The sequence below is a fragment of the Actinacidiphila polyblastidii genome, assembly GCF_036353415.1.
GTDB classification, from domain to species: Bacteria; Actinomycetota; Actinomycetes; order Streptomycetales; family Streptomycetaceae; genus Actinacidiphila; species Actinacidiphila polyblastidii.
On sequence record NZ_JAZEWV010000038.1, the window covers coordinates 1 to 55699 of the forward strand.

Consider the following 55699-nt stretch of genomic DNA (forward strand, 5'->3'; position numbering starts at 1 on the left):
AGCACCCGGTCGCAGGTGTCGCGGATGGAGTTGTTGTTGTGGCTGACCAGGAAGACCGTGCCGGCCTCCTTGCGCAGCTCGCGGATGCGCTCCTCGGAGCGCTTCTGGAACGCCCGGTCGCCGGTCGCGAGCGCCTCGTCGATCATCAGCACGTCGTGGTTCTTCGCCGCCGCGATCGAGAACCGCAGCCGGGCCGCCATGCCCGAGGAGTACGTGCGCATCGGCAGCGAGATGAAGTCGCCCTTCTCGTTGATGCCCGAGAAGTCCACGATGCCCTGGTAGCGCTCCCTGACCTCCTCCTGCGACATGCCCATCGCCAGACCGCCCAGCACCACGTTCGTCCCGCCGGTCAGGTCGTTCATCAGCGCCGCGTTCACGCCGAGCAGCGACGGCTGGCCGTCGGTGAAGATCTTCCCGCTCTCCGGCGGCAGCAGGCCGGCGATGGCCCGCAGGATGGTGGACTTGCCCGAGCCGTTCGAGCCGATGATGCCGATCGCCTCGCCGCGGTAGGCGGTGAAGGTCACCCCGCGCACCGCGTGCACCCGGCGGATGTTCGGGTTGGACTTGCGGCGCACCAGCCGGGACAGCGCCGCGGTGGCGCTGCCCTTGCCGGTGCCGGCGCCGTACACCGTGTACACGATGTGCACGTCGTCCACGATGACGGTGGGCACCCGCGTCCCGGCGGCCGGAGTCCGCTCGATGGTCTGCTGCTCAGCCACGGCCATACTGCTCTTCAGCCTTCCAGAAGTAGATGTAGCCGCCGACCCCGACGAGCACCGCCCAGCCCACCGCGCTGGCCCACACGTGCGGCGGCATCTGCGAGCTGGTGACGCTGTCGATCAGCGCGAAGCGCATCAAGTCGATGTAGACCGCCGCCGGGTTGATGTCCAGCAGGATCCGTACGAAGTGCGGGGCGTTGTTGGTCAGGTTGGTGATGCTGTACATCACGCCCGACATGTACATCCAGGTCCGCAGGATGAACGGCATCAGCTGCGCCAGGTCCGTCATCTTGCTGCCGAGCCGGGCCACGATCATCGCCAGCCCGGTGTTGAAGACCCACTGGGTGATCAGCGCGGGGATCATCAGCAGCCAGGACGCGTCCGGCACCTCGCCGGTCATCAGGACGATCGCGACGAGCACGAACATCGACATCAGCAGCTGCTGGAGCTGCATCAGCGTGAAGGCGATCGGCATCGACGCCCGGGGGAAGTGCAGGGCTCTGATCAGTCCCAGGTTGCCGGAGACGGCCCGGACGCCGCTGAGCACCGAGGACTGGGTGAAGGTGAAGATGAAGATGCCGGTGACCAGGAAGGCGATGAAGTTGTCGATGCCCTTGCTGGTACCGATGAGCAGGCCGAAGATCAGGTAGTAGACGGCCGCGTTGAGCAGCGGTGTCATGACCTGCCAGAGCTGGCCGAGGCGGGCCTGGGTGTACTGGGCCTGGGTGCGTGCCTTGGCGAACTCGTTGATGAAATGTCGGCGGCCCCACAGCTGCCGGGTGTAGTCCGCCAGTCCGGGCCGGGCGCCACTGACCGACAGCCCGTACTTGGCGGCAAGCTGGGCGGGGCTGAGGCCGTCATCGGCCGAGGGCGCCGGGGGGGCGCCGACGGCGACCGCACCATCGTGCGTTGTCTCGCTCACAGTTGACACTTTCGTCCTCAAGGTGCGCGCGCCGGGTGCAGGGGATCCCGGCTGCGCCTGATGCTCTCAGGTCCGAGCTTGTCAGATGATCGGGGGTCGGCCTAGTCGGGTCAACCGCCAGACCGTCCGCCACTTCATGGGTCTGCGTTCGCCGCACGACGTGGTCCAGCCCTCGCGGAAGCCGCCGAGCCACGCGCGCAGCGCCTGCCGCGACGGCCGCCGCAGCACGGTCAGCGCGAACCATACGCCGAGATACACCGGGACCAGCAGCCAGGGCAGGTTCCGGCGGGCCAGCCACACCCGGTTGCGGGCCACCAGCCGGTGGTAGACCGCGTGCCGGGCCGGGGAGGTGGCCGGATGGTGCAGTACGAGATCGGAGCGGTAGTCGATCATCCAGCCGGCGTCAAGGGCACGCCAGGCCAGATCCGTCTCCTCGTGCGCGTAGAAGAACTCCGCGGGCAGCGCGCCGACCTGGCCGACCACCTCCGAGCGGACCGCGCAGGCGCCGCCGAGGAAGGTGGTCACCCGGGAGTCGCGCATCGGGTCGGCGGCGCGCAGCCGGGGGACGTGGCGGCGCTGGGTGACGCCGGTCTCCGGGTCGGCGATCCGGAAGCTGACGATGCCCAGCCGCGGGTCGGCGGCGAACGCGGCCCGCACCAGCTCACCGGTGTCGTCGGAGGGCAGCAGGCCGTCGTCGTCGAGGAAGAGCAGCACGTCGACGTCGCGGCCGGCCGGGCCGAACAGCTCGATGCCGACGTTGCGGCCGCCGGGGATGCCGAGGTTCTCCGGCAGCTCCGCGGTGCGCAGTCCCGGCGGCAGCGGCGGCAGCGGCGAGCCGTTGCCGACCACCGCCACCTCGATCGCCGGGCCCTGCTGCTTGGCCACCGAGTCCAGCAGGTCCTGCAGTTCGGCCGGCCGGTTTCCCATGGTGATGATCACCGCGCCGAGCCGCAGCGGCGCCGCCGGGCCGCTCATTTCAGCCTGCTGGAGGCGAGCACGGACACCAGGTGCAGCAGGGTCTGCAGCAGGGCGATCGCGGCCAGCACCGCCACGCCGAGCCGGGTGAAGAACAGGTCGCCGCGGATCTGGTCGACGATCGCGAGCACCACGATGAGCAGCGACGCCTCGACGCCGAGCACCAGCCGGTGGAACTTCAGCGCCGCGGCGGCCCTGCGGGCCAGCGCCACACCGGAGGAGCGCGGCTCGGAGGCGGCCTCCTTGACCGGGGCGAGGCCGGCCTGGTGGCGTGCCACGCCGACGAGGTCGGTCTCCGCCTTGATCAGGATCGCGCCGAGCGCGGCCAGCGTGCCCAGGAACGCCCAGAGCCAGTCGATCCGGCCCGAGCCCCACAGGTCGGCGGCGCGCAGCCCCACGCCGACCAGCACCGCCGCGTCGCACAGGTACGCGCCGACCCGGTCGAGGTAGACGCCGCCGAGGGAGAACTGCTGCTTCCAGCGGGCGACCTCGCCGTCGACGCAGTCGAGCAGCAGGTACAGCTGGACCATGACCAGGCCGAGCACCGCGCCCGCGATCCCCGGCACCAGCAGGGCCGGGGCGGCCAGCACGCCGAAGAAGGTCATCAGGTACGTCAACTGGTTGGGCGTGATCGAGGTGAGTACCAGATGCCGGTCTATGCGCAGCGAGAGTTCGCGCATGTAGAGCCGGCCGGCCCAGTGCTCGCCGCTGCGCCTGTCCTTCACGCCCGGGGGGTGAACGACCGGGCGCAGTTCAGCTACTGATGGCTTTGGCATAGTCGGCGTATGCGTCCCTGATGTCGGTGTCGGACAGATCCAGGTGTTCCAGGATCGTGAAGCGCCCGGGGCGGGTCTGCGGGGCGTAGCGCACCGCCTCGACGAACTCCGGTGTGGTGAAGCCGATCTCCTCCGGCAGCACCGGCAGGCCGTGGCGGCGCAGCGTCTCGGCGATGTTCCCGGACTCCTCGTAGGCGCCGCGCAGGTGCATCGCGAAGGCCGCGCCCAGGCCGCACTGCTCGCCGTGCGCCGCGGCCCGCTGCGGGAAGAGCAGGTCGAAGGCGTGGCTGATCTCGTGGCAGGCCCCGGAGGAGGGCCGGGTGTCACCGCTGATCGACATGGCGATGCCGGAGAGCACCAGGCCCTCGGCGAGGGTGGTGAGGAAGGCGTCGTCGCCGATGCCGCCGGGGTGGCGCAGCACCGCCTCGCCGGCGCTGCGCGCCATCGCCGCGGCCAGGCCGTCGATGGACTCGCCGTTCTCGCGGTGCGCCAGCTCCCAGTCGGCGATCGCCGAGATGTTGGAGAGCGCGTCGCCGATGCCGGCCCTGACGTAGCGGGCCGGCGCCTCCCGGATCACGTCCAGGTCGATGACCATCGCGATCGGCGTCGGCACGCCATACGAGCCGCGGCCGTTGTCGTTGTCGAGCGTGGACACCGGCGAGCACAGGCCGTCGTGCGAGAGGTTGGTGGCGACCGCGACCATCGGCAGGCCGACCCGCGCCGCGGCGTACTTGGCCACGTCGATGATCTTGCCGCCGCCCAGGCCGACCACCGCGTCGTAGCGCTTGCCGCGCATGGCGTCGGCGAGCTTGACGGCGGCGTCGATGCTGCCGCCCTGCACCGGGTACCAGTCGGCGCCCGGCAGCTCGGGCGCGAGCCGGTCGCGCAGCTTGGCGCCGGAGCCCTCGCTGATCGCGAAGGCGAGCTTGCCCGACGTGGAGATCCGCTGGTCGGCGAGGAGCTTGGCGAGGTCGGCGAGGGCCCCGCCGTTGATGTCGACGACGACCGGCGAGGGGATCAGCCGGGTCAGTACCGGCATGCGATCTCCCGGCCCCTGGCGAGGTCCTCGTGGTTGTCGATCTCGACCCAGGAGACCTCGCCGATCGGCGCGACGTCGATGGTGAAGCCGCGGTCGATCAGCTCCTGGTAGCCGTCCTCGTAGTACAGGTCGGGGTCGCGCTCGAAGGTGGTCTTCAGCGCGTCGGCCAGCTCGGCGGCCGCGTCGCCCTCGATGAGGGTGACGCCGATGTACTCGCCGGTGGCCTCGGCCGGGTCCATCAGCTTGGTGATCCGGCGCACTCCGCTGCCGGGCTCGGCGACGACCTTCATCTCCTCGTCGGCGAGCTTCTTGGCGGTGTCCAGCGCGAGGATGATCTTCCGGCCCTCGCCGCGGGCGGCCAGCAGCGTCCGCTCCACCGACACCGGGTGCACCGTGTCGCCGTTGGCCAGGATCACGCTGTGCCGCAGGGCGTCACGCGCGCACCACAGGGAGTACGCGTTGTTCCACTCCTCGGCCTTGTCGTTGTCGATCAGGGTGAGGGTGACGCCGTACTTGGCCTCCAGCGCGGCCTTGCGCGCGTAGACCGCCTCCTTGCGGTACCCGACGACGACGGCGACCTCGGTCAGGCCGATCTCGGCGAAGTTGCCGAGGGTGAGGTCCAGCACCGTGATGCTCTCCTCGGCGCCCTCCGGTCCGACCGGCACCAGCGCCTTGGGCAGGGTGTCGGTGTAGGGACGCAGACGCCGTCCGGCGCCGGCCGCCAGCACGAGGCCGATCATGCGGGTTCTCCTGATTCGTCGTGTACAGCGGGGGCGCCGTCCAGATGAGCGCGCACCCAGAAGCGGATGCTCTCGACGAGGACCAGGACTGCGAGTACGGCGGCGAGCGCCGTGAGAGCGGTCACGAGTCCTGTGTGGTGCGCGAGAGCGGCCGCGAGGACGGCCACCAGCAGCGCCCGTCCCTCGTGCCCGCCCGCTGCCCGCACCAGGGCCCGCGGCGGCGCCCCGGTGCCGCCGCGGATGCGGTACACCGTGTCGTAGTGATGGTAGGCGACGGCGGCCACCAGCCCGAAAGCGGCGGGCAACGCCCCGTTCACCTGTGAGACGGCGGCGAGCGCCAGCACGGTTCCGTACTCGCCCGCCCGGAACAGCGGCGGGACCAGCCAGTCCAGCGCGCCCTTCAGCGGCCGGGCGACCGCCACACCCGAGGTCAGCACGTAGACGGCCGCCGCGGCGACCACCCACCAGCTGCCGGCCGGGGCCAGCGCCGCGGTCGCGGCCAGCAGGCCCGCACCGGCCAGCGCGATCGCCGGCGGGGCGAAGGCCGGCAGCCGCACGGCCACCGGCCGGGCGAGGCGGGCCACCGCCTCGGCCAGCGGCCCGCTGTCGGCGAGGTCGGCGAGTGCCTGCGCCGCCCGGTCGGTCCGGCGCGCCGTGCGGGTGAGGGAGCGCAGCACCCGGCCGGCGGTGGTGTAGCAGGCGGCCAGGGCGCAGCCGACCAGCAGCACGACGAGGGTGATCCGCGGCGTGGTGACCGCGGTGAGCACCGCGATCATCGCCCAGCGCTCGCCGATCGGCAGCACGATCATCCGGCGCACCCACACCGTCCAGCCGACGCTGTCCAGCCGGCCGGACAGCGCCGCGGTGGGGCTGGTGTTCGCGGTGGCGTCGTGGTTGGCCTCGTTGAAGGCGAAGTCCACGACGTGCCGGCAGGTCTGCAGCACCATCGCGCCGAGCGCCAGCGCCCACACGTCGTCGCCGCCGCGGGCCGCGCCGAGCGCCAGCCCGGCGTAGTAGGCGTACTCCTTGGCCCGGTCGAAGGTCGCGTCGAGCCAGGCGCCGAGCGTCGAGTACTGCAGCGAGTAGCGGGCGAGCTGGCCGTCGGTGCAGTCCAGCACGAAGGAGGCGAGCAGCAGCACGCCGGCCGCGACGAAGCCGCCGCGGGTGCCGGTGGCCGCGCAGCCGGCCGCGATCAGCGCGACCAGCAGCGAGGCGGTGGTCACCTGGTTCGGGGTCATCCCGCGGCGGGCGCACCAGCGCGCGAGGTAGCGCGAGTAGGGGCTGACGCAGTGGGTGGTGAAGAAGCCGTCGCGCGCCTTGACGGCGCTGCGCAGCCGTACCGCCTCCTCGTCGACGCCGCCGGTCTCCCGCACCGCCGCCGCGCGCCCGGCCTCGTCCTCGGGGACGGCGGCGACGAGCACGCCGAGGTCGACGCGGTGCAGCCGCCCCTCGCGGTCGAGGACGCCGGCGAGCACGTCGGGCAGCACGTCGGGGCGGGCCGCGGACCAGGCCGTGTCCGCGTCCGTGTCGGTGTCCACGGACGGGTCCCGCGCGCCTTCCTCCGCGGTGCGCGCGCCGGGCTCGGCCAGCGCCGTGCGCGCCTGGGCGGTGGAGCCCGCGGCGCGGGTGGTCCCGGCGCCCGCGCCCGCGGCGCCGGACGCGGCCGCGCCGGGGCCCGCGGCGAGCGCGGCCAGGGCGGTGGCGAGCGCCGGGCGGGCGGCGGGCTGCACGCCGAGCGCGCCGGGCACCGCGGCGGAGTCGAAACGGGGGTCGGTCAGCGCCAGGCGCAGCGAGTGGCGGTGGCCGAGGAAGCGGGAGTCGACCAGCGCGACGCGCTCGCCGGCGGGCAGCTCGGCCAGGCGCGCGGCGGCCTGCGCGGGCGTGGCCGCGGGCACGGCCGAGAACCCCAGCGCCCGCAGGTCGTCGGCGAGCGGCGACGGCGTGCCGGCGACGGGCGGGCCGGTGAGGATTGCGGTCGGCAGAGGAACCCACTCCCTGGAAGCGTGCGGAGGCGTGCCCGCGGGGCCGCCGGAAAGTGGCGGGGCCGGGCCGGGCACCGGCGAGGCTATCGGATCGCGGACGGCGGGCGTTCACTGCCCGTTCGCCTGGACTTGGCGCCTTCGGTGTGATCATCATCCTCGATCCCGGGCGCGCTCGACAACCGGCCTGCCGCTGCTCCGTCCGGGTGGGGCCGACGGCATGCCGGCCACCCGCTGGGCGCGCCTCATCACCGCAGGTCACCGCAGATGACAACGGTCTCCAGTACCGGCTTGTCCACGGTGCGTGACCGGTGTTGACTGGCCCGCGCAGCACGAGCACCGCACTTCGGAAGGGGGCCGCGTCCCATGGGGGCAGGACACAGCCACGGCCACGGCCACCAGCACGGCCCCGGGCCCGGCGGCACCGCCGGGGCGGCGTACCGCGGCCGGCTGCGGATCGCGCTGGGCATCACCGTGCTGGTGCTCACCACCGAGGTGGTCGGCAGCGCGGTCACCGGCTCGCTCGCGCTGCTCGCCGACGCCGGGCACATGGCCACCGACGCGGCCGGCCTGGCCATGGCGCTGGTCGCCATCCACGTGGCCGCCCGCCCGGCCAGCGAGCGCCGCACCTTCGGCTACGCGCGCGCCGAGATCCTGGCGGCGGTGCTCAACGCGGTGCTGCTCTTCGGTGTCGGCGCCTTCATCTTCTACGAGGGCGTGCGCCGGCTGATCACCCCGCACGGCATCGACGGCGGCCTGACCGTGGTCTTCGGCCTGATCGGCGTGGTGGCCAACTCCGTCTCACTGCTGGTGCTGCTGCGCGGCCAGGCGGAGAGCCTGAACGTGCGCGGCGCGTTCCTGGAGGTGATGGCGGACGCCTTCGGCTCGCTGGCCGTGGTGGTGGCCGCGGTCGCCTACCTCACCACCGGCTGGCGGCAGGCCGACGCGGTCGCCTCGCTGCTGATCGGCGTGCTGATCGTGCCGCGCACCTGGCAGCTGCTGCGCGAGGCGGTGGACGTGCTGCTGGAGGCCGCGCCGAAGAACGTCGACATGGCGCAGGTGCGGCGGCACATCGAAGGGCTGCCGGGCGTCGAGGGCCTGCACGACCTGCACGCCTGGACGATCACCTCGGGCCTGCCGGTGCTCTCCGCGCACGTGGTGGTCAGCCAGGACGTGCTGGAGGCGGTCGGCTACGAGAAGATGCTGCACGACCTGCAGGGCTGCCTGGGCGCGCACTTCGACGTGGAGCACTGCACCTTCCAGCTGGAGCCGGTGGGCCACGCCGAGCACGAGGCGCGGCTGTGCCATTGAGCGCCGACCGGTGAGGCAGACTAGGGCCTTGTCGTCGAACCGAAGGATGGATATGCCGACCAGTCCTGCCACCGGCCGACCGGGCTCCTCCCCCGCCGCCCCGCCCTCCCCCAACGGGGTGGCCGATCCGATCATGCTCGAACTGGTCGACGAGAGCGGCGTCACGATCGGCACGGCGGAGAAGCTGTCGGCGCACCTGGCGCCGGGACGGCTGCACCGCGCGTTCTCCGTCTTCCTCTTCGACGAGCAGGGCCGGCTGCTGCTCCAGCGCCGCGCGCTCGGCAAGTACCACTCCCCCGGCGTGTGGTCGAACACCTGTTGCGGCCACCCCTACCCCGGCGAGGCACCGTTCGTCGCCGCGGCACGGCGCACCGCCGAGGAGCTGGGCGTCGCGCCGGTGCTGATGCGCGAGGCCGGCACGGTCCGCTACAACCACCCCGACCCGGCGTCCGGGCTCGTCGAGCAGGAGTACAACCACCTGTTCGTGGGACTTGTGGGCGGCGCGCTCGTCCCCGATCCGGATGAAATCGAGGACACGGCGTTCACGACCCCCGAGCAGCTGGCGCGGTTGCGCGAGGACGGGCCGTTCTCCGCGTGGTTCCAGACCGTGCTGGACGCGGCGCTCCCGACGGTCCGCGAGGTCACCGGCGCAGCCGCCGGCTGGTGAGGCCGGCGCGGGGGGCCGCTGTGCTGGGGGGTGCTGCTCGGGCGTGCTGCACCGGCGGTCAGCGCACGGCGGTCAGTGCACGGTCGGGAAGAGCGGCAGCGCCGCCCAGATCACCTTGCCGCCGCCGGGCGTCTGCGCGACGTCGCAGGAGCCGCCCGCCTCGCCGGTGATCGACTTGACCAGCAGCAGGCCGCGGCCCCCGGTGCGGCCGTGGTCGGTCTCCAGCGCCTTCGGCCGGTACGGGTGGTCGTCCTCGACGGCGACCCTGATCCACTCGGCGCCGACGGCGACCTCCACCGCCAGCTGGGGCGAGAGCACCGCGGCGTGCTTGACCGCGTTGGTGACCAGCTCGGAGACGATCAGCAGCAGCCCGTACAGGGTGTCCTCGTCGACCGGGACGCCCTGGTCGCGGACGAGGGCGCGCACGCCGTGGCGTACCTGCGGGACGGAGGACTCGAGGGCCGGGGCGGTGAAGCGCCAGACTCCCTCGTACGGTCTCGGGACCGGAACCTGACCCGGCGGGACGCTCCCGCGCACCTCCATGACCGCACCCACCATCGCTTTCGCGTGACGTGCCCGCGCGGACCGCCGGTGCCGCCGGCAGCTCCGCCTCACGGTTCGAGTGTCCGTGACCCCTGCAGTTGCACGTGCAGGAAACCGTAAGTCCGCACCTTTCAGCGGCTATTGACCGGTCGGGACCGATTGTGGCACTGCTGCGACCGATTCCGGCAGGGGGCGGCTTGGATAGGATCGCGTGCGCCGGTCCGCACCCGCCTCCCGAGGAGTCCCGTATGTCCGCGCCCTCGCCCGGCCTGCTGGTGAGCGCCCAGGACGGTACCGCGACCGTCACCATCAGCAATCCTGACCGGCGCAACGCGATGACGCTGGCGATGTGGCGTGCGCTGCCGGAGCTGCTGGACTCGCTGGCCACCGACCCCGCGGTGCGGGTGCTGGTCCTCACCGGCGCCGGCGACACCTTCTGCGCCGGGGCGGACATCGGCGACTTCACCGCGTCCGGCGGTTCGCCGGCCACCCAGCAGGCGGCGGTGGACGCGGAGGAGGCGCTCGCCGCGTTCCCCAAGCCGACGATCGCCGAGGTGCGCGGATTCTGCGTCGGCGGCGGCTGCCAGCTGGCGGTCGCCTGCGACCTGCGGTTCGCCGCGCGGGGCGCCACCTTCGGGGTGACCCCGGCGCGGCTCGGCATCGTCTACCCGGCGTCCTCGACCCGCCGGCTGGTCGAGCTGGCCGGGCCGTCCACCGCGAAGTACCTGCTGTACTCCGCGGAGCTGATCGACGAGGAGCGCGCGCTGCGCACCGGCCTGGTCGACGAGGTGCTGCCGGCCGACCGGCTCGGTCCACGGGTGCGCGCGTTCGCGGGCGTGCTGCGGAGCCGGTCGCAGCTCAGCCAGGCGGCCGCCAAGGAGTTCGCCGCCGGGCCCGCCGCCGCGGACCGCACCGCGTACTGGGCCGCGCAGGCCCGCACCTCCGGCGACACCGCGGAGGGCGCCGCCGCCTTCCTGGCCCGCCGCTCCCCGCGCTTCACCTGGACGCCGTGACGCGGCCGCACGTGTCGGCGGTGTTCCGGTCAGATGACGCGGGTCGCGCCGACGGACCGCTCCGGGGTGACGCCCGGCGGCATCGCGGGGTGGCGGCCGAGCAGGATGACGCCGACGACGATCGCCGCCAGCCCGGCCGCCTCCCAGGCCAGCGCCCCGGCGCTGAGGCGCAGCTGGTCGCCGAGGAAGCCGACGCCGCACGCGATCCCGGCGAGCGGCTGGGCCGCGGTCAGCGAGGGCAGCGACATCCGCAGCGGCGCCATCTCGAAGGCGCTCTGCACCAACAGGATGCCGCTCAGCCCGATGACCACGATCGCGTACGGCTGCCAGTGCGTGAGCAGGCCGGCCACGCCGTCGTCGCGGACGAACTGGCCGCAGACCCGGGTGAGCCCGTCCTGGAGCCCGTAGAGCAGGCCCGCCGCCAGGGCGAGCAGCGCGGCCTGGGCGGACGGCTGGAGGTGCCGGGAGATGACGGTGACGAGCAGCGCGAGCCCGGCGACGATGCCGACGACCAGCCAGTGCCGCAGTGCCCCGGCGGGGGTGCCGCCGCCGTGCGGGCGGCCGGCCACGATGAAGGCGGTGACGCCGAGGGCGAGCAGCGCGACGCCCGTCCAGCCGACCCAGCCCAGCGGCTGCCGGGTGAGCCAGCGGGACAGGGCCATCGCGAAGAGCAGGTTGGTCGCGGTGAGCGGCTCGACGAGCGAGACCTCGCCGTAGGTGAGCGCGACCGCGCCCAGGACCTGGCCGGCGACCTGGAGCCCCAGGCCGAGCAGCCAGTCCGGCATGTGGATCAGGTCGAGCAGCAGCCGGAAGGTCAGGAAGTCCGACAGCGGCGCGCGGGCGGCCGCGCGCTGCTGCAGCACGAAGCCCAGGCCGAGGCAGCACGCGGCACCGACTCCGAGCAGGAACACGGCCACGCGGTCACTCTAACTCCCGGGACCGCGCCGACCCGGTGATCGGCGCGGGGCGGAAACGGGGTGGCGGATCGGCAAGCGCCCCGGTCAGGCGCTCGGCGGCCTCACTCGTCCGGCTCGTCCGGCGCGGTCTGCGCGCTCTCCCACACGGTCAGGAAGGCCATCCGCAGGCAGGCCGCCAGCGCCGGGTGCTCGATGTAGAGCGCGGTGGTGGAGCCGGTCCCTGCGACCGGGTCGGGCATGTCGCACAGCACGAGCGACGCATCGGCGACCACCAGCTTGAGCGGCAGGTGCGCGGCGAACCTGCACTCCTCGCCGGCGGCGGTGGAGCGCCGGACGTTCTCCAGCGTCTCGGGGTCGGAGAGCGCCTCGTGGGTGTAGATCGCCCGGACCGAGCCGCCGGCCCGGCGCAGCCGGCGTACCGCCTTGATGCCCGGGGTGTTCAGCGCGGGGGCGACGAAGGGCGGTTTGGAGAAGCTCAGCAGTTCGTGCCTGGCCTGGTTCTGGATGTCGGTGAACGCCTCGGCGATGGACTTGGGGTCGCGCAGGATCTCGACGTAGTCCAGCGGCACGGTGTGCGAGCGGCCGTCCGCCCAGACCGGGACGAGCGCGGTGGTCAGCGCGGAGGAGACCCGGTCCAGGCGCTCCAGGGCCTCGCGCTGCAGGGCCATCAGCCGGGCCACCGCGAGTTCGGGGGCGACCGCGGAGAAGGTCGCGACCCGCCCGGGATGAGCGGTCGCCAGCCGCCTTCTGACCAGGGCGTCGAGCACGTCGTACACCCGCTGCCTGGGGACGTCCGCCTCGCGGGCGACCTCCGCGGCGGTGTACGACTCGCGTCGCACGAGGGCCAGGTAGACGCGGGCCTCATAGCGTGCGAGGCCCAGTGCGACCAGGTCGTTGACCGGTCCTTCCTCCGTGTCCATGGCGCCACAAGGTATACGGCGGAGATCGTTCGGCGGAAGCGCGGAGGGGGGTCCGCCGGGTCAAGTCGAGGGGAATCCTTTGCCATTGCCCGGTAGTCCCTTGAAGCGAGTGTCACTACGTTCAACCTCGGCCACCACTCAACGTGGTGACAGTGAGCAGTAGTTGGCTGCGGTCGTCAGCCAGATCACCAGTGAACGTGCGCCACACGAAGTCCCAGGCGAAGCCGCTCGATGATCGATTGTCATGACCTTGACATATCCACCCATCGGCGGACGCCCTCGGGAGCCGATCCCCCCATGGAGGGCAGTTCATTGCAGTCGACAAGTCCCGGCCGGGTCAGACGAGCGGTTCGGCGCGCCACCCTCGCGCTGGTCGCCACCGGAGCCCTGGTCACCGGCGGCCTGGTCGCCGCCGCCGCCCCGTCCGTCGCCGCCGCGGCCCCCCAGGGCAGCGTCTCGGCCACCGGCGCCACCGGCGCTACCGCCGGCCACGCGCAGCACCTGTGCGCCACCCCGGGCGAAGGCCAGGCGGCGTGCCTGTCGCTGGCCCGCACCGACGTCATGCACCACCTGGGCATCACCCCGAACGCGACCCCGTCCGGCTACGGCCCCACCGACCTGCAGAGCGCCTACGCGCTGCCGGCCGCCGCGGGCGCCGGCGCCACCGTCGCCATCGTGGACGCGCAGGACGACCCCAACGCCGAGAAGGACCTCGGCACCTACCGCACCCAGTACGGCCTGCCGTCCTGCACCACGGCCAACGGCTGCTTCAAGAAGGTCGACCAGAACGGCGGCACCAGCTACCCGACGGCCGACTCCGGCTGGGCGGGCGAGATATCGCTCGACCTCGACATGGTCAGCGCCGTCTGCCCGCAGTGCCACATCCTGCTGGTCGAGGCGACCTCGGCGAACATGGACGACCTGGGCACCGCGGTGAACCGCGCGGTGACGCTGGGCGCGAAGTACGTCTCCAACAGCTACGGCGGCAGCGAGGACTCCTCGGACACCACGTCGGACTCGCAGTACTTCAACCACCCCGGCGTCGCCATCACCGTCTCCTCCGGTGACGAGGGCTACGGAGCCGAGTACCCGGCGGCCTCGAAGTACGTCACCGCGGTCGGCGGCACCTCGCTCAGCCGCGCCAGCAACACCCGCGGCTGGAGCGAGTCGGTCTGGGGCACCAGCGCCGGCGGCGAAGGCGCCGGCTCGGGCTGCTCCGCCTACGACGCCAAGCCCACCTGGCAGACCGACACCGGCTGCTCCAAGCGCACCATCGCCGACGTCTCCGCGGTCGCCGACCCCAACACCGGCCTGGCCGTCTACGACTCCTACGGCGCCAGCGGCTGGCAGGTCTACGGCGGCACCAGCGCCTCGTCGCCAATCATCGCCTCGGTCTACGCGCTGGCCGGCACCCCGGCCGCGAACACCGTCCCGGCCTCGTACCCCTACGCCCACACCGGCAACCTCAACGACGTGACCAGCGGCGCCAACGGCTCCTGCGGCAGCAGCTACCTGTGCACCGCCAAGGCCGGCTACGACGGCCCGACCGGCCTCGGCACGCCGAACGGCACCACCGCCTTCGCGGGCGGCGGCTCGACCGGCGGCAACACCGTCACCGTCACCAGCCCCGGCAACCAGTCCACCCAGGTCGGCACCGCGGTGAGCCTGCAGGTCCACGCCACCGACTCGGCCTCCGGCCAGACCCTCACCTACAGCGCGACCGGCCTGCCGGCCGGCCTGTCGATCAACGCCTCCAGCGGCCTGATCTCGGGCACCCCGACCACCGCGGGCACCTCCAGCGTCACGGTCACCGCCAAGGACACCACCAACGCGACGGGTTCCGCGTCCTTCACCTGGACGGTCACCAGCAGCGGGGGCGGCGGCTGCACCGCGGCGCAGCTGCTGGGCAACCCCGGCTTCGAGACCGGCACCGCCTCGCCCTGGACGGCGAGCAGCGGCGTCATCGACAACAGCACCGGTGAGGCCGCCCACAGCGGCAGCTGGAAGGCCTGGCTGAACGGGTACGGCACCACCCACACCGACACCCTGTCCCAGTCGGTGACCGTCCCGGCCGCCTGCACCTCCGCGACCTTCACCTTCTACCTGCACATCGACACCGCGGAGACCACCACCACGACCGCGTACGACAAGCTCACCGTCGCGGCCGGCACCACCACCCTGGCCACCTACTCCAACCTGAACAAGGCCACCGGGTACGCGCAGAAGTCCATCAACCTCTCCTCCTACGCCGGCCAGACGGTCACCCTGAAGTTCACCGGCACCGAGGACTCCAGCCTGCAGACCTCCTTCGTCATCGACGACACGGCGGTCAACGTCAGCTGACGCTCCACGGCACCACACCCCCACCGCACGACGGAGCGCGGCTCCCCGCCTGACGCAGCCCCGCTCCCTGCACGATGGACCCGGCCCGGCCCCCACTGCCGGTCCGGGTCCATCCGTGTGCCGGTCACCGCACGTCGACGGTGACCTTCCACCCGGCGATGGCGTGACAGGACGCCGTGCCGGGCTTCGCGCTCGGGCAGACGTGCCGGAAGCCGCTCAGCTCGGCACTTCCCGCCCGCGCGCCGCGATAGACCCCGGGTGACACCTCGGTGAGCGCGGCGCCCTTCTCGGTCGGCGGCCGGTCGCCCCCGGCGAGCTGCAGGCGCAGCGTGCTGCCCACGCTCAGGCACACGTCACGGGTGCTCGCGCCGCCCTGCGGCACCACCACCACGTCACCGCAGTCGGGCGACGACGTGGTCGGGCCCGGGTCCGGTTTCCCCACCCGGACCCCGTCGGCGCTGCCGCAGCCAGCCAGCAGCACCGCGGCCGCCACCGCCGCCACCGCGCCGGCCAGGGCGGACGCGCCGCCGCCGGACCGCTCTCCCGCGCTTCGTGCTCCCCGCGCACGCATCGCCGCTCCCTTCACCATGGTTCACCCTGGCCACTCTGGTCAGGAGCGGCCGGTCATGGATGGGACGCGGGAGGCATCCGGGCGGTTCCCTCCGGATGCGGGCGCGCGCCGGCGGCGGCACGCGACGGCGGCGCCGCAGGTCAGCGTTCGCGGACCAGGCCCTCCGCGACCTCGATCCGGCGGGTGGTGTGCACCGCGTCGAGCATCCGCCGGTCGTGCGTGACCAGCAGCAGCGTGCCGGTGTAGGAGGCCAGTGCCGACTCCAGCTGCTCGATGGCGGCCAGGTCGAGGTGGTTGGTGGGCTCGTCGAGCACGAGCAGGTTGACGCCGCGCGCCTGCAGCAGCGCCAGCGCGGCGCGGGTGCGCTCGCCCGGCGACAGGGTGGCCGCGGGCCGCATCACGTGGTCGGCCTTGAGGCCGAACTTGGCGAGCAGCGTGCGGATCGCGGCGGGGTCCAGCTCGGGCGCCGGCGCCCGGAAGGCGTCCAGCAGCGGCTCCTCGCCGCGGAACAGCTCGCGCGCCTGGTCGACCTCGCCGACCTGGACGCCGGGGCCGAGCGCGGCGTCCCCCTCGTCCAGCGCGAGCCTGCCGAGCAGCGCGCCGAGCAGGGTGGACTTGCCCGAGCCGTTGGCGCCGGTGATCGCGACCCGGTCCGCCCAGTCGATCTGCAGGTCCACCGGGCCGAGCACGAAGCCGCCGCGCCGCACGGTGGCGGCGCGCAGCGTGGCGACGACCGCTCCGGAGCGGGGCGCGGGAGCGATCTCCATCCGCAGCTCCCACTCCTTGCGCGGCTCCTCCACCACGTCGAGGCGCTCGATCATCCGCTCGGTCTGCCGGGCCTTGGCAGCCTGCTTCTCGCTGCCCTCACTGCGCGCCTTGCGGGCGATCTTGTCGTGGTCGGGGGCCTTGCGCATCGCGTTGCGCACGCCCTTGTCCATCCAGCCGCGCTGCATCCTGGCGCGGGCCTCGAGACCGGCCTTGGTGTCGGCGAACTCCTCGTACTCCTCGCGGGCGTGCCGCCGCGCGGTGGCGCGCTCCTCCAGGTACGCGGCGTATCCGCCGCCGTAGACGGCCACCGAGCGCTGGGCGAGGTCGAGCTCCAGGACGGTGGTGACGGTACGGGTGAGGAACTCGCGGTCGTGGCTGACCACGACGGTGCCGGCCCGCAGCTCGGAGACGAACTTCTCCAGTCGCTCCAGGCCGTCCAGGTCGAGGTCGTTGGTCGGCTCGTCGAGCAGGAAGACGTCGTAGCGGCTGAGCAGCAGCGAGGCCAGTCCGGCGCGGGCGGCCTGGCCGCCGGAGAGCGACCGCATGTCCTGGTCGAGGCCGACCCCGAGGCCGAGTGCGACCGCCGCCTCCTCGGCGCGCTCGTCCAGGTCGGCCCCGCCGAGCGCGAGCCAGCGCTCCAGGCCGGTGGCGTAGGCGTCGTCGGCGCCCGGCGCCCCCTCGACGAGCGCCTGCGTGGCCTCGTCCAGCGCGGCCTGCGCGGCGGTCACGCCGGTGCGGCGAGCCAGGAAGTCCCGTACGGACTCGGCCTGGCGGTCCGGCTCCTGCGGCAGGTACCCGACCGTGGCGTCGGCCGGGCTGAGCCGCAGCGACCCCTCCTCGGGGGCGCCGAGGCCGGCGAGCAGCCGCAGCAGGGTCGACTTCCCGGCGCCGTTGACACCCACCAGACCGATCACGTCGCCGGGGGCGACGACCAGGTCGAGCCCGGAGAACAGCACGCGGTCGCCGTGGCCTGCGGCGAGATTCTTGGCAACGAGAGTGGCACTCATCAGGTACGGGATCCTATCGCGACCGCCGTGGCCGGAACCGGCCGCAGGAAACATGCATGCATGCTTGATTGTTTCCTGGGGCCCTGCCACGCTCGGGTGCGCACCGCCACCTCCCACCGCCCGGACGCCTTCCAGGGGTTGCGCATGCCCGATCCGCAGACCGTACGTGCCGTGCTGGACGACCTGCGCGCCGAGGGCGAGGCCCTCGACGGTCTGGTCGCCGGACTCGAACCCGCCCGGTGGGCGACGCCCACCCCCGCGGCCGGCTGGACGATCGCCCACCAGATCGCCCACCTCGCCTGGACCGACGACCTCGCCCTGCAGTCGGTCCAGGACCCGGACGGATTCGTCCGCCAGGTCGCCGCCATGGACGCCCCGCTGGACCGGTACGTCGACGCGGGCGCCGGCGCGGGCGCCGCGGTGCCGCCGGACGCCCTGCTCACCCGCTGGCGCACCGGCCGGGCCGGCCTCGGGGCCGCCCTCGGCGACGGGCTGCTCGACGCCCGCCACCCCTGGTACGGGCCGCCGATGAGCACCGTCGCGATGGCCAACGGCCGGCTGATGGAGACCTGGGCGCACGGCCAGGACGTCGCCGACGCCCTCGGCGTCCGCCGCTCCCCCACGATGCGGCTGCGGCACGTCGCCCGGATCGCGGTGCGCGCCAGGGACTACGCCTTCGCGGTGAACGGCAGGACGCCGCCCCGCGAGGAGTTCCGGGTCGAACTGACCGCGCCCGACGGGTCGCTGTGGGCCTTCGGACCGCAGGACGCGGCACAGCGGGTGTCCGGCGCCGCCCTGGACTTCTGCCTGCTGGCGGTGCAGCGCAGGCACCGCGACGACCTGGCCGTGCGGGCCGAGGGGGCGGACGCCGAGCGGTGGCTGTCGATCGCCCAGGCGTTCGCGGGTCCGCCGGGCAGCGGGCGGGCGCCGGAGGGCGGTTCCGCGGCGGACGGTGGCGCGGCGTGAGCGCGCTGGACACCCGCGGCGCGGACTTCGCCGAGCGGCGCGCCGTGATGCTCGAACGCCTCGGCGAGGTGGCGGCCGCACACGCCGAGGCGCTGGCCGGCGGCGGCCCCAAGTACCAGGAGCGGCACCGCGCCCGCGGCAAGCTCACCGCCCGCGAGCGGGTGGAGCTGCTGCTCGACCAGGACACGCCCTTCCTGGAACTGTCCCCGCTGGCCGGCTGGGGCAGCGACTTCACCACCGGGGCCTCCCTCGTCACCGGGATCGGCGTGATCGAGGGCGTCGAGTGCCTGGTGACCGCCAACGACCCGACGGTGCGCGGCGGCGCGAGCAACCCGTGGACGCTGAAGAAGGCGCTGCGGGCCAACGAGATCGCCTTCGCCAACCGGCTGCCGGTGGTGAGCCTGGTGGAGTCCGGCGGCGCCGACCTGCCCAGCCAGAAGGAGATCTTCATCCCGGGCGGCGCGCTCTTCCGCGACCTGACCAGGCTGTCGGCGGCCGGCATCCCCACCGTGGCCGTGGTGTTCGGCAACTCCACCGCGGGCGGCGCCTACGTGCCGGGCATGTCCGACCACGTCGTCATGGTCAAGGAGCGCTCCAAGGTGTTCCTGGGCGGCCCGCCGCTGGTCAAGATGGCCACCGGCGAGGACAGCGACGACGAGTCGCTGGGCGGCGCGGACATGCACGCGCGCGTCTCGGGGCTCGCCGACCACTTCGCGCTGGACGAGCCGGACGCGCTGCGCACCGCGCGCCGGGTGGTGGCCCGGCTCAACTGGCGCAAGCACGGCCCGAGTCCGCGTCCCCAGCCGCGACCGCCGCTGTTCGACGAGGAGGACCTGCTCGGCATCGTGCCGGGCGACCTGCGCACCCCGTTCGACCCGCACGAGGTGATCGTGCGGGTCACCGACGGCTCCCAGTTCGACGCGTTCAAGCCGCTGTACGGGCCGAGCCTGGTCACCGGCTGGGCCGAGGTGCACGGCTATCCCGTCGGCATCCTCGCCAACGCCCAGGGCGTGCTGTTCAGTTCGGAGTCGCAGAAGGCCGCCCAGTTCATCCAGCTGGCCAACCAGCGCGACATCCCGCTGCTCTTCCTGCACAACACCACCGGCTACATGGTGGGCCGCGAGTACGAGCAGGGCGGCATCATCAAGCACGGCGCCATGATGATCAACGCGGTCTCCAACTCGCGGGTGCCGCACCTCTCGGTGCTGATGGGCGCGAGTTACGGCGCCGGCCACTACGGCATGTGCGGCCGCGCCTACGACCCCCGCTTTCTCTTCTCCTGGCCGAGCGCCAAGTCCGCGGTGATGGGTCCGGCCCAACTGGCCGGAGTCCTCTCGATCGTGGCCCGCCAGTCGGCGCTGGCCAAGGGCCAGGCCTACGACGAGGCGGCGGACGCGGCGCTGCGCGCGATGGTCGAGCAGCAGATCGAGGCGGAGTCGCTGCCGATGTTCCTGTCGGGGCGACTGTACGACGACGGCGTGATCGACCCGCGCGACACCCGCACGGTGCTGGGACTGTGCCTCTCCGCCGTGCACGGCGCGCCCGTCGAGGGCGCGCGGGGCGGCTTCGGCGTCTTCCGGATGTGAGGACTCACCTGATGGATGATCGACAGGATTCCGGCCCACCGGCGGCGCACGGCGCGGACCCGGTGGACGACCGGGCCGCCGGCCCGGCATCGGCGGACGCGGAGGCGGCCGGCGCGCCTCGGCCGATCGGGTCGGTGCTGGTGGCCAACCGGGGTGAGATCGCCCGCCGGGTCTTCCGCAGCTGCCGCGATCTGGGCATCGCCACCGTGGCGGTGTACGCCGACCCCGACGCCCGCGCCGCGCACGTCCGGGCCGCGGACGCCGCGGTGCGGCTGCCGGGGGACGCGCCGGCCGACACCTACCTGCGCGGCGATCTGATCGTCGCCGCGGCCCTCGCCGCGGGCGCCGACGCGGTGCACCCCGGGTACGGATTCCTCTCCGAGAGCGCGCCGTTCGCGCGGGCCGTCGAGGCCGCCGGGCTGGTGTGGATCGGTCCGCCGGCCGCCGCGGTCGAGGCGATGGGCTCCAAGACCCGGGCGAAGGAGCTGATGGCCGCCGCAGGCGTCCCGGTGTTCGGCGCGCTCGACCCGGCCGAGGTCACGGCCGCCGACCTGCCGCTGCTGGTCAAGGCCGCCGCGGGCGGCGGCGGGCGCGGCATGCGGGTGGTACGGGAACTGGCCGCGCTCGATGCGGAGTTGGCGGCGGCCGCGGCGGAGGCGGCGAGCGCCTTCGCGGACGGCGAGGTCTTCCTCGAACCGTACGCGGAGGGCGCGCGGCACGTCGAGGTGCAGGTGCTGGCCGACGCGCACGGCACCGTGTGGGTGCTCGGCGAGCGGGACTGCTCGCTCCAGCGGCGCCACCAGAAGGTGATCGAGGAGACGCCGGCCCCCGGCCTGCCCGGCGCGGTGCGGGCGACCCTGCACGAGGCGGCGGCGAGGGCGGCCCGTTCGATCGGGTACCGGGGCGCCGGCACGGTGGAGTTCCTGGTCGCGCGGGACGGCCGGCCGTACTTCCTGGAGATGAACACCCGGCTGCAGGTGGAGCATCCGGTCACCGAGTGCGTCACCGGACTGGACCTGGTGGCCTGGCAGCTCAAGATCGCGGAGGGCGCGGCGCTGCCGCCGCGGCCGCCCGCGATCCGCGGCCACGCGGTCGAGGCGCGCCTGTACGCGGAGGATCCGGCGCGCGACTGGCAGCCGCAGGCCGGTCCCGTGCACCGGTTCGACGTGCCGGGCGTGGACGTGGAGTTCGGTCCGCTGCCCGGCCGCGAGTCGGGGCTGCGGCTGGACCCGGGCGTGGCCCCCGGCGACGTGGTGGGCGTGCGCTACGACCCGATGCTGGCGAAGGTGGTCGCCTGGGCGCCGACCCGCGCCGAGGCGCTGCGGCGGCTCGCGCACGCGCTGGCCCGCACCCGGCTGCACGGCCCGGCCACCAACCGCGACCTGCTGGTGCGGGCGCTGCGCCACCCGGAGTTCGCCGCGGCGCGGCTGGACACGGGGTTCCTGCAACGGCACGCGGCGCAGCTGGGGATCGGGCCGCCGGCAGCGGCGCCGCCCGCACCGACCGGGCCCGGCGGGGTCGCGGTGACGGACGCGAGTGGCCCGGAGGCGGCCGGCGAGCGGCTGGCCGCGCTGGCGGCAGCGCTCGCGGACGCCGCGGGCCGCACCGCGCGGGGGCCGGTGCCGGTGCGGATCGGCGGGTGGCGCAACCTTCCGTCCCAGCCGCAGCTGAAGCGTTTCCGCGCCGAGCCGGGCGGGCGCACCCACGAGATCCGCTACCGGCTCGGCCGCGGCGGCGAGCTGACCGCGGCGGGCTTCGAGGACACCGCGCTGGTGAGCGCCGACCCGGACCGCGTGGTGCTCGACGTGGCAGGCGTGAGACGCACGTTCGACGTCGCCGCCTACGCCGAACGGGTGTTCGTCGACTCGCCTTTCGTGTGCACCGCGCTGACCGCGCTGCCGCGCTTCACCGAGCCGGGCGAGCGGGCGGCGCCCGGCTCGCTGCGTGCGCCGATGCCCGGCACCGTCATCCGGATAGGTGAACTCGCGCCCGGCGACCGGGTGGAGCGCGGGCAGCCGCTGCTCTGGCTCGAAGCGATGAAGATGGAACACGTGATCGCCGCGCCCGCCGCGGGGACGCTCACCGACCTCACCGCCGAGGTGGGCCGCCAGGTCGAACTCGGCGCCGTACTCGCCGTCGTCAAGGAGGAAACAGGGCCATGAGCACCGTCCACAGCACCTTCGACAGCGCACTGCTGGAGACCCAGGAGCGGCGCGCGCTGCGCTCCGCGGTGGGCGACCTCGCCCGCCGGTACGGCCGCGGCTACTTCACCGAGACCGTCCGCGGGGGCAAGCACACCGACGAGCTGTGGCAGGAGGCCGGCCGGCTCGGCTACCTGGGGGTGAACCTCCCCGAGGAGTACGGCGGCGGTGGCGGCGGCCTCGCCGAACTCGCCCTCGTCCTGGAGGAGCTGGGGGCGGCGGGGTGCCCGCTGCTGCTCCTCATCGTCTCGCCCGCGATCTGCGGCACGGTGATCGCCCGGTTCGGCACCGAGGAGCAGAAGCAGCGCTGGCTGCCCGGCCTCGCGGACGGATCGCTGCGGATGGCCTTCGGCATCACCGAGCCCGACGCGGGCTCCAACTCGCACCGCATCACCACCACCGCGCGCCGCGACCCGGCGACCGGCGGCTGGCTGCTCACCGGCCGCAAGGTGTTCGTCTCCGGGGTGGACATCGCGGACGCCACCCTGATCGTCGGCAGGACCGAGGACGCCCGCACCGGCAAGCTGAAGCCGTGCCTGTTCATCGTGGAGCGCGAGACGCCGGGCTTCGAGTTCCGCCGGATCGACATGGAGCTGTCCGCGCCGGAGAAGCAGTTCCAGCTCTTCCTCGACGACGTGGCGCTGCCCGCCGCGGCCCTGGTCGGCGACGAGGACGCGGGGCTGCTCCAGCTGTTCGCCGGCCTCAACCCGGAGCGCATCATGACCGCCGCCTTCTCCATCGGCATGGGCCGCTACGCCCTGGACACCGCGGTGGAGTACGCCCGCACCCGACAGGTCTGGAAGCAGCCGATCGGCGCCCACCAGGCGATCGCACACCCCCTGGCGCAGGCCCACATCGAGCTGGAACTCGCCCGGCTGATGATGCAGAAGGCGGCGTACCTCTACGACGCGGGCGACGACATGGGCGCGGGCGAGGCCGCCAACATGGCCAAGTACGCCGCGGCCGAGGCGGGCGCCAAGGCCGTGGACCAGGCCGTGCACACCCTCGGCGGCAACGGCCTGACCACGGAGTACGGTCTGGCGTCGCTGCTGACGGCCTCCCGGGTCGGCAGGATAGCCCCGGTCAGCCGCGAGATGATCCTCAACTACGTGTCGCACCACACCCTCGGCCTGCCCAAGTCGTACTGACCCAGGGCCCGTCCTGGCAGCCGCCCGGACCCTTTCGGAGAAGGAGTAATGCCGCCGTGACCACCACCGCGCCCCTGGTGCGCCGGGAGACCGACCGGGGCATCGCCGTCCTCACCCTCGACTCGCCCCACAACCGCAACGCGCTGTCCGCCGCGCTCATCGCCGAACTGACCGGCGCGCTGCGGGAGGCGGCGCGGGACGAGGCGGTGCGGGCGGTGCTGCTCACCCACACCGGCTCCACCTTCTGCGCCGGGGCGGACCTCAAGGCGGACGGCGTCCACCGGGGGCCGGCGCTGCTGGTGGACCTGATGCGGCAACTGGCCGAGCTGCCCAAGCCGGTGGTGGCGCGGGTCGAGGGACACGTCAGGGCCGGTGGTCTCGGGCTGCTCGCGGCGTGCGACATATCGGTGGCCGGCGCCGCCGCCACCTTCGCCTTCTCCGAGGTGCGCCTCGGCCTCGCGCCCTCCGTGGCGTCGATTCCCGTGCTGGCCAGGGCGGACCAGCGGGCCGCCGCCCGCTGGATACTGACCGGCGAGCCGTTCGACACCGCGGAGGCGGTCCGCCTCGGCCTGGTCACCGCGCGGGCCGAGGCGGAGGAGGGCATCCTCGCCGGCCTGCGGGCGTCCTCCCCGCAGGGACTCGCGGAGTCCAAGAAGCTGACCACCGAGCGCTTCCTCTCGCGCCTGGCCGCCGACTCCGCGGACCGCACCCGGCAGAGCGCCCGGCTGTTCGCCTCGCAGGAGGCCGCGCAGGGCGTCAGGGCGCTGCTGGAGAGGCGGGACCCGCCATGGGCGTTGTGACGGAGGGCGGCCCCCGGCAGGACCCGACCGGGAGGCAGCACCGCAGCCCCCAGCAGGCCCGCAGCCCGAAACAGGACCGCAGCCGGGCCACCCGGCAGCGCATCCTGGAGGCGGCGCTCGCCTGCCTGGCCGAGCACGGCTGGTCGGGCAGCACGGTGGCGGTGGTGTGCACGCGCGCGGGCGTGTCCAGGGGCGCCGCGCAGCACCACTTCCGCACCCGGGAGGAGCTGTTCACCGCCGCCATCGCGCACGTGGCGGAGCAGTGGATGGTCGCGGTCCGCGAGCGGGCCGCCGCACTGCCCCGCGACGGCCCCGACCGGACGTACGCGGTCGTCGACCTGCTGGTCGCCGTGCACACCGGGCCGCTGTTCAGGGCCGCGCTGCATCTGTGGGTGGCGGCCGCCGACGAGCCGGCGCTGCGCCCGCTGGTCGGCGCGCTCGAGGGGCGGATCGGGCGGGAGGCGCACCGGCTGGCGGTGGAGTTCCTGGGCGTGGACGAGTCGCTGCCGGGCGTCCGGGAGACCGTGCAGGGGCTGCTGGACATGGCACGCGGGCTCGGCCTGGCGAACCTGCTGAGCGACGACTCGGCGCGCCGGGCGGGCGTCGTCCGGCAGTGGTCCCGTGTGCTGGACGCCGCGCTGCGGCCGGCCGGCGCGCCGGGACCCGGGGAGGTCAGTCCGATGCGGTGACGGCCGGCTCGGAGCCGGCCGTGCCGGTGCTGTCGCCGTCGGTGCTGTCGCGGTCGGCGGTGTCACCGTCGGCGAGGTCGCGGAAGTACCGCACCTCCGTCGCGCAGGTCCGGTAGCCGAGCCACCGGTTGACGGCCAGCATCGGGGCGTTGCCGTCGTCGTTGCCGGTGAAGGCCGTGCGGTAGCCGGCGGCGCGGGCCAGGTGCAGCGAGTGCGCCTTGGCGGCCTTGGCGAGACCGCGGCCGCGGAAGGCCCTGCGGGTGCCGGTGCCGGCGGAGAAGTAGCGGGCGCCGCCGTCGGTGTGCGCGATGACCAGGGCGGCCACCTGGCCGTCGACCTCGGCGACGGTGGTCAGCGCGGCATCGAACTCCGGGCGGTCCCAGGTGATGCGGCGCCAGTCCTCGTAGCTGAGGGAGTCCGACGCCACGTCGCTCGGCTCGTCCTGGAAGCTCTCCAGGTCGGCTTCGTAGAGCGGCCGGGGATCGTCCGTCCAGTGCGCGGCGGGCAGCAGCCGTACGGTGCCCGTACCGGCCGCGGGCTCGGGCACGGCGGGCAGTTCCGCGCCGAGGTCCAGGCGCAGGAACCGCGAGGAGCGGCCGCGCCGGTAGCCGTAGCGGGCGGCGAAGCGGTGGGCGGCGGGCGCGTCCTCGGCGTAGCAGTAGGCGGTGCGGGCGCCGATCGAGGCGAGGTGTGCCTCGGCGGCGGCCAGCAGCGCGCTGCCGACGCCGCGGCCGCGTGCGGAGCGGACCACGTTGAGGTTGGCGAAGCCGAGGCCGGCGTCGGAGGAGTCGGCGAACAGCCCGACGCGGGCGCACCCGACCAGCCGGCCGTCCTCCTCGGCGAGCAGGGCGCGGTACCGCTGGCGGGCGGGCGCCGCGGTCACCTGCGCGTGCACGCCGGGTGGGGTGGTCACCAGGTAGGGCAGCACCTCGTGGAGCAGGGCCGCGACGGCGTCGGCGTCCTCGGCGGAGTAGTCGCGGATGATCAAGGCCATGGGGTGGCACCCTACGCGACGTGGCCGACCCCTCGCCTGTGGTTTTCCCGCAGGCCTCGGGCGGGCGCTTCCGGCGGGGGCTCCGGGCGGGGGCCTGGGGGGGAGGCTTCGCGCCGGGGCCTGCGGCTTCGCGGACGGAACACGAAGGAGGATGCTGGAAGGGAGGGAGATGACGCGATGGCTCCGACACCGCACAGGACCGGATCAGAACCCGTTCAGGCCCGCAGTCCGCTGCGGCTGCGGCTGGGCCTGGCCATCTGCGGGGTGGTGTGGGGCGCTGCCGCCGCGGTGGGGTTCGCCCTCGCCGGCTATCCGGGCTGGGCCGCGGTGGTCGCCGCGATCGGCGCGCTGGCGCTCGTCGACGCGCTGCTGGTGGTGCGCCGCATCCGGCAGGGCGCCCACTACCAGCCGGGCCGCTCCGTCCCGCCGTACCGGCCGGTGGAGAAGGACCCCCGCCCGTCCGGCCGCCGCACCCGCGGCCGCCGCTGAGGTCCGCCGCAGAGATGCGCCGCCCACCAGGGACAGGGCGCACGCACAAAGGCCCGGCACACAGTGCCGGGCTTTCGTGATCAGTAGCGGGGACAGGATTTGAACCTGCGACCTCTGGGTTATGAGCCCAGCGAGCTACCGAGCTGCTCCACCCCGCGTCGGTGAACACCACCTTACGGGTTGTTCGCCTGGACGCCAAATCGCCTCCCGCGGGCGGCCCGGGGACCGGGCGCCCGGGTGCGCGTGTGCGCCGTGCGTGCCGTGTATGCGGTGCGTGCCCTGCGGGAAAAGGCTTTGCGGGGGTCCGCGGCGGCGCCTATCGTCGGCCGCGGTCGTCGTCGCCGTCAGAACAGGAGCAGGCCGTTGTACGTGTGAGGTCCCGGGTCACCGTTGCCCGCGCGGCGCGTCGTCGATGACGCCCCGGCGCGGCGCGTGTGTGCGACCTCTGGCACGAGCAGCCGCCCCAGCCCGATCCGCGCGTGACCGTACGCCGCCCGCCGCCGCGGGCCGTACCCGCCGGCGTCCCCCGCACCTTCGGACGCCGGTCACCCGCGCGCGGTCCCGCTCGACCGGCTCCCGGCCCTCCTCGCATCCCCACGCGCCGCCCGCCGCTGTGCCCGCGCGCACCGGAGTCCCGATCCGTCGCCCTGACCGAGCCCAGCGACCGGGAGTCCTCATGTCATCCACCGCACCTTCCGCCCCCTCTCTCACCTGCTCGCGCCTCACCTTCGCCTGGCCGGACGGCACCGGCGTGTTCGAGGAGCTCCAGTGGGTCGCGGCACCCGGCCGCACCGGCCTGATCGGGCTCAACGGGGCCGGGAAGTCCACCCTGCTGAAGCTGATCGCGGGCCGGCTCACACCGCTGTCCGGCTCCGCCAGGGTGACCGGCGAGATCGGCTACCTGCCGCAGGACGTCCCGCTGGACACCTCGCTGCGGGTCGACCAGGCCCTCGGCATCGATGCGGCCCGCGCCGCGCTGCACGCCATCGAGACCGGCGACACGGCGGCCGAGCACTTCGCCGCGGTCGGCGACGACTGGGACGTGGAGGAGCGCGCCCGCGCCACCCTCGACGGCCTCGGCCTGCGGCGGATCGGTCTCGACCGCACCGTCGGCGACGTCTCCGGCGGCGAGGCGGTGCTGCTGCGGCTGGCCGCCCTGCTGCTGCGCCGCCCGGCCGTGCTGCTGCTCGACGAGCCGACGAACAACCTCGACCTGCGCGCGCGCCGCGGCCTGTACGCGGCGGTCCAGGCGTGGCGCGGCCTGCTGGTCGTGGTCAGCCACGACCGCGAACTGCGGGAGCACGTCGACCAGATCGCCGACCTGCGCGGCGGCGAGGTGCACGGATACGGCGGCAACCTGACGGCGTACGAGCAGGCGCTGGCCGTCGAACAGGACGCGGCCGAGCGGACGATGCGGGCAGCCGAGGCCGACATGAAGCGGCAGAAGCGGGAACTGGCCGAAGCGCAGGAGAAGTTGGCGCGCCGGGTGCGGTACGGGCAGAAGATGTACGACACCAAGCGCGAGCCGAGGGCCGTGATGAACGAACGCAAGCGGCAGGCCCAGGTCTCGGCGGGCAAGCACCGCAGGCTGCACTCCGACCGGCTCGCGGCGGCCAGGGAGCGGCTGGACGAGGCGGTGCTCGCGGTCAGGGACGACGACGAGATCAGGATCGACCTGCCGCACACCGCGGTGCCGGCCGGCCGGGAGGTCCTGACACTGCACGATCTGGAGCTGCGGAACGGCGCCCGGGTGGTGCTGGAGGTGCGCGGCGCGGAACGGATCGCGCTGGTCGGCGGCAACGGCGCCGGCAAGACGACGCTGCTGCGCACGATCTCCGGGGAGATCGCGCCGGCCGCGGGCTCGCTCCTGGTCCACGTCCCGGTCCGCTTCCTGCCGCAGCGGCTCGACGTGCTCGATCCGGACCTGTCGGTGGCGGGCAACGTGGCGCTCCTCGCACCCTTCGCGACCGACAACGCGGTACGGGCCCGGCTGGCCCGCTTCCTCTTCCGGGGCTCGCGGGCGGACCGGCTCGCCGGGTCGCTGTCCGGCGGGGAACGGTTCCGGGCCACCCTGGCCGCCCTGATGCTCGCGGAGCCGGCGCCGCAGCTGCTGATGCTCGACGAGCCGACCAACAACCTCGACATGGCGTCGGTGCGCCGGCTCACCACGGCGCTGGCGTCGTACCGGGGCGCGCTGGTGGTGGCGGGGCACGACCTGCCGTTCCTGCGGGGGCTGGGCATCACCCGGTGGCTGCGGATCGAGGACGGCGTGCTCCGGCAGGTGGGCGAGGAGGAGGTCTGAGGGGCCCACGCCGCCCGGGGCCGCCGGCCGGTCCCTCGGGCGGCCCGGCGGCCGCGGGCGCGGGCCGAGGTTTGGCGGCGGGTCGCGCGTGCCAGGTAAGGGCCATGAGCACTGAAGGATCGGTCCGCGCGGTGTCCGCGCCCGCCCTGTCGGACGAGGTCGCCGACGCCCTCGCCCGGCGCGCCCCGGTGGTGGCCCTGGAGTCGACGATCATCGCCCACGGGCTGCCCCGGCCACGCAACCTGAAGGTCGCCAGGGAGCTGGAGCAGATCGTGCGGGACGCCGGGGCGGTGCCCGCGACGATCGCGGTCCTCGACGGCGTGCCGCGGATCGGCCTGGACAAGGACCAGGTGGAGCGCGTCGCGGCGGACCGGGAGCTGCGCAAGCTGGGTTTTCGCGACCTCGCCCCGGCGCTCGCCGCCGGTGCGAGCGGGGCGACCACCGTGTCCGGCACCGCCTTCCTCGCCGCCCGCGCCGGCATCCGGGTCTTCGGCACGGGCGGGCTGGGCGGGGTGCACCGCGGCTGGACCTCGGTCCAGGACGAGTCGGCGGACCTGGCGCTGCTGGCCAGGACCCGGATCACGGTGGTGTGCGCGGGGGTGAAGTCCATCCTGGACGTGCCCGCCACGCTGCAGCGGCTGGAGACCCTCGGCGTCGGGGTGATCGGCTACCGGACCGACCGCTTCCCCGGGTTCTACCTCACCGACTCCGGCGAGCCGGTGGACTGGACGGTGCACGCCGCCGCCGAGGTCGCCGCCGTGATGGCGGCGCAGGACGCGCTCGGCGGCCAGGAGTCGGCGCTGGTCGTCGCCAATCCGGTGGCGCCCGAGCGCCAGCTCGACCCCGGGCTGCACGACCGGGTGCTGGCCGAGGCGCTCGCGGCTGCCGACCGCGAGGGGGTGAGCGGGCAGGCGATCACCCCGTTCCTGCTCGCCTACCTGACCGAGCACACCGACGGCGCCTCCCTGGAGGCCAACCTCGCGGCGGTCCGCGGCAACGTCGCGCTCGCCGCCGCGATCGCCGCCGGCTGGGCGGACCGCACCAGGTGACCGGCGCTCCCCGCCGGCCCGGGGCCACGGACCCCGGTGGCGGAGCCGGTGCCGGTGCCGCCGGCCCGGTGCGCGGGAGAGGGCCCGCCCTGCTGGTGGTGGGCGACGTGGTCACGGACGTGGTGGCCCGGCACCGGGAACCGCTCGCCCCCGACACCGACACCGCGGCCGAGATCGAGTTGCTGCCGGGCGGGGCGGGCGCCAACGCGGCGTGCTGGGCGGTGCGCAGCGGCGGGATCAGGGCCCGGCTGCTGGCGAAGGCCGGCGCGGACGCCGCCGCCTGGCACCGCGCGGAGCTGGAACGCTCGGGGGTGGAACCGGTGCTGCGGGTCGACCCGGACACGCCGACGGCCGTCGTGATCGCCCTGGTCGACGCGGCCGCCGAGCGCACGCTCGTGACGGACTCCGGGGCGGCGCTGCGGCTCGGCCCGCAGGACTGGGACGAGTCGCTGCTGGACGGCACCGGGCACGTCCATCTCTCCGGCTACCTGTACTTCTCCGCGCCCGGCCGCGATCTCGCCGCGGTCGTCCAGAAGGCGGCCCGCGCGCGGGGCGTCCCGGTGAGCGTCGACCCGGCCTCCGCCGGATTCCTGCGGCGCTCGGGGGTCGCGCGCTTCCTCGACGCGGTGGCCGGCGCGGAGCTGCTGCTGCCGAACGCGGCGGAGGCCGCGCTGCTGTGCGGCGGGGGCCGCGCCCCCGCCGCGGGCCCCGGGACCGACCCGGACACCGCGGCCGACCCGAACTCTGCGGCCGAACCGGTCGACGTGGCAGCGGAGTTGAGCGCGCTCCTGCCGGGCACCACCGTCGTGGTGACGCTCGGCGCGGCGGGCGCGGTGGCGGCCCGGGACGGCCGCCTCGTCGCCCGTGCCCGGTCGCCGCGGGTGCGGCCGGTGGACTCGACCGGCGCGGGCGACGCCTTCACCGGCGGTCTGCTGGCGGCCCGGCTGTCCGGCGCGGACCTGCCGGCCGCGCTCGCCGCGGGCTGCGCGGCGGGGGCGGCCGCGGTGGCCGCGGTCGGCGGCCGGCCCCGGGGGCGGCGACCTCGCGGAACGCCGTACGGCCCGGGCTCGGGTCCGGCCACCGATCGCGGCTGACGCGCGGCCGCGGTGAGCCGGTCGGCGTGCCCCGGCCGGCGTGGGCTCAGATCTCGTCCCACGGCGCGGACGCGTACGCCTCCGCGATCGTGGCCAGCAGCGGGGAGCCGGTGGGCATCGGCGTGCCGTCGATCTCCCGGATCACGGCGGTGCCGCGGGAGTTGGTGAGGAAGGCGCCGTCGTAGCGCACCGCCTCGCTGAGCGTCACGGGGCGGCGTTCCTGGCGTACGCCCGCCGCGTGGAGCCGTTCCTCCAGCACCTGCAGGGTGATGCCGCGCAGGTGGGGCGCGGTCGGCCAGACGACGGTGTCGCCGTCCAGGAAGCCGACGTTCGTGACGGCGCCCTCGGCGACCTCGCCCGCCGGGCCGGTCAGCAGCGCCTCGTCGTACCCGTCGGCGGCGACGCGGCGGCCGAACCAGCCCTGGCCGAAGCCCCCGACGTGCTTGAGGTGCGCCGCGGGACGCTGGTAAAGCACCGAGCGCACCCGGTACGGCGCCGCTCGCAGTCCGCCCGGCGGCCGTACCGTGACCAGCACGCGCACCGGGCTGCCCGGCGCCTCGACCGGCTGGAAGACGTTGATCCGCACCGAGCCGTCGCGCTGGGCGGCCGACGCCAGGGCGTGCCGCACCAGCGAGCGGACCCGTCCGGCGTCGAGGCCCGCGCCGAACAGCTCACGGGTCGCGCCGTCCAGCCGCTCCAGGTGGAACCGCAGGCCGCGGGTCCTGCCGTCGCGGACCTGCATCGCGGAGAAGTGCCCGTATCCGGCGAGCGCGGGGGCGAGCGCCTCGACGGTGGCCGGCCGGCCGTCCACCTCGATCGCCGACAGACCTTCGGCGATCACGCGGCCGGCCCGGTGAGAGCCGCGGTGAGGTCCAGTTCCACCAGCTGGCCGGTGAAGCCGAGCTGGGCCACGCCGAGCAGGGTGCTCGCGGTGCTGAAGGCCGGGCCGAGCGGGGAGGCGTTCAGCGCGGCCCACACCGCGGCCAGCACCGGCCGCTCGTCGCTCACCACGTAGATCACCGACCGCACCACGTCCTGGGGTGCGGCTCCGGCCGCCGCGAGAGCGGTCAGCGCGTTCGCCGCGACCTGCCCGGCCTGTGCCACGTGGTCGCCCTCCCCCACCAGCTGCCCGGCGGCGTCCAGCGGGCACTGGCCGGCCAGATGGGCGGTCCGGCCCGCCTCCACGATGGTGACGTGGTGGTAGCCGGGTGTCTGGTGCAGCTCCGCCGGATTGATCCGGGTGATCTTCGCGCTCATCCCCCGAGTCTCCTCCGCGGCGCGCGCCACCCCCAGCGGTTTTCCCTCCCGGCCGGCAGCGCCGGCCTTCCGCCGACGGTCGGCCCCCTGAGGGGGGCTGAGGCGGGGTCAGGCAACCGCGGCTGAGGCAGCGCTCCCGGGGACCGTCAGCACCCTCGACCGCACGCCGGCCTGGTGCGCCCAGGCGCAGGGTGAAGGCCGATGAAGCGCTCGATCCCCATGCGTGGGTCCTACCGGACGTCCTCGTGGACGTCTCTCCATGTGTCCGAGGGGGGACTTGAACCCCCACGCCCGATAAAGGGCACTAGCACCTCAAGCTAGCGCGTCTGCCATTCCGCCACCCGGACCGGGTGTGCCGCCGCGACCTGCGAGGTCGTGGTGACAGGAACCACGATACCAAGGTTTGGCCGTGCTCCTCACCTGCGTTCCGGGCGGCTCCGGAGCCTCCGATCGGGCGCCGACGCGCCTAGTCGGCGATGCCGACGGCCTGGCCGATCGTGGCCGGGTCGGCCAGCGCGCGGAGCATGTAGTGGGCGACGTCGGCGCGGGCCACGGCGGTGCCGCCGCGCAGGTTGCGGCCGAGCGCCGTGCGGTAGGCGCCGCTGACCGGCTTGTCGGTGAGGCGCGGCGGCCGGACCACGGTCCAGTCCAGGCCGCTCTCACGGAGCACGTCCTCCATCGCCGCCAGGTCGGCGAAGACCCGGCCGAGCACGCGGCGGCCGATCGGCGTGCCGAACCTGCGCATCAGCGGCCCCTCGCCGGGGTCGTGCCGCGGCGGGTGCGGGCGGCCCGCCGAGGGGGTGGTGGACACCGGAGCGGCGCTCACCGCGACGATGCGCCGGACGCCGGACGCCCGCATCGCCTCGACCAGGGCGCGGGTCCCGGGGGCGGTGACCCCGGCGTCGGAGACGCCGTGCGGGCCGAACGCGGAGAGCACCGCGTCCGCGTCCTGCACGGCGGCCCGCAGTGCGGCGGGGTCGGGGGCGGACAGGTCTGCGGTCACCGACCGCACCTCGCGGTCGAGCTTCGCGGGATTCCTGACCACCGCGGTCACGTCGTGGCCGTCGGCGATCGCCTGGTCGAGCAGGTGCCGGCCCACCCCTCCGGTGGCCGCGACGATGGTGAGCCTCATGGGTCGCTCCGTGTCGGCGGGTGATCACTGTGCGTCGTGCGGACGACCGGTCCAACGCGGCGGCGCACCCCGGAGTTCCGCCCCGACGGGCTCGCGGCCCCGGGTTGACTCGTACGGCCCGCACGGACGACCCGTACGGACGTACCGCACGACGACCCGTACGGCCCCGCGGGCCGGGGGCCTGGAGGCGGGGCCCGCTCAGGAGCCGGCGGCGCCGTCCTGCTTCGCGGCGATCGCCCGGTGGTGGCGCACCACCTCGCCGATGATGAAGTTGAGGAACTTCTCCGCGAACGCCGGGTCCAGCTTCGCGTCGGCGGCCAGCCGGCGCAGCCGGGCGATCTGGTCCGCCTCGCGGGCCGGGTCCGCCGGGGGCAGGTCGTGCGCGGCCTTCAACTCGCCGACCTGCTGGGTGCACTTGAAGCGCTCGGCCAGCAGGTGCACCAGGGCCGCGTCGAGATTGTCGATACTGCCGCGCAGCGCCCGGAGTCTGGCCAGTGCCTCCTCGTCGCCCACCAGGGTCCTTTCGGCGGTCGGCTGGTCGTTCATCTCGCTCTGCCATCCTGGGAGGTCGTGGTGCTCGCCTGCGCTGCCGGTCTCACCCTATGACACGCTGCACACAGCGGGTCGGGGACGACCAGGTGGCGGACACCTGCGCCCCACCGCGGAGGGCGGGGGCGCGCGGCGGCGGAGGCCGCCGCGGGGCGGTCGTCGAGGCGGATGCGGAGCTGATGGGCATGGGACGGGTCACCGAGCGCCGCCGGGTGCTGCGGATCAGGGACGGGGCGGTCTCGCACCGCGCGGACACGCTGGTCGCCGAGGAGCCGCTGGAGATCCGCCTCAACGGCAGACCGCTGGCGATCACCATGCGCACCCCCGGCGACGACTTCGCGCTGGCGACCGGCTTCCTGGTCAGCGAGGGCGTGCTGGCCGCCGCCGACGACGTCGCCAACGTCGTGTACTGCGCCGGCGCCACCGCCGACGGCGCGAACACGTACAACATCGTCGACGTGCGCCTCGCGCCCGGCGTCGCCGTCCCCGACATCACCCTCGAACGCAACGTCTACACCACGTCCTCGTGCGGCCTGTGCGGCAAGGCGAGCCTCGACGCGGTCAGGACGACCGCGCGCTTCGCGCCTCCCGACCCCGCCCGCACCCGGGTGACGCCGGAGCTGCTGGCCTCGCTCCCCGACCGGCTGCGCGCCGGGCAGGCCGTCTTCGACCGCACCGGCGGCCTGCACGCCGCCGCGCTCTTCGACGCCGGCGGCCGGCTCCTCGACCTGCGCGAGGACGTCGGCCGGCACAACGCGGTCGACAAGCTCGTCGGGCGGGCGCTGCGGGACGGGCGACTCCCCCTCGACGACCGGATCCTGATGGTCTCCGGCCGGGCGTCCTTCGAACTCGCCCAGAAGGCCGTGATGGCCGGCATCCCCGTCCTCGCGGCGGTGTCGGCGCCGTCCTCGCTCGCCGTCGACCTCGCCGCCGAGACCGGCCTGACCCTCGTCGGCTTCCTCCGCGGCGCCTCGATGAACGTGTACGCGGGGGAGGCCCGTATCGCCCTGGCGGCAGAACCGGCACACTGACGCCCTGCCCTGCCGCCACTGCGCCCGCGCGATCCCGGGAGCCGTTGCGCGTCCGCCCTGAGCGCCGTCCTCACCGCCCTGCTGATGCTGGAGGTGGCGCCGTCGGGGCTCGCCGCGCTGACCCGGTTCGGTCCCGGCGTCGAGCAGTTGGACTCGCTGACCCGGGCCGGGCGGGTACCGGCCCGCCGGCTGCGGCTGGGCGACCGCGGCCGGGAGCTGTTCGCCCACGGGCTCTTCACGTCCTGGTCGGCGGCGGTGCTGCTGGTGGCGGCGCTGCGGGGTTGACCCGCGGCCGGAGGCCCGCGGCGCGGCTCAGCGGCCGACCGCCCCGTCGTGCGGCTCGCGGATGATGTCCGCGTGGCCGGCCTGCCGGCCGGTCTCCTCGATCATGTGGACCAGCACCCGGCGCAGCGTCGGCGGCGCGGTCTCGCGCAGCGAGCGGGCGCCCGGCCGCTAAAGGTCGTCGCAGGCGGCGGCCACCGCGTCGGCCCGGGCCACGGCGTCGCGGTAGGCGGCGACGAGCTGGGCGCCGGTCGCGCCGGGGCCGGGCGCGGACGCGCCGTCCCACCGGGGGACGTCGCGGCCCTCGTAGGCCCGGACGAACCAGTTCGGCTCGACCGCCGTGAGGTGCGCGAGCAGCCGGTACAGGCTGGTGCCGGACGGTACGCCGGGCCGGTGCCCCACGTCGTCCGGCAGGTCCTCGGCCTTGCGGATCGCGGTGCGCTCTCGCTCATCGCGCCACGCTCTCTCCGCTCTGTTCCCGCGCTGTCTTCCGCGGTCTCCCGGCCCGCGACGGAGCCGGGTCCGGGGTTCCGGAAACCCGTTCGACGCCGTGGCGGATGGGAACAAACGTGCAGGTGGGGCGGGAGAGGGTGGAGCGACCGTGACCGGCCGGAGCAGATTTGGTGGAGATCCCCTCCCCTCACCGGTGTGCGGGGCGTCCCCAGGACCCTTCCGGCAGCCCCGGCGGGCCCGCTGCGTACGGCCCGACCAGCGCATATGCCCGTTTGCGCGGTCCTGGTCGCGGCCCTCCCGCCCGGCCCGGGGAATCGGATAGCTTACGGGCCCGCACCGCGCGGTCCTAGGAGCACACCTCTTGCGCCAGTTCACCGTCCCACCACTGGTCACCACGCCTCAGGCGGGTGGCTTGGCGGATGCCGTCTTCGGCAACGCCGAGCAGAGCCCGGACCAGGTGGTGCTGGGGCGTGCGGACGGCCGGGGCGGCTGGCTGGAGATCACCGCGGCGCAGTTCCGCGACGAGGTCGTCGCGGTGGCCAAGGGCCTGCTCGCGGAGGGCGTCAGGTTCGGCGACCGGGTCGCGATCATGTCCCGCACCCGCTACGAGTGGACGCTCTTCGACTTCGCGCTGTGGGCGATCGGCGCCCAGTCCGTGCCGGTGTACCCGACGTCCTCCTCCGACCAGGTGCGCTGGATGCTGCACGACTCGGACGCGGTGGCCGCGATCGTGGAGCACGAGGACCACGCGATGACCATCGGCGCGGCCGTGGACGAGCTGCCGCTGCTGACCCGGCTGTGGCAGCTGGACGCGGACTGCGTCGGCGAGCTGACCGAGGCCGGCCGGCTGATCGGCGACGACGTGGTGGAGCGGCACCGGCTGGCGGTCACCCCGGACGCGCCGGCCACCGTCATCTACACCTCGGGCACCACCGGCCGGCCGAAGGGCTGCGTCCTCAGCCACGCCAACTTCATGGCCGAGACCGACAACGTGGTGGCCCGCTGGGAGCCGGTGTTCGCCAACAAGCCCGGCGAGGAGCCGTCGACCCTGCTCTTCCTGCCGCTGGCGCACGTCTTCGGCCGGATGGTCGAGGTGGCCTGCGTCCGGCACCGCATCCGGCTCGGCCACCAGCCGAGCATGGCGGCCGCCGACGTCATCCCGGACCTCGCGACCTTCCGGCCGACGTTCGTGCTGGCCGTGCCGTACGTCTTCGAGAAGGTCTTCCAGGCGGCCCGCCGCAAGGCCGAGGCGGGCGGCAAGCTGGGCGTCTTCGACAAGGCGGTGGACGTCGCGGTGCGGCACGCGGAGGCCATGGAGGCCAGGGCGTTCGGCACCGGTCCCGGCCCCGGCACGGGCCTGCGGATGCAGCACCAGCTGTACGACAAGCTGGTCTACAGCAAGGTGCGCGAGGCGCTGGGCGGCCGGGTGCGGCACGGCATCTCCGGCGGTTCCGCGATGGAGCGCCGCCTCGGCCTGTTCTTCTCCGGCGCCGGAGTGACGATCTACGAGGGCTACGGCCTCACCGAGTCGACCGCGGCCGCCACCGCCAACCCGCCGGAGCAGACGCGGTTCGGCACCGTCGGCCTGCCGGTGCCGGGCACCACCGTGCTGATCGGGGAGGACGGCGAGATATGGCTGCGCGGCGGCCAGATCTTCCACGGCTACCTCAACAACGAGAAGGCCACCGACGAGGTGCTCCGCGAGGGCTGGCTGGCCACCGGCGACATCGGCTCGCTCGACGAGGACGGCTATCTGACCATCACCGGGCGGAAGAAGGAGATCCTGGTGACCAGCGGCGGCAAGAGCGTCTCGCCGGTGGCGCTGGAGGAGAAGGTGCGGGCGCACCCGCTGGTCGCGCAGTGCGTCGCGGTCGGCAACAACCGGCCGTTCGTCGCCGCGCTGATCACCCTGGACCCGGAGGCGGTCACCCACTGGCTGACGATGCGCGGCAAGCCGGACATGCCGCCGTCGGAGCTGGTGCACGACTCGGAGCTGGAGCTGGAGATCCGGCGGGCGGTGGCCGCCGCCAACACGCTGGTCTCGCAGGCCGAGTCGATCCGCACCTTCCGGATACTGGCCGCGCAGTTCTCCGAGGAGCGCGGGACGCTCACCCCGTCGCTGAAGCTGAAGCGGCGGGTGATCGAGACGGTCTACGCGGCCGAGGTCGACGCGCTGTACCGGGCCTGAGCGGGGCCCGACCGGCCCGACCGGGCCTGAGCGCGCCCCGACCGCCACGGGTCACACCGGCGTGGCCGGCCGGTCCTGGCCGGGCAGCGCGCCGCCTTCGTGGAGCTGCCGGGTGTTCGCGCGGAACTCGGTCTGCCAGTCGGACGTCTCCGCCTCGATCCGGCCGGCGACCGCGTCCGTCAGCCGGGCGACCAGGGCCAGCTGGCGCTCCAGTTCGCCGGGGGCGAGCGGGCCGTCAGAGCCGGCGGACCCGGCGGGACCGGCGCGCAGCACGTCGCCCGCCCACTCCAGGCGCACCGCGTTCAGCTCGCCGCGCAGGGCGTGCGCGACGCCGACGTCCCGCATCCAGGCGGAGGACAGCCCGAAGAAGTGGTCGAACGCCTTGCAGCCGGCCGCCACCGCGAGCAGCACGTACCCCCAGCCCTGCCCGGAGCCGCCGGCCGCGGCGGTGCCCAGCGGGACGGCGGTGCCGGCCACCGCGAAGACGATGGCCAGGCTCTGCAGCAGCCGGGAGCCGACGCGCTTGCGGCGCTTGTCGCGCAGGTACCAGCCGATGGCGTCCTCGGCGTTCTGCTCGGCCCAGGCGCGCAGCCGGGCCAGCGCCTCGCGCTGGGCGGCCGGATCGGCCGCGCCGATCTCGGGGAAGGGCCGCAGCTCCAGGTCGCCGCCGCCGCGGCCGCGGCCGCTTCGCCCGGCGGCCGCGCCTGCCGCGCTGCCCCTGTCCTCCCGGCCCGCCATCGGCCCCGCTCCCCTCGTGCGTTCCCCGCAGGCGGCCGCCTGCCCGCCGCGGGCCGCCTGTTCGCCGCCCGCCGCGCGCCGCTCGGCGCGGCTTCGGGCGGGCGCTGCGAGGCTATCGCGCACCTGTGCGCCCCCGCCCCGGGAATGCGCCTGCGGGCGGGCGGGTTGTACGTCGCCGTCACGACCGACGACGTAAGGATCGACCGCACGTGAGCAAGGTCCCGACGATCACCCTCAACAACGGTGTGGAGATGCCCCGGCTGGGCTTCGGCGTCTGGCAGGTGCCCGACCGCGAGGCGCGACGGGCGGTCTCGACCGCGCTGGAGGCCGGGTACCGCAGCATCGACACCGCGTCCGCCTACGGCAACGAGAAGGGCACCGGGAAGGCGCTGGCCGCCTCGGGGCTGGCCCGCGAGGACGTCTTCGTCACCACCAAGCTGTGGAACGACGACCAGGGCCACGACTCGGCGCTGCGCGCCCTGGACACCTCGCTGGCCAAGCTGCGCCTGGAGTACGTGGACCTGTACCTGATCCACTGGCCGCAGCCGCGGCGCGATGCGTATACGCAGACCTGGCGCGCCTTCGAGCGGATCGCGGCCGAGGGGCGGGCCCGCGCGGTGGGCGTCTCCAACTTCCAGCCCGCGCACCTGCGGCGGCTGTTCGAGACCTCCGGCCTGGTGCCGGCGGTGAACCAGATCGAGCTGCACCCGCGACTGGTGCAGGCCGAACTGCGCGCGCTGCACGCCGAGCACGGCATCGCCACGGAGGCGTGGTCGCCGCTGGGCCAGGGCAAGGGTCTGCTGGACAGCCCCGTGATCGGCAAGATCGCGGCGCGCCACGGCCGCACCCCCGCACAGGTGGTGCTGCGGTGGCATCTGGGGCTGGGCAACGTGGTGATCCCCAAGTCGGTGACGCCCGCGCGCATCCGGGAGAACGCCGACGTGTTCGGCTTCGAGCTGGACGGGCAGGACCTCGCGGAGCTGGCCGGGCTGGCCGACGGTGCCCGGCTGGGCCCCGATCCGGACGCCTTCGGCTGACGCCGGCCGCGTCCCACGCGTAACCGCGATGCAAGGTGCTGGGTGAACTGCCGTTCACCCGGGGCCCCTAGCATGTTCCACATGCTGGACTACGACACGGAGGCGGCGCGCTACGACGCGACGCGCGGGGGTGTGCCGCGGGCGAGGTCGGCGGCGCGTGCGGTGCTCGCGCTGGTGCCGGAGAGGGCCGCCACCCTGCTGGACGTGGGCTGCGGCACCGGCCTGGTCAGCGAGTTGCTGACGCGGCCGGGACTGCGGGTCTACGGCGTCGACGCGTCCCCGGGCATGGCCAGGGTGGCGGCGCGGCGCATGGGCCCGGCGCTGGTGCTCGGCGACAGCAGAAGGCTGCCGTTCGCCGACGCGTCGCTGGACGCGGTGAGCGCGGTGTGGCTGCTGCACCTGCTGCCGGACGCACCCGAGGTGGTCGCCGAGTGCGCCCGGGTGCTGCGGCCGGGCGGGGTGTTCGTCACGACGGTGGACAAGGACATGGGCCACGACGTGGACAGCGACGTCGACCGGCTGCTCGCGCCGCACCGGGTGCGGCGGGCGCACGACACGGCGGCGCGGGTGCTGGCGGTGGCCTCGGAGCACGGGCTGCGCCGGGCCGGCGAGGCGCGCTTCACCGGGCACGGCCAGGGCCGCACGCCGGCCCGGCTGGCGCAGGACGTGGCGCGCGGCTACTTCGCCTCCGCGCTGACCCTGGACGACGGGCAGTCGGACACGCTGGTACGGGAGTTGTCGCTGCTGCCGGACCCGGACGTGCCGCGCGCCGATCCGGTGTACCGGCTGCTGGCGCTGCGCAAGGACGCCTGAGCCGGGGCCGGCCGGAACAGGCCGGGGCCGCCGCCGGGCGGCTACCCGCTGATGCGGGCGAGTTCGGCGAGCAGCCACTCCTCGGTCGCCCGGTGGGTGACGCCGAGCGCGGTGAGCGCCACCGCGCAGCGGTCCTGGTCGTCGCTGAGGACGCCGAGCAGGATGTGCTCGGTGCCGATGTAGTTGTGGCCGAGCCGCAGCGCCTCGCGCAGCACCAGCTGGAAGGTCTTCTTGGAGGCGGCGCTGATCGGCAGGTGGCCGTCGAGCGGCTTCTTCCGGTCGCCCCGGGTGGCCACCGCGGCCCGCACCGCGTCGGCTCCGGGGCCTGCTTCGGTGAGGACGCGGTAGGCCATCGTCTGCTCCTGGCCGAGCAGGCCGAGCACCAGGTGCTCGGGTTCGATGGCGCCGTGCAGCGCTGTGCGCGCCTCCTCCTGCGCCGCCTCCACGGCCTTGCGGGCGCGCGGGGTGAAGCGGCTGAAGTGCGCCGCGACGTCGAGGTCGAGGTCCTCGGGGACCCTGGGCACGAAGCGCTTCTGGGCGGCCTGCTTGCTGACGCCCATGTGCTGGCCGATGTCGGTCCAGGACGCGCCGGCGCGGCGGGCCTGGTCGACGAAGTGGCCGATGAGGTGGTCGGCGACGTCTCCGAGGTGGCCGGCGACGGTCACCGCGTGCTCCAGGTCCTGGAGCGGGTCGCTCTCGGGGTGCTGCTGCTTGACGTAGTCGATGAGGTCGTCCAGCCGGACGGGGTGACGGGTCATACCGTCAACCGTAGGTTGACGATGAGCCTGCGTCAACCCGTGGTTGACGATTCGCGTGCGGCGGGCGTCACGGCGACCGGTGGCGCGGCGGCCGCCGCCGGCGGCGTCGAGGGCGCGGGCACCGCCGGCGCCGGGCAGGACGCGACCCGGCGGGCCGGCGCGAGCCACTCGCGGAAGAGCGTGTGCAGCGCCTCCGCGCCCACCAACGGCTCGTCCCGCAGCGGCAGTTCGACCGGTGCGAGCAGGAAGGGCCGGGACTGCGGGCCGCCGAGGCCGCCGTGCGAGCCGGCCTGCTCCTCGAAGGCGTGCACCGCGCCGGTGAGCGGGTGGACCGTCGAGTTGATCATCAGGTCGGCGGTGTGCCGGAAGGCGTCGGCCCGCAGCACCGCGTCCACCGCGCCGGGTCCGAAGGGGGCCAGCGGGTCCGGCCCGGTGACCAGGCCCGACGCCAGCTCGTGGGTGCCGCCGTCCGGCCCGAGGACCAGCGGCCCGCGTTCGCCGCGGACCAGCACGAAGCCCACCCCCGGATGGGAGGTGAGGGTGGGCAGCAACCGCGGGCAGCGCCGCTCCACCTCCTCCAGCGTCGCCCGGCCCTCGATGTCGGGGAAGGCGACCAGGCCGAGGTTGCCCGAAGCGAGCACGATCGGCTCGGACGGCGGCCCCTCGCGCTCCTGCTCCTCCGCGCGGCGCCCGCGCTCGGGCCTGCGCAGCGCGGACCGCGCCGCCGCCCGGGCCTCCGCCCCGCCGCGCCGCCTGGCCGCACGCCTCCGGCCGCGGGCGGGGGCGCCGCCGGCCAGCTCGCAGCCTTCCCGCACCAGGTCGCGCAGCGTCGTGCCGTAGGCACCCTCGAACGTCTCGCCGCCGCTCTGCCCGTGATCGGAGAGCAGCACGATCCGGTACGGCCGCGGGGCGTGGCGCGCGGCGTCCGCGACCAGCCGCACCGAGCGGTCCAGCCGCGCCAGCACCTTGCGCGCGTCGCGGCTGTGCGGACCGGAGTGGTGCGCGACCTCGTCGTAGGCGACCAGGTCCGCGTAGACCACCCGGCGGCCCGCGAGCATGTCGCCGACCACCGCGGCCACCGCCACGTCCCGCTCGACGACGGTGGCGAACGCCCGCAGCATCGGGTACAGCCCGCCGCGCTTGATCCGCGGCCGGTCGCCGCGCAGCCGCGACGCGGTGGACTGGACGATCTCCCGGCACACCTCGGCGGTGAACGACCAGGCGGTGCGCACCGCGTTCGCCGGATCGGAGAAGTACGCGAAGTAGCCGGTGCGGGAGCGGCTGAAGGTCCCGGCGCGGACCGCGACCGACATCACCAGCGCGGACTGCTCGGCGCCGCCGCTGAAGAGGTTGCCGCGGGACGCGCCGTCGTCGGCGAGCAGTCCCGGCGAACCGGTGCGGGCGACCGCGCGGCGCTCCAGCTCGGCCGCGCTGGAGGGCCGGTTGCAGACCATGAACTGCCCGGTGTCCTTCTCGTACCAGCGGAAGGCCGGCACGTCGTGGTTGCTGCCGTGCAGGATCGCCAGCTGGCTGGCGCCGGTCTGGCTGCTCCAGTCGGTCCGCCACGCGGTGAGCCGGTGGGTGGCGCCGAGCCAGCCGGCGAGCGTCGGCATGGTGGGCGGCGAGCCGGTCAGCGCGTCGCGCAGCACGTCGTGGCCGACGCCGTCGAGCTGCAGGAAGACGGTGCCGGGGCCGTCCGGCGGCGGGAGTTCACCGGCGTGCTGGGCGCGGCGCCCGGCCAGCCGCGCGAGCCTGCGTCCGTACGCGGCGTCGTCCCGCACCGCCAGCGCCGTGCTGGTGGCCGAGGACGCCGCCGACATCACCGCGGCGATCACGACGGCGGTGGCCGGCGCCACCCCGCCGGGGCCGCCCGGCGTGACGCGGAAGGCCACCAGCAGCACCGAGCCGTTGAGGAAGAACACCAGCGCGCCCAGCACCAGCGCCGGCACCAGCAGGAGCGCGCGGACGATGAGCGGCCAGACCAGGGCGCTGAGCACCCCGAAGGCACCCGCGCCGACGGCCGCGGTCACCGCGATCTGGGTGAGGCTGCCGCCCTGCGGCGACTCGATCCTGAAGTCCGGCAGCAACCACGCCAGCAGGGCCAGCGTCCCGGAGGAGACCGCCCACACCGCGAGCACGCGGCCGACGGTCCGCAGTGCGCTCCGCCCCGCGGCCCGTCTCCGACTCACTCCCGGCTGAGGCACCTCCCCACCCTGCCACACCGGGCGGCATGTCCCGATCACGGTTGGGCATACGCTCGGACCTGCGGACCGGCACGCGGCGCCCCACGACGGGGGCCCGCTCGGGCGGTGCGGAAGAGCCCGGTGCGGGCGACGGAAGGCAGGGGCGCGGTGGCGGTGGAGATCACGTGGTGGGGGCATGCCACGGTGACCGTGCGGGACTCCGGGGTGCGGGTGCTCACCGACCCGCTGTTCGCGCGGCGGCTGGCCCACCTGCGCAGGCGGCGCGGCGCCCTGCCGCCGCCGGACGCGGCCCGCGCCGACGTGGTGCTGGTGTCCCATCTGCACGCCGACCACCTGCACGTGGGCTCGCTGGCGCGGCTGGCCGAGGGCACGGTGGTGCTGCTGCCGCGCGGCGCGCGGGCGGCGGTGCCGTCCTTGCGGCGGCTCGCCTCCCGGCTGCGCCTGGAGGAGCTGGCGGCGGGCGACACCCGGGAGTTCGGCGAGCTGACGATCCGCGCGGTGCCCGCGGCGCACGACGGACGGCGGCTGCCGTTCGGGCCGCAGCGGGTGCAGGCGCTCGGGTTCGTGCTCGCCGGCGAGGCGCGCACCTACTTCGCCGGCGACACCGGGGTGTTCGACGGCATGGCCGACGCGGTCGGGCCGTGCGACATCGCGCTGCTGCCGGTCGGCGGCTGGGGACCCTTCCTCGGCCACGGCCACCTGGACGCCGCCCGCGCCGCCCGGGTGCTCGCCGAACTCGCCCCGCGCGCGGCCGTCCCGGTGCACTACGGCACGTACTGGCCGATCGGCATGGACGCGGTGCGGCCGGACGAGTTCCACACCCCGGGCGAGGAGTTCGCGCGGATCGCGGCGGACCTGGCGCCCGGCACGACGGTGCACCGGCTGGAGCACGGGCAGAGCGTGCTGGTCGCGGGCGCGGGACGGGAGAGCGCCGGGTGATCGGCATCCTGGCGTCGGCCGCCGCCCACCCGCCGCCGGCGCAGGGCGCCCGGCAGGCGATCGGCTATCCGACGCTCTTCCTGCTGGTGGCGCTCGGCTCGCTGATACCCGTCGTGCCGACCGGCGCGCTGGTGTCCGGCGCGGGCGTGGTGGCGTTCCACCAGAGCGATCCGCTGTCGACGGTGTACGTCTTCGCGGTGGCGGCCTTCGCCGCCTTCCTCGGCGACATCGCCCTGTACTGGCTGGGGATGCGCGGGGTGCGGTCCCGCAACGGGTCGCGCTGGCTGCACCGGCTCCAGGACCGGGTCGACGACAGCACCCTGGACCGGGCGCAGCGGCAGCTGGACGAGCACGGCGCGACGGTGCTCGTGCTCTCCCGGCTGATCCCCGCGGGCCGGCTGCCGGTCATGGTCGCGTGCCTGCTCGCGGAGATGCCGATGCGGCGTTTCGCGCGCGGCGACGTGGTGGCGTGCCTGGCCTGGGCGGCGGCGTACCAGCTGATCGGCGTCCTCGGCGGCTCGCTCTTCCCCGAGCCCTGGCAGGGCGTGGCCCTCGCGGTCGGCCTGACCTTCGCCATCGCCGCAGGCCCGACGGTGCTGCGGCACCTCAGGAAGGCGCCGCCGCACGAGGCGCCGCGGTAGGCGGCACGGGCGGCGCCCCCGAGCCGTCGGTGGCGGCGCGGGGGGCCGGTCACAGCACCCGCGAGCCTCCCACGGGCAGGTCCCACAGGGCCGCGCGCGGCAGTCCGGCGGCGGCCCACGCCGCGCGCAGCCGGGTGATCGGCTCCAGCGGCGGCTCGCCGGACAGCAGGAACGTCGCCCAGTGCATCGGCGCCATCGCCGCGGCGCCGAGGTCGCGGAACGCCTGCACCGCCTCCTCCGGGTCGGTGTGCACCGAGCGCAGCATCCGGCGCGGCGCGTACGCCCCGATCGGCAGCAGCGCCAGATCGATCCCGGGGTGGGCGCGGCCGATGTCGGCGAAGCAGCGGCCGTAGCCGGTGTCGCCGGCGAAGTACACCCGGTGGCCCGACCGGTCGGCGAGCACCCAGCCGCCCCACAGCGACCGGCAGCAGTCGGTGAGGGTGCGCCGGCTCCAGTGGTGGGCCGGCACGAAGTCGAAGCGGACACCGCGGAACTCCGCCGCCTCCCACCAGTCCAGTTCGGTCACCCGGGTGAACCCGCGGCGCCTGAACCAGCCCGCCAGACCCGCCGGCACGAAGCAGGCGGTGGTCCGCGGCAGCCGCTTGAGGGTCGGCGCGTCCAGATGGTCGTAGTGGTTGTGGCTGATCACCACCGCGTCGACCGGCGGCAGCGCCGCCCAGGGCACGCCCACCGGCGTGACGCGGGCCGGGGTGCCCGGGATGCGGCGGGACCACACCGGGTCGGTGAGCACCGTGAGACCGCCGATCCGCAGCACCCAGCTGGCGTGCCCGGCCCAGCTGGCGGCCACCGCGCCGGGCCGCACCCGCGGCAGCGGCGCCGGCTCGACCGGCAGCAGCCGCACGTCCTTGAGCGTGTGCGCGGGCGGCCGCACCGCGCACTCCCTGACGATCCGTACGAGGTCGCCCAGGCCCGTCACCGGCAGCTGTGCGGTGAGCCGGTCGGCGAAGGAACGAGGCCAGTCGCGCTGCTCCCCCAGCGGGCGGAGCCCGGAGAGGGTGCGCTCGCACGGTTTGGTCATCACGGCTCCCTTGCTCCGCGGGCGCGGCAACGGGCACCGCGACTTCGGCCGCGGCCGCCGTGCGGGGACGGAGACGGTCCGCGTTTCCCGAAGGTAAGTCAGGCCGGCCGGCCCCGCGATCCTGTTCCGGCCGGCCCGTCCAGCTCCGCGGTGCCGGTCAGCGCGGCGAAAGCCGAGGTCAGCGCGGCGAGTCCGGCCGCGATGTGCGGGACCGCGAGCGGATCGGCGGCAGCCAGCGCGGTACGCCGTTCGGTCTCGGTGGCGCCGTGCAGGACGCCGGTGTCGACACGGACCCGGGGCTCGTGCGGGTCGTCGCCGAACCGGTGGCCGCCGAGCACCGGGCGGCCGAGCGCGGCGGTCAGCTGCTCCTCGGCCGCGGCGGCGGTCAGGCCGTGCACGCCGAGGTCGGGGTAGAGCTGGAAGCCCGCCTTGGGCGGCCGGCACCAGGCGCCCGTCTCGGTCACCGCGCGGTGGACCGCGGCGGAGACCCTGGCGTGCAGCCGGTTCGCGGCGGCGCTGTGCTCGGCGACCTCCGGCGGTTCGCCGAGCACGTGGGCGGTCGCGGCGGCCACCGGGCCCGGGAGCACGGCGCGCAGCGCCGCGAGCACCTCGGCGGTGCGCTCCCGCCACGCGGTGCCGTGCGCGGTCCCGGGGAAGCGGGCGAGCGCGGCGGGCACCGCCGCGGGCACCAGTGTCGCGCCGAGGTCGGTGAGCACCACGGTGTGGTCGGGCAGCATCTCGGCGGGGCTGAGCAGCACGGTGCCGTGGTGGTGCAGCGTGTCGGAGTACGTCTCGTCGGAGACGATCAGCAGGCCCGCCTCCGCGGCGGCCTCGCACGTCTCGTGCAGCAGCTCGGGGGCGGTGACGGTGCCGCTCGGGTCGTCCACCGCGGAGAGCACCAGCAGCCGCGGGTCGGCGCCGTGCGCGCGGGCCCGCCGGACCGTCTCCAGCAGCGCGAACGGGTCGGGGACGCCGCCGCCCTCGGGGGGCGTCGGCACGGTGTGCACCCGCCGGCCCAGCAGCCGGGCCACCGGGCCCTGCCAGGCCGCGGCGGGCCTGGCCAGCACCGGGTCGCCCTCGCTGGCGGCGAGCAGCGCGAGCAGCAGCGACTCGGCGCCGGGAGCGGCGAGCACGTGCCGGGTGTCCCCGGGCAGCCCGCGCCGCGCCCAGTACCCGGCCGCCGCGGTCAGCAGCCGGCTCCCCCCGCCCGGCGGCTCGGCCTCCGCCGCCGGGTCCAGGGACGCGGCCCAGTACGCCGGCACGGCCAGTCCCGGCTCCGGCCTCAGCACATTCGCCACGGTGACCTCGCCTTCCCAGGAGTCCCCCATCCCGCCACTGTCTCCTCTCCGCCCACCCCGTGCGACTCGACCTCGCGGCCGGCGGCGGCCCGCGCCCCGGCGCGCGGGGAGGGATGGGACGGGTGGGGAGGGGTGATGCGGGCGGGTCAGCCGAGGAGGGCGGGGAGGGCGCGCATGTCGTGGAAGACGGTGGTGGACGGGCCTTCGAGCCAAGCGGCGGGGGTGAGGCCGCCCGCGTAGCCGAAGGCGTGCATGCCGGCGGCGCGGGCCGCCTCGACGCCGTAGCGGCTGTCCTCGACGACGGCGCAGCGCTCGGGGGCCACCCCGAGGGTGCGGGCGGCGTGCAGGAAGAGGTCGGGGGCGGGCTTGCCGCGGGGGACCTCGGCGGCGCTGAAGACGCGGCCCTCGAAGCGCCCGTACAGGCCGGTGAGGCCGAGGGTGTGGCGCAGCCCGGAGGGGGAGGTGCTGGAGGCCACGCACATCGGCAGCGGGACCGCGTCGAGGGCGTCGAGCGCCTCCACCACGCCGTCGACGGCGGTGAGTTCGCGCTCGAACGCCTCCCGGTACAGCGCCCGGTACGGCGTGTCCCAGTCCGGCGCGAGCGGCCGCCCGAGGTGCTGCTCGATCGCCGCGGCCATGTCCGCGTAGGAGCGGCCGACGAAGCGCTCGACGACCTCCTCCTCCGGCATCGGCCAGCCCAGGTCCGCGAGCATCCTCGCGTCGATCTTCACCGCGATCTTCTCGCTGTCGACGAGCACTCCGTCGCAGTCGAAGATCACCAGTTCCGGGGCAGGCCGCCGGCCGGCGGGCTCTTCGGTGCTCACCCGGGGAGCGTACAGCGGTGCTTGTGGCGGCCGGGCGCGGGTAACCGCCCGTCATGACATACCCCTGGAAGGGCTGGGACCGGGCGCTGTTCGCCAAGGTGGCCGGCCGGAACTGGCCCGGCGCGGAGCCCGTGCTGCCGAAGCTGAGCCAGGCCGCCAACCACGGCCGGCTGTGGTTCGCGGTGGCCGCAGGCATGGCCACGTACGGCGGCAGGGACGGCCGCAGGGCCGCTCTGCGCGGCCTCGGTTCGCTGGCCGTGGCCTCGCTGACGGTGAACACCGTCGGCAAGGGCGCGGTCCGCCGTTCGCGGCCGCTGCTCGACGCGGTGCCGCTCATCCGCCAGGTGCAGCGGCAGCCCGTCAGCTCCTCCTTCCCCTCGGGGCACGCCGCCTCGGCCGCCGCCTTCGCCGCGGGCGCGGCGCTGGAGTCCGCCGGCTGGGGGGCGGTGATCGCGCCGGTCGCGGCGAGCGTCGCCTTCTCGCGCGTCTACACCGGCGTCCACTATCCGAGCGACGTCGTGGTGGGCTGCGCGCTGGGCGTGGGCGCCGCGCTGGTGGTGCGGGCGGTGCTGCCGCCGCCGAGCCGGCGCCCGGAGCACGGCCCGGCCGCCGAGGTGCCCGACCTGAGCGAGGACGGCGCCGGCCTGCACGTGGTCGTCAACGCGGCTTCCGGGCCGCCGCCGCTGCTGACCCCGCCGGTGGCCAGGATCCGCGCCGCGCTGCCGGGCGCGGCGGTGACCGAGCGGACCGAGGACGACGACCTGGCCGAGCTGCTGGAGAAGGCCGCGAGGTCGGCGGTGGAGGAGAACGGCGCGCTCGGCGTGTGCGGCGGCGACGGCACGGTCTGCCACGCGGCGGCGGTCGCGCTGCGGCACGGGCTGCCGCTGGCCGTCTTCCCCGGCGGCACCCGCAACCACTTCGCGCTGGACCTGGGGCTGAAGACGGTCGAGGACACGGCCGCCGCGGTCCTGGCCGGGCGTGCCTCCACGGTCGACGTGGCCCGCCGCACCGATCCGGCCGACGGCACGTCCGCGCCCTTCCTCAACACCTTCAGTATCGGCGCCTACCCCGATCTGGTGCGGGTCAGGGAGCGCTGGTCGCGTCGGGTCGGCAGCTGGCCGGCGAGCGTGCTGGCGGCCGTGCACGTGCTGCGCACCTGCGAACCGGTGGACGTGGAGATCGGCGGCAGGACCCGCCCGGTGTGGCTGCTTTTCGCCGGCAACTGCCGTTACTCCAGTTGGGGCCCGGCGCCGATGCGCCGCCGCGACCTGGCCGACGGGCTGCTGGACGTGCGGATAGTGGGCGGCGGCCCGTTCGCCCGTACCCGGCTGCTCGGCTCGACGCTGACCGGCCTGATCACCCGCTCGCCGACCTGGACGACGGCGGAGGTGCCGCGGATGCGCATCCGCATCCCGGGCGCCGCCGCCACGGCGGACGACGACGGCGCACGCGGCGGCGCGGGGGCGACGAGTCCGGGTGAGCGGAGCAGCGGCGTGCACCTCGCGTACGACGGAGAGGTGGCGCCCGCGCCGGGCGAGCTGCTGCTCGACAAGGTGCCGGGCGGGCTGCGGGTCTACCGCAGCTGAGCCGTTCGGAGGCTGAGCGATCCGCGGCGGCTGCGCCGCGCGGCCCGGGGCGGGATCGCCCCGGGCCGCTTCGACGTGGCGGGGTCAGTTGCCGCCGATGAGGCCGGCCAGGGCCTTCACGCCCTCGCCCGAGATGCTCAGCGCGTCGGCGCTGCCGGTGTCGATCGAGAGGATCAGATCGTCCGACGGCCAGGCGCCGCTCAGCGCGGCGAGCTGGACCAGCCGGTAGCGGCGGGTGGACGGCAGCGCCTCGGCCATCCGCGTCTCGGAGGTGAAGACCGGCACGAGCTGCCGGCCGTCCTCCTGCTCGTAGACCGGCAGCTGGATCTCCCGCGGCAGCTCGCCGCCCTCCGGGCCCCCGTCGGGGTAGTCGTCCGCGGCGGGCACCGGCAGCAGGACGTCGCTGACGGCGAGGGTGCTGAGCGCGATGACGTTCTCGCTGCCGTGGGCGATCTCGTGCAGGGCGCGCTGGGCCGGGGGCTGGGCACCGTTCGAGTTGATGTCGGTCATCGCTGGGGTTCCTCTCGCCGCGGCTGCTGCTCGGGCCGGTCGGTGGTCAGGGGCGGAATTCCGGGTGGTCGCTGAACCCCGCGCGTACCCAGCCCCTCGCGTCCCATGCGCCACAGGGCGGAAAAGTCCCCGCCCGGCCGGCCGGGCGGGAAGGCGCGGGCTGAGCTGGGCTGGAGTGGGCCGCGGCGGGCCCGGCCGGACCCGCCGCGGCCCGGTGGCGTGCCGGGCGGGGGGGACGGCGGGCGCGGGGCGTCCGGGGCAGTGTCCGGGATGGCGTGCGGGGTGGTGTGCGAGGCTGCGGGGATGCGATACATCGTCATCGGAGCGGGCGCGATCGGCGGCGCCATCGGCGGGCGGCTTCACGACGCCGGGCACGAGGTCGTACTGGTCGCGCGCGGCGCCCACGCGAAGGCGCTGCGCGAGCACGGACTGCGCCTGGAACTCCCCGACGGCGACCGGGTGTTGCCGGTCCCGGTGGCCGAGGGGCCGGACGGTGTCACGGCGCGGCCGGACGACGTGCTGGTGCTGGCGGTGAAGACCCAGGACACCGCGGCCGCGCTCGACGCCTGGGCGGGACACGGCGACCACCCCGCCGTGGTGTGCGCGCAGAACGCGGTCGAGAACGAGCGGCTGGCGCTGCGCCGCTTCCGCGACGTCTACGGGATGTGCGTGTGGTTGCCCGCCACCTATCTGGAGCCGGGTGTGGTGCGGGCGCCGTGCGCGCCGCTGACCGGCATCCTGCACCTCGGCCGTGTTCCGGCGGGCTCCGACGCGACGGTCCGGCGGATCGCGGCCGACCTGGAGGCCTCCGGGTTCGCGGCGCCCGTCTCGGACCAGGTGATGGCGTGGAAGTACGCGAAGCTGCTGTCGAACCTCGGCAACGCCGTCGAGGCCGTGTGCGGCCCGGCGACGGACTCCGGCACGCGCGGCGAACTGGCCGCGCGGGCCCGTGCGGAGGGGGTCGCGGTGCTGGACGCGGCCGGCATCGACCATGTCAGCGCCGAGGAACAGGCCAGGGTGCGCGGCGACCGGGTGGAGGTGCGGCCGGTCAAGGGCGAGACGCGGGGCGGCGGTTCGTCGTGGCAGAGCCTGGTGCGGGGCACCGGTTCGATCGAGTCGGACTACTTCAACGGTGAGATCGTGCTGCTGGGCCGGCGGACCGGGGTGCCCACGCCCGTCAACGAGCGACTCCAGCGCGCCGCCAACCTCTTCGCCCGCGAGCGCCGCCGCCCCGGCGACCTGTCGGAACCGGAACTGGCGGCGCTGCTCGGCACAGGACCACGGGGCCGCCGGCGTCTGCCGGCTACGTCTCCGGGCGCATCCGGAAGTCGTAGGCCGCGGGCAACGGGTCCTCGGCGCGGGCCCGTTCACGGACCGACTCGGTGACCGGGCCGCCGTCCGCGAGGAGCTGCTCGGCGACCGCGTACCAGGTGTCGCTGAGCGTCTCGTCGCCCTCGCGCAGGTTGTCGACGGTGAAGCCGGCGTCGAAGTGGCCGCGGGCGCGCGCCGGTTCACCCTGGGCGAGGGCGGTGGCGGCACGCAGCAGCCGGAACCGGCCGTCCTCAGGGGCCGCGTCGTCACCGGGCGCGGGCCGCGCGAGCAGCCGGTCGGCGTCGGCGGGACGGCCCGCGGCGAGCAGCGCGGGAACCGCTTCGAGCACCAGGGCGCGGTGCGCGGCGCGCCCCTCGCGTACGGTCAGGCCCCAGCCGCCCAGCTGCTCGAACGCCTCCAGGTAGCGGTCGGCGGCGCGCTGCGCCTCGCCCGACTCGGCCTCGGCGACGGCCAGCGCCCGCAGCGCCCACGGCGAGGTGTGCGCGGCGACCGAGCGCTCCCAGCTGCGCACCGCCTGGGCGCGGTCGCCCGCCGCCCACTGCGCGATGCCGAGGTGGTAGTCGAGGAACCACTCGTTGCCCGGGTAGGTGTCCGCGGACTCCAGCAGGTCGCGCCACTGCGGGGAGACCAGGGCGGGGCCGGGTGCGGCGCCCGCGACGGGGCGCGGGAACACCCCCGCGAGCAGCAGCTCGATCCACGGCTTCTGGGCCTCACCGAGCCCGATGGCCGGGAACGGGGTGCCCGGCAGCCGGTGGTGGCCCCGCTCGGCTTCGAGCGCGCCCCAGCCGCTGCCCGCCGCGAGCACCTCCTTGGGTTCGGCGTCCGCGTACGGCAGCCAGGCCGCGTAGGCGGCCTCCACGTCCGCTCTCGGCAGCGCGGCCTCCAGCGCGGCGGCGGCCGCGCCGCGGGCGTCCTGCCAGTCGCCGCCGTGCACGGCCGCCGGGTCGGCGTGCAGCGGACCGTACGCCTCCAGCCAGCTGAAGTCGGAGTCGGCGGCCATCGGGATGTGCTCCAGCTGGGTGCGCGCCAGCCCCGCCTGGATCTCCAGGTAGCCGCCGGTGCCGGGCGCGGTGAGCCACTCCTGCCAGCGCCGGCCGCCGCGGCCCTGGCCCCACAGGAACAGCTTGCGGCCGCGCAGCGTGTCGGTCGACGTCTGGACCAGGCCGTGGCCGTCGCCGTCGAGGGCGGTCACCCAGCGCCGGTCGTCGTCCTCGATCTCGAAGAAGTAGTCGGCGGCGTGCTCGGACCGCGTGGTGTAGCTGATGTCGGCGCCGCCGCCGGGGCGCGGCACCGGGACCCGGGTCAGCGCGGCGGTGTAGTCGAAGTGCCAGGCGGAGTCGGCGGGCGCCAGGACGCGGGTGTCCGGGGCCTCGGGGACCGCGATGTTGGACCACCAGTAGGCGGGGACGGTGCGGTCGTGCGGATTGCGCACCCGGACGCCGACGTAGAGGAAGTCCGAGTCCTCCGGCAGCCACATGTCGAGCTGGAACGGCAGGTCGCGCAGCCGCTCCCACTCCCACAGCCGCAGCATCTCGCCGCCGTCCGGCGCGGCCACCCGGGCCGCGTGCAGCGGCGCGCAGGTGTGGGCGGCGTGGCCGGTCGCGCCGAGGTTCCACTCGACGCCGCCGGAGAACCACGCGTCGGCCAGCGCCAGGTTCGCGGGCTGGAACACCGGGTTGCGGTACAGCAGTTCCCGCCCGGCCGGCTTGTGGACCAGGGAGTACAGGCGGCCGCCGAGGCCGGGCAGCACGGTGGCGCGCAGCCGGTCGTTCTCGATGACGACGGCGTCCAGCTCGGCGGGCACCCGCTCGCGGCGGTAGCCGTCACGCAGCCGCACCGGCAGCAGCGAGCGCAGCGGCGCGTACCCCAGCTGCCGTGCCATGTCGGCGGGGAGCCGCGCCCGGTCGCCGGCGTCGAGACGGGGCGGCTCGTCGAGGGGACGCAGCGCGGGCAGCGGGTTCTCGGCGCCGAGGGAGGCGGCGGGGATGCTCACCACGGTACGTCGCACGGTCGTAGCCAAGGCCACCTCTTCTTGCACGTGTGGCCGCCCTCGGATGCGGCGGCCGTCCGATGACCATGGAACAGGTTTCCCGGTCCGGCCGCCAGAGGGTTGTCAGTGACCGCTGCTAGAACGGACACCATGACGACTTCGCACTTCCCCTGGCCGGATTTCGCGGACTGGCTCGAGCTGATCGAGGAGCGCTCCGCCGCGCTGCGCCTGGCGGCGGACGCGGCCGGTGCGCTGGCGCGCGTTCCGGGCTGCCCGGACTGGGCGGTGCCCGACCTGGTGGCGCACCTGGGCGGGGTGCAGCGGTTCTGGGCGGCCACGGTGGCGGCGGGCCCCGCGCTGCGGCCGCCGGGTGAGGAGTCCGTCCCCGCCCACCGGCCGCCGGCCGGCAGTGCCGCGGCCGGCGACGCCACGGCCGCGGACGTCGTGTCGCCCGAACTCCTCGACTGGTCCGAGAAGTCGACCACGGTGCTGCTGGACGCGCTGCGCACGGCGGGACCGGACGCCGGGTGCTGGACCTGGTGGGCGGAGTCGGGCAACCCCGCCACGGCGGGCACGGTCGCCCGCCACCAGGTGCAGGAGTCGGCGGTGCACGCGCGTGACGCCCAGGAGGCCGCGGGCGCCGCGGAGGCGCTGCCACCGCACCTGGCGGTGGACGCGCTGGACGAGTTCCTGCACGTCGGGTTCGGGTCGATGGACGGCTGGCCGCACTCCCCCGCCCGGGTCGCGCTGGTCAGCGACGAGGGTCCGGCCTGGACGCTGATCCTGGACTCCACCGGGGCCTCGGCGGTGCGCGGCGGCCCCGGAGAGGGTCCGGGCGCGGGCGCCACGGTGGCGGGGACGGCGAGCGATCTGCTGCTCGCCCTCTACCGGCGCACCCCGGCGGACGGCCCCGCCCTGCGGCTGACCGGCGACGCGGAGCTGGTACGGCAACTCGTGGTCTGGCCCCCGCTGGGCTGAGCACGTACCGTCCTGACGAAGGGGTGATGCCCATGTCAGGTCGAGAGTTCCGTGCGGCCGCTGTGGTGTGTGGGACGCTCGCGTTACTGGCCGGGTGCACGCTCGGCGCCCACGGCGACCCGGCACCCGCAGAGCCCGCGCTGTCCGGCGCCGCACCACCGCCGATCGGCAGCATCGAACATCCCCGCCCGGTCGACTGCGTCGACGGCACCGCCGCCACCACGGGACGCGCCGGGACGCCGCTTGCGGACTCGCCGGGGTCTGCTTCCCTCCCGCCCTCCCCCGCCTCCTCCTCGCCTTCCGCCAGGGGCTCCGGGTCGCCACCGGCGACGGCCGGGTCCGCGGCCGGCACCGGCCTCGGCGCGGACCTCGGCGATGTCACCGTCGGCCCGCTGACCTGGCGCGGCCTGCGGGGTCTGGCGACCGGTGACCAGCAGGCGCACGGCGTCGCCAACTCCGGCGGCTGGCACTACCGGGCGGGCCCCGCGGTCACCGGCGACGCGGTGGTCACCGTGACGGTCGGCGCCGAGGAGCGTGCCCGCGCCGGGCTGGAGTTCGGCGGCGGATACGGCAACACCCCCGCCCCTGCCGTCACCTTCCACGGCTGCCCCGCCTCGGTCACCTCCTTCTACGGCGGCTTCTTCGTCGCCGGCGACGGCCGCGCGTGCGTCCCCCTGGACGTCCGCGTCGGCAACGGACCGACGCGGCGCGTCGTGATCTCCTTCTTCAACGGCCCCTGTCCTGCGTAGGCTGGACTCATGACCGAGTCCACGCCCGACCCCACGAACCCCTCCGGCGCCGACGAGCCCGGGCACGACCCGGAACTCCTCCAGCTCGCCGACCAGGCCTTCGACTTCGCTCGGACCGGTGACACCGACCGGCTCGCCGCCTACATCGACGCGGGGGTGCCGGTCGATTTCACCAACGACCGCGGTGACACCCTCCTCATGCTCGCCGCCTACCACGGCCACACCGACAGCGTGAAGGTGTTGCTCCAGCGCGGCGCCGACCCGAACCGAGCCAACGAACAGAGCCAGACCCCGCTTGCGGGCGCGGTGTTCAAGAGCGCCCAGGACGTGATCGACGCCCTGATCGAGGGCGGCGCCGATCCCTCCGCCGGGGCTCCGTCCGCCATCGACACGGCCATCATGTTCGACAGGACCGATCTGCTGAAGCAGTTCGGCGTGCAGTGACCGCGGGCGCGGCCGCCGCCGGACCCGCCGCCGAGAGCGACGGGTCCGAGCCGGCGGCCGTTCCTGTGTCCGTCGCGGCCGCGCTGGGCGCGGCGAGTCCTGCCGACCGGAGCTTCACCCGCCTGACGCACAGCCAGCTGAGCCTGCGGACCGGCGGCGTGTGGCGGGTCACCGGTCCCGCGGGCAGCGCCGTACTCAAGCGCTGCGGTCCCGGCGGTGCGGGCACCGGGACGAGCGCGGCCGACCCGTGGCACTGGTCGTACGGGCCGCGTGAGGCCCTCGCCTACCGCGACGGCCTCGCGTCGACCGCCTACGCCGCCGCCGGCATCGACTGCCCCCGCCTGCTGACCTGCGAGGAGCACTCCGGCGGCTCGTTCGACCTGTGGTTGGAGGATGTCT

The 55699-nt window shown here is 75.0% G+C and carries 52 protein-coding genes, 2 tRNA genes and 1 pseudogene (1 of these 55 cut by a window edge); 27 read left to right on the plus strand and 28 right to left on the minus strand.

The annotated features are described in order from the left end of the window. From V2S66_RS29030 to V2S66_RS29060, 7 genes are all read right to left on the minus strand, one after another. A partial coding sequence (locus tag V2S66_RS29030) for an ABC transporter ATP-binding protein (protein ID WP_413966512.1) occupies positions 1-725 on the minus strand: 725 nt, incomplete at its 3' end. Beyond that, positions 712-1641: an ABC transporter permease gene (locus tag V2S66_RS29035; protein WP_330799705.1), complete on the minus strand. Its 930-nt coding sequence runs from the start codon at positions 1639-1641 to the stop codon at positions 712-714. The genes V2S66_RS29030 and V2S66_RS29035, both read right to left, overlap by 14 nt. An 81-nt stretch (positions 1642-1722) precedes the next feature. Continuing rightward, positions 1723-2616, minus strand: a complete 894-nt coding sequence (locus tag V2S66_RS29040) for a glycosyltransferase family 2 protein (RefSeq protein WP_330799706.1) — start codon at positions 2614-2616, stop codon at positions 1723-1725. Further along, the gene (locus tag V2S66_RS29045) at positions 2613-3392 is read right to left on the minus strand and encodes a CDP-alcohol phosphatidyltransferase family protein (protein WP_330799707.1); all 780 of its coding nucleotides are present in this window, start codon (positions 3390-3392) and stop codon (positions 2613-2615) included. The genes V2S66_RS29040 and V2S66_RS29045 overlap by 4 nt, the downstream gene beginning before the upstream one ends. Continuing rightward, positions 3370-4431 carry an iron-containing alcohol dehydrogenase family protein gene (locus V2S66_RS29050; RefSeq protein ID WP_330799708.1) on the minus strand — a complete coding sequence of 354 codons (1062 nt, stop codon included), beginning with the start codon at positions 4429-4431 and terminating at the stop codon, positions 3370-3372. The genes V2S66_RS29045 and V2S66_RS29050 overlap by 23 nt, the downstream gene beginning before the upstream one ends. Continuing rightward, a complete protein-coding gene (locus V2S66_RS29055) occupies positions 4419-5171 on the minus strand; it encodes a phosphocholine cytidylyltransferase family protein (RefSeq protein ID WP_330799709.1) in 753 nt (250 codons plus the stop codon). The genes V2S66_RS29050 and V2S66_RS29055 overlap by 13 nt, the downstream gene beginning before the upstream one ends. Continuing rightward, entirely contained in the window at positions 5168-7066 is a 1899-nt protein-coding gene (locus V2S66_RS29060; RefSeq protein WP_413966513.1) for a DUF5941 domain-containing protein, read from the minus strand. Before V2S66_RS29060 ends, V2S66_RS29055 begins: the two co-directional genes overlap by 4 nt. A gap of 450 nt (positions 7067-7516) precedes the next feature. Here V2S66_RS29060 and V2S66_RS29065 point away from each other — a divergent pair, with 450 nt between their 5' ends. Beyond that, positions 7517-8461, plus strand: coding sequence for a cation diffusion facilitator family transporter (locus V2S66_RS29065; RefSeq protein ID WP_330799710.1), 945 nt, complete (start codon positions 7517-7519; stop codon positions 8459-8461). Between the two features lie 52 nt (positions 8462-8513). Further along, positions 8514-9128, plus strand: coding sequence for an isopentenyl-diphosphate Delta-isomerase (gene idi / locus V2S66_RS29070; protein WP_330799711.1), 615 nt, complete (start codon positions 8514-8516; stop codon positions 9126-9128). Between the two features lie 72 nt (positions 9129-9200). Here idi and V2S66_RS29075 read toward each other — a convergent pair whose 3' ends face one another. After that, entirely contained in the window at positions 9201-9671 is a 471-nt protein-coding gene (locus tag V2S66_RS29075) for an ATP-binding protein (RefSeq protein ID WP_330799712.1), read from the minus strand. A gap of 248 nt (positions 9672-9919) precedes the next feature. Here V2S66_RS29075 and V2S66_RS29080 point away from each other — a divergent pair, with 248 nt between their 5' ends. Further along, positions 9920-10684, plus strand: a complete 765-nt coding sequence (locus V2S66_RS29080) for an enoyl-CoA hydratase/isomerase family protein (RefSeq protein ID WP_330799713.1) — start codon at positions 9920-9922, stop codon at positions 10682-10684. A 29-nt stretch (positions 10685-10713) separates the two neighbouring features. Here the strand turns inward: V2S66_RS29080 and V2S66_RS29085 are convergent, their stop codons facing one another. Further along, complete coding sequence (locus V2S66_RS29085) at positions 10714-11601, minus strand: DMT family transporter (protein WP_330799714.1); 888 nt, start codon at positions 11599-11601, stop codon at positions 10714-10716. A 101-nt stretch (positions 11602-11702) separates the two neighbouring features. Further along, positions 11703-12521, minus strand: coding sequence for a TrmB family transcriptional regulator (locus tag V2S66_RS29090; protein ID WP_330799715.1), 819 nt, complete (start codon positions 12519-12521; stop codon positions 11703-11705). Positions 12522-12818: 297 nt separating this feature from the next. Here V2S66_RS29090 and V2S66_RS29095 point away from each other — a divergent pair, with 297 nt between their 5' ends. Further along, entirely contained in the window at positions 12819-14864 is a 2046-nt protein-coding gene (locus V2S66_RS29095) for a putative Ig domain-containing protein (protein WP_330799716.1), read from the plus strand. A 124-nt stretch (positions 14865-14988) separates the two neighbouring features. On the opposite strand, the gene V2S66_RS29100 is transcribed toward V2S66_RS29095, so the two are convergent. Both V2S66_RS29100 and abc-f read right to left on the minus strand, forming a co-directional pair. Beyond that, the gene (locus V2S66_RS29100) at positions 14989-15435 is read right to left on the minus strand and encodes a hypothetical protein (protein ID WP_330799717.1); all 447 of its coding nucleotides are present in this window, start codon (positions 15433-15435) and stop codon (positions 14989-14991) included. Between the two features lie 140 nt (positions 15436-15575). After that, positions 15576-17210, minus strand: a complete 1635-nt coding sequence (gene abc-f, locus V2S66_RS29105) for a ribosomal protection-like ABC-F family protein (RefSeq protein ID WP_330799718.1) — start codon at positions 17208-17210, stop codon at positions 15576-15578. A gap of 144 nt (positions 17211-17354) precedes the next feature. Here abc-f and V2S66_RS29110 point away from each other — a divergent pair, with 144 nt between their 5' ends. Genes V2S66_RS29110 through V2S66_RS29135 form a run of 6 tightly spaced genes read left to right on the plus strand, consistent with a single transcriptional unit; the run spans position 17355 to position 24600 of the window. Beyond that, positions 17355-18176 (plus strand): TIGR03084 family metal-binding protein, encoded by an 822-nt coding sequence (locus tag V2S66_RS29110; protein WP_330799719.1) that lies wholly within the window; start codon positions 17355-17357, stop codon positions 18174-18176. Positions 18177-18223: 47 nt separating this feature from the next. Further along, entirely contained in the window at positions 18224-19762 is a 1539-nt protein-coding gene (locus V2S66_RS29115; protein ID WP_330799765.1) for an acyl-CoA carboxylase subunit beta, read from the plus strand. Positions 19763-19773: 11 nt separating this feature from the next. After that, on the plus strand, positions 19774-21924 hold the full coding sequence (locus V2S66_RS29120) for an ATP-binding protein (RefSeq protein WP_330799720.1): 2151 nt from the start codon (positions 19774-19776) through the stop codon (positions 21922-21924). Continuing rightward, on the plus strand, positions 21921-23111 hold the full coding sequence (locus V2S66_RS29125; RefSeq protein ID WP_330799721.1) for an acyl-CoA dehydrogenase family protein: 1191 nt from the start codon (positions 21921-21923) through the stop codon (positions 23109-23111). Before V2S66_RS29120 ends, V2S66_RS29125 begins: the two co-directional genes overlap by 4 nt. 56 nt (positions 23112-23167) lie before the next feature. Beyond that, positions 23168-23911 (plus strand): enoyl-CoA hydratase family protein, encoded by a 744-nt coding sequence (locus V2S66_RS29130; RefSeq protein WP_330799722.1) that lies wholly within the window; start codon positions 23168-23170, stop codon positions 23909-23911. Next, entirely contained in the window at positions 23899-24600 is a 702-nt protein-coding gene (locus V2S66_RS29135) for a TetR/AcrR family transcriptional regulator (RefSeq protein WP_330799723.1), read from the plus strand. The genes V2S66_RS29130 and V2S66_RS29135 overlap by 13 nt, the downstream gene beginning before the upstream one ends. On the opposite strand, the gene V2S66_RS29140 is transcribed toward V2S66_RS29135, so the two are convergent. Further along, the gene (locus tag V2S66_RS29140) at positions 24584-25594 is read right to left on the minus strand and encodes a GNAT family N-acetyltransferase (RefSeq protein WP_330799724.1); all 1011 of its coding nucleotides are present in this window, start codon (positions 25592-25594) and stop codon (positions 24584-24586) included. The two genes, V2S66_RS29135 and V2S66_RS29140, sit on opposite strands and share 17 nt — an antisense overlap. A gap of 177 nt (positions 25595-25771) precedes the next feature. On the opposite strand from V2S66_RS29140, the gene V2S66_RS29145 reads away from it, so the two are divergent. After that, the gene (locus tag V2S66_RS29145) at positions 25772-26083 is read left to right on the plus strand and encodes a DUF6343 family protein (protein ID WP_330799725.1); all 312 of its coding nucleotides are present in this window, start codon (positions 25772-25774) and stop codon (positions 26081-26083) included. Between the two features lie 84 nt (positions 26084-26167). On the opposite strand, the gene V2S66_RS29150 is transcribed toward V2S66_RS29145, so the two are convergent. Then, positions 26168-26241: transfer RNA gene (locus V2S66_RS29150), tRNA-Met, on the minus strand. A gap of 518 nt (positions 26242-26759) precedes the next feature. Here V2S66_RS29150 and V2S66_RS29155 point away from each other — a divergent pair. From V2S66_RS29155 to V2S66_RS29165, 3 genes are all read left to right on the plus strand, one after another. Continuing rightward, a complete protein-coding gene (locus tag V2S66_RS29155; protein WP_330799726.1) occupies positions 26760-28385 on the plus strand; it encodes an ABC-F family ATP-binding cassette domain-containing protein in 1626 nt (541 codons plus the stop codon). 104 nt (positions 28386-28489) lie between these two features. Further along, positions 28490-29434: a pseudouridine-5'-phosphate glycosidase gene (locus V2S66_RS29160; protein ID WP_330799727.1), complete on the plus strand. Its 945-nt coding sequence runs from the start codon at positions 28490-28492 to the stop codon at positions 29432-29434. A gap of 68 nt (positions 29435-29502) precedes the next feature. Next, on the plus strand, positions 29503-30528 hold the full coding sequence (locus tag V2S66_RS29165) for a carbohydrate kinase family protein (protein WP_330799728.1): 1026 nt from the start codon (positions 29503-29505) through the stop codon (positions 30526-30528). A gap of 46 nt (positions 30529-30574) precedes the next feature. On the opposite strand, the gene V2S66_RS29170 is transcribed toward V2S66_RS29165, so the two are convergent. From V2S66_RS29170 to V2S66_RS29190, 5 genes are all read right to left on the minus strand, one after another. Then, positions 30575-31369 (minus strand): aminotransferase class IV, encoded by a 795-nt coding sequence (locus V2S66_RS29170; RefSeq protein WP_330799729.1) that lies wholly within the window; start codon positions 31367-31369, stop codon positions 30575-30577. Then, positions 31366-31785, minus strand: coding sequence for a RidA family protein (locus V2S66_RS29175; RefSeq protein WP_330799730.1), 420 nt, complete (start codon positions 31783-31785; stop codon positions 31366-31368). Before V2S66_RS29175 ends, V2S66_RS29170 begins: the two co-directional genes overlap by 4 nt. Before the next feature lie 262 nt (positions 31786-32047). Further along, positions 32048-32132, minus strand: a tRNA-Leu gene (locus tag V2S66_RS29180). Between the two features lie 119 nt (positions 32133-32251). Beyond that, positions 32252-32917 (minus strand): NAD(P)-dependent oxidoreductase, encoded by a 666-nt coding sequence (locus V2S66_RS29185; RefSeq protein ID WP_330799731.1) that lies wholly within the window; start codon positions 32915-32917, stop codon positions 32252-32254. Positions 32918-33115: 198 nt separating this feature from the next. Next, positions 33116-33463: a chorismate mutase gene (locus V2S66_RS29190; protein WP_330799732.1), complete on the minus strand. Its 348-nt coding sequence runs from the start codon at positions 33461-33463 to the stop codon at positions 33116-33118. A 188-nt stretch (positions 33464-33651) separates the two neighbouring features. Here V2S66_RS29190 and fdhD point away from each other — a divergent pair, with 188 nt between their 5' ends. Continuing rightward, positions 33652-34497: a formate dehydrogenase accessory sulfurtransferase FdhD gene (gene fdhD / locus V2S66_RS29195; RefSeq protein ID WP_330799733.1), complete on the plus strand. Its 846-nt coding sequence runs from the start codon at positions 33652-33654 to the stop codon at positions 34495-34497. A gap of 84 nt (positions 34498-34581) precedes the next feature. Next, complete coding sequence (locus tag V2S66_RS29200) at positions 34582-34782, plus strand: hypothetical protein (RefSeq protein WP_330799734.1); 201 nt, start codon at positions 34582-34584, stop codon at positions 34780-34782. 27 nt (positions 34783-34809) lie between these two features. Here the strand turns inward: V2S66_RS29200 and V2S66_RS29205 are convergent. Beyond that, positions 34810-35496 (minus strand): annotated as a pseudogene (locus V2S66_RS29205) (mycothiol transferase). A 97-nt stretch (positions 35497-35593) separates the two neighbouring features. Here V2S66_RS29205 and V2S66_RS29210 point away from each other — a divergent pair. Next, a complete protein-coding gene (locus tag V2S66_RS29210) occupies positions 35594-37420 on the plus strand; it encodes an AMP-dependent synthetase/ligase (RefSeq protein ID WP_330799735.1) in 1827 nt (608 codons plus the stop codon). A gap of 51 nt (positions 37421-37471) precedes the next feature. On the opposite strand, the gene V2S66_RS29215 is transcribed toward V2S66_RS29210, so the two are convergent. After that, positions 37472-38158, minus strand: a complete 687-nt coding sequence (locus tag V2S66_RS29215; RefSeq protein WP_330799736.1) for an SLATT domain-containing protein — start codon at positions 38156-38158, stop codon at positions 37472-37474. Positions 38159-38367: 209 nt separating this feature from the next. On the opposite strand from V2S66_RS29215, the gene V2S66_RS29220 reads away from it, so the two are divergent. Next, a complete protein-coding gene (locus tag V2S66_RS29220; protein WP_330799737.1) occupies positions 38368-39195 on the plus strand; it encodes an aldo/keto reductase in 828 nt (275 codons plus the stop codon). 81 nt (positions 39196-39276) lie between these two features. Continuing rightward, complete coding sequence (locus V2S66_RS29225; protein ID WP_330799738.1) at positions 39277-40008, plus strand: class I SAM-dependent methyltransferase; 732 nt, start codon at positions 39277-39279, stop codon at positions 40006-40008. Between the two features lie 41 nt (positions 40009-40049). Here the strand turns inward: V2S66_RS29225 and V2S66_RS29230 are convergent, their stop codons facing one another. After that, positions 40050-40766, minus strand: coding sequence for a Clp protease N-terminal domain-containing protein (locus tag V2S66_RS29230; RefSeq protein WP_330799739.1), 717 nt, complete (start codon positions 40764-40766; stop codon positions 40050-40052). A 32-nt stretch (positions 40767-40798) separates the two neighbouring features. Beyond that, the gene (locus V2S66_RS29235) at positions 40799-42895 is read right to left on the minus strand and encodes a phage holin family protein (RefSeq protein WP_413966514.1); all 2097 of its coding nucleotides are present in this window, start codon (positions 42893-42895) and stop codon (positions 40799-40801) included. Between the two features lie 222 nt (positions 42896-43117). Between V2S66_RS29235 and V2S66_RS29240 the strand changes: the two genes are divergently transcribed. Beyond that, on the plus strand, positions 43118-43909 hold the full coding sequence (locus V2S66_RS29240) for an MBL fold metallo-hydrolase (RefSeq protein WP_330799766.1): 792 nt from the start codon (positions 43118-43120) through the stop codon (positions 43907-43909). Further along, on the plus strand, positions 43906-44550 hold the full coding sequence (locus tag V2S66_RS29245) for a DedA family protein (RefSeq protein ID WP_330799741.1): 645 nt from the start codon (positions 43906-43908) through the stop codon (positions 44548-44550). Before V2S66_RS29240 ends, V2S66_RS29245 begins: the two co-directional genes overlap by 4 nt. 49 nt (positions 44551-44599) lie before the next feature. Here V2S66_RS29245 and V2S66_RS29250 read toward each other — a convergent pair whose 3' ends face one another. From V2S66_RS29250 to V2S66_RS29260, 3 genes are all read right to left on the minus strand, one after another. Further along, positions 44600-45589 carry an MBL fold metallo-hydrolase gene (locus V2S66_RS29250; protein ID WP_330799742.1) on the minus strand — a complete coding sequence of 330 codons (990 nt, stop codon included), beginning with the start codon at positions 45587-45589 and terminating at the stop codon, positions 44600-44602. Between the two features lie 98 nt (positions 45590-45687). Continuing rightward, entirely contained in the window at positions 45688-46917 is a 1230-nt protein-coding gene (locus V2S66_RS29255; protein ID WP_330799743.1) for an aminotransferase class I/II-fold pyridoxal phosphate-dependent enzyme, read from the minus strand. Between the two features lie 116 nt (positions 46918-47033). Continuing rightward, positions 47034-47711: an HAD family hydrolase gene (locus tag V2S66_RS29260; RefSeq protein ID WP_330799744.1), complete on the minus strand. Its 678-nt coding sequence runs from the start codon at positions 47709-47711 to the stop codon at positions 47034-47036. Between the two features lie 53 nt (positions 47712-47764). Here V2S66_RS29260 and V2S66_RS29265 point away from each other — a divergent pair, with 53 nt between their 5' ends. Beyond that, positions 47765-49297, plus strand: coding sequence for a bifunctional phosphatase PAP2/diacylglycerol kinase family protein (locus V2S66_RS29265; protein ID WP_330799745.1), 1533 nt, complete (start codon positions 47765-47767; stop codon positions 49295-49297). 84 nt (positions 49298-49381) lie between these two features. Here V2S66_RS29265 and V2S66_RS29270 read toward each other — a convergent pair whose 3' ends face one another. Next, positions 49382-49807 (minus strand): SseB family protein, encoded by a 426-nt coding sequence (locus tag V2S66_RS29270; RefSeq protein WP_330799746.1) that lies wholly within the window; start codon positions 49805-49807, stop codon positions 49382-49384. Positions 49808-50110: 303 nt separating this feature from the next. Between V2S66_RS29270 and V2S66_RS29275 the strand changes: the two genes are divergently transcribed. Next, a complete protein-coding gene (locus V2S66_RS29275; protein ID WP_330799747.1) occupies positions 50111-51193 on the plus strand; it encodes a ketopantoate reductase family protein in 1083 nt (360 codons plus the stop codon). On the opposite strand, the gene V2S66_RS29280 is transcribed toward V2S66_RS29275, so the two are convergent. Continuing rightward, a complete protein-coding gene (locus V2S66_RS29280) occupies positions 51111-53159 on the minus strand; it encodes a DUF5107 domain-containing protein (RefSeq protein ID WP_330799748.1) in 2049 nt (682 codons plus the stop codon). The two genes, V2S66_RS29275 and V2S66_RS29280, sit on opposite strands and share 83 nt — an antisense overlap. Before the next feature lie 120 nt (positions 53160-53279). Between V2S66_RS29280 and V2S66_RS29285 the strand changes: the two genes are divergently transcribed. The 4 genes in view from V2S66_RS29285 to V2S66_RS29300 are tightly spaced (at most 32 nt apart) and all read left to right on the plus strand, a layout consistent with a single transcriptional unit that may run on beyond the window. Further along, on the plus strand, positions 53280-54107 hold the full coding sequence (locus V2S66_RS29285; RefSeq protein ID WP_330799749.1) for a maleylpyruvate isomerase family mycothiol-dependent enzyme: 828 nt from the start codon (positions 53280-53282) through the stop codon (positions 54105-54107). Positions 54108-54139: 32 nt separating this feature from the next. Then, a complete protein-coding gene (locus V2S66_RS29290; protein ID WP_330799750.1) occupies positions 54140-54856 on the plus strand; it encodes a hypothetical protein in 717 nt (238 codons plus the stop codon). Between the two features lie 9 nt (positions 54857-54865). Then, the gene (locus tag V2S66_RS29295; protein ID WP_330799751.1) at positions 54866-55300 is read left to right on the plus strand and encodes an ankyrin repeat domain-containing protein; all 435 of its coding nucleotides are present in this window, start codon (positions 54866-54868) and stop codon (positions 55298-55300) included. Continuing rightward, a protein-coding gene (locus V2S66_RS29300; RefSeq protein WP_330799752.1) for a hypothetical protein crosses the window boundary here: on the plus strand, positions 55297-55699 show its start. The gene runs 734 nt beyond the window's last position; the window shows 403 of its 1137 coding nt (coding positions 1-403); it begins with the start codon at positions 55297-55299; the stop codon falls past the right edge of the window. The genes V2S66_RS29295 and V2S66_RS29300 overlap by 4 nt, the downstream gene beginning before the upstream one ends.

Coding starts and splice junctions, on each gene's coding strand:
- V2S66_RS29265 (WP_330799745.1), top strand. CDS start 47,765: ATGACATACCCCTGGAAGGGCTGGGACCGGGCGCTGTTCGCCAAGGTG.
- V2S66_RS29230 (WP_330799739.1), bottom strand. CDS start 40,766: ATGACCCGTCACCCCGTCCGGCTGGACGACCTCATCGACTACGTCAAG.
- idi (WP_330799711.1), top strand. CDS start 8,514: ATGCCGACCAGTCCTGCCACCGGCCGACCGGGCTCCTCCCCCGCCGCC.
- V2S66_RS29125 (WP_330799721.1), top strand. CDS start 21,921: ATGAGCACCGTCCACAGCACCTTCGACAGCGCACTGCTGGAGACCCAG.
- V2S66_RS29090 (WP_330799715.1), bottom strand. CDS start 12,521: ATGGACACGGAGGAAGGACCGGTCAACGACCTGGTCGCACTGGGCCTC.
- V2S66_RS29295 (WP_330799751.1), top strand. CDS start 54,866: ATGACCGAGTCCACGCCCGACCCCACGAACCCCTCCGGCGCCGACGAG.
- V2S66_RS29050 (WP_330799708.1), bottom strand. CDS start 4,431: ATGCCGGTACTGACCCGGCTGATCCCCTCGCCGGTCGTCGTCGACATC.
- abc-f (WP_330799718.1), bottom strand. CDS start 17,210: ATGAGTGCCACTCTCGTTGCCAAGAATCTCGCCGCAGGCCACGGCGAC.
- V2S66_RS29160 (WP_330799727.1), top strand. CDS start 28,490: ATGAGCACTGAAGGATCGGTCCGCGCGGTGTCCGCGCCCGCCCTGTCG.
- V2S66_RS29275 (WP_330799747.1), top strand. CDS start 50,111: ATGCGATACATCGTCATCGGAGCGGGCGCGATCGGCGGCGCCATCGGC.
- V2S66_RS29175 (WP_330799730.1), bottom strand. CDS start 31,785: ATGAGCGCGAAGATCACCCGGATCAATCCGGCGGAGCTGCACCAGACA.
- V2S66_RS29100 (WP_330799717.1), bottom strand. CDS start 15,435: ATGCGTGCGCGGGGAGCACGAAGCGCGGGAGAGCGGTCCGGCGGCGGC.
- V2S66_RS29200 (WP_330799734.1), top strand. CDS start 34,582: ATGCTGGAGGTGGCGCCGTCGGGGCTCGCCGCGCTGACCCGGTTCGGT.
- V2S66_RS29065 (WP_330799710.1), top strand. CDS start 7,517: ATGGGGGCAGGACACAGCCACGGCCACGGCCACCAGCACGGCCCCGGG.
- fdhD (WP_330799733.1), top strand. CDS start 33,652: ATGGGACGGGTCACCGAGCGCCGCCGGGTGCTGCGGATCAGGGACGGG.
- V2S66_RS29215 (WP_330799736.1), bottom strand. CDS start 38,158: ATGGCGGGCCGGGAGGACAGGGGCAGCGCGGCAGGCGCGGCCGCCGGG.
- V2S66_RS29095 (WP_330799716.1), top strand. CDS start 12,819: ATGGAGGGCAGTTCATTGCAGTCGACAAGTCCCGGCCGGGTCAGACGA.
- V2S66_RS29080 (WP_330799713.1), top strand. CDS start 9,920: ATGTCCGCGCCCTCGCCCGGCCTGCTGGTGAGCGCCCAGGACGGTACC.
- V2S66_RS29045 (WP_330799707.1), bottom strand. CDS start 3,392: ATGCCAAAGCCATCAGTAGCTGAACTGCGCCCGGTCGTTCACCCCCCG.
- V2S66_RS29140 (WP_330799724.1), bottom strand. CDS start 25,594: ATGGCCTTGATCATCCGCGACTACTCCGCCGAGGACGCCGACGCCGTC.
- V2S66_RS29255 (WP_330799743.1), bottom strand. CDS start 46,917: ATGGGGGACTCCTGGGAAGGCGAGGTCACCGTGGCGAATGTGCTGAGG.
- V2S66_RS29120 (WP_330799720.1), top strand. CDS start 19,774: ATGGATGATCGACAGGATTCCGGCCCACCGGCGGCGCACGGCGCGGAC.
- V2S66_RS29115 (WP_330799765.1), top strand. CDS start 18,224: ATGCTCGAACGCCTCGGCGAGGTGGCGGCCGCACACGCCGAGGCGCTG.
- V2S66_RS29040 (WP_330799706.1), bottom strand. CDS start 2,616: ATGAGCGGCCCGGCGGCGCCGCTGCGGCTCGGCGCGGTGATCATCACC.
- V2S66_RS29250 (WP_330799742.1), bottom strand. CDS start 45,589: ATGACCAAACCGTGCGAGCGCACCCTCTCCGGGCTCCGCCCGCTGGGG.
- V2S66_RS29290 (WP_330799750.1), top strand. CDS start 54,140: ATGTCAGGTCGAGAGTTCCGTGCGGCCGCTGTGGTGTGTGGGACGCTC.
- V2S66_RS29145 (WP_330799725.1), top strand. CDS start 25,772: ATGGCTCCGACACCGCACAGGACCGGATCAGAACCCGTTCAGGCCCGC.
- V2S66_RS29285 (WP_330799749.1), top strand. CDS start 53,280: ATGACGACTTCGCACTTCCCCTGGCCGGATTTCGCGGACTGGCTCGAG.
- V2S66_RS29270 (WP_330799746.1), bottom strand. CDS start 49,807: ATGACCGACATCAACTCGAACGGTGCCCAGCCCCCGGCCCAGCGCGCC.
- V2S66_RS29190 (WP_330799732.1), bottom strand. CDS start 33,463: ATGAACGACCAGCCGACCGCCGAAAGGACCCTGGTGGGCGACGAGGAG.
- V2S66_RS29055 (WP_330799709.1), bottom strand. CDS start 5,171: ATGATCGGCCTCGTGCTGGCGGCCGGCGCCGGACGGCGTCTGCGTCCC.
- V2S66_RS29185 (WP_330799731.1), bottom strand. CDS start 32,917: ATGAGGCTCACCATCGTCGCGGCCACCGGAGGGGTGGGCCGGCACCTG.
- V2S66_RS29155 (WP_330799726.1), top strand. CDS start 26,760: ATGTCATCCACCGCACCTTCCGCCCCCTCTCTCACCTGCTCGCGCCTC.
- V2S66_RS29075 (WP_330799712.1), bottom strand. CDS start 9,671: ATGGAGGTGCGCGGGAGCGTCCCGCCGGGTCAGGTTCCGGTCCCGAGA.
- V2S66_RS29135 (WP_330799723.1), top strand. CDS start 23,899: ATGGGCGTTGTGACGGAGGGCGGCCCCCGGCAGGACCCGACCGGGAGG.
- V2S66_RS29225 (WP_330799738.1), top strand. CDS start 39,277: ATGCTGGACTACGACACGGAGGCGGCGCGCTACGACGCGACGCGCGGG.
- V2S66_RS29110 (WP_330799719.1), top strand. CDS start 17,355: ATGCCCGATCCGCAGACCGTACGTGCCGTGCTGGACGACCTGCGCGCC.